The organism is Chromohalobacter canadensis, assembly GCF_029544075.1.
In the GTDB taxonomy this organism is placed as follows: domain Bacteria; phylum Pseudomonadota; class Gammaproteobacteria; order Pseudomonadales; family Halomonadaceae; genus Chromohalobacter; species Chromohalobacter canadensis_A.
In genome coordinates, this window is the sequence record NZ_JAJQJH010000019.1 from 1 (window position 1) to 57037 (window position 57037).

Sequence of the window (57037 nt, forward strand, 5' to 3'; positions counted from 1 at the left end):
ACCGTAGCTCAGTTGGTTAGAGCGCCACGTTGACATCGTGGAGGTCAGCGGTTCAAATCCGCTCGGTCCTACCAGAAGTACTTAATGCCCGCGGTACTTAGCGTTGAAACGCTACCAACAAGCAATTTTGTAGCCCCGATTTGCAGGACCGTAGCTCAGTTGGTTAGAGCGCCACGTTGACATCGTGGAGGTCAGCGGTTCAAATCCGCTCGGTCCTACCAGAATATTGAACGCCCCCGCTGTCTTGCAGCGGGGGCGTTTGCGTTAGGACTTCGTGTCGCTGAGCTTATTCCGTCACTGTGGGGTCGGAGAGGTCGCTGGCGGCAATGAACACGTCGACCAAGCGCTCGATGCCGGCTTGATCCGCGTCGCTGAAACGCGCCGGCTGCGGGCTATCCAGATCCAGCACGCCCCAGAGTTCGGCACCGCGCTCGATGGGAACCACCAGTTCCGAACGCGAAGCGGCATCGCAGGCGATATGGCCCGGAAACGCGTGGACGTCCGCGACTCGCTGCGTTTGCCGGGATGTTGCGGCAGCGCCGCAGACACCTTTGTCGAAAGGGATGGGGTTGCAAGCCGGCAAGCCCTGGAAGGGGCCGAGGATGAGCGTGCCAGGCTGGCGTTGAAGGTAAAAGCCGGCCCAGTTGAGGCCGGGGATTTCATGCATCAAGAAGGCACAGGTCTGCGCCGCATTGGTCAGCCAGTCGCGAGTGTCCAGCAGCGTTTCGAGCTGGCGGGCGAGCAGGGCATAGTCACTCATGATGTCTCCGAGGCGAGGTTGGCGAGGGGTAACGAAACAGGCCGGCCCTTCGAGGCCGGCCTGTGAGTTGCGAGGGCGGGGCAGGGGTTACTTCCAGCCGGGAACCGCGGCGCCTTTGAACAGTTCGTCGGCCTTGTCGATAACTGCTTGCGACTGATAAGCCTTGACCAGGTTCTGGATCGCCTCGTCATCCTGCTTGCCCTCACGCGTCACGATCAGGTTGACGTACGGCGACTCGGGGCCTTCCTTGATCAGTGCGTCATCGAGGCTGAGGCCGGCCGGCTGCGCGAAGGTATTGTTGATGAATGCCAGATCGACATCGGGTAGCACGCGCGGCAATTGCGCGGCTTCGATCTCGCGGAACTCATAGTCATGCGGGTTGTTGCTGATGTCGATCGGCGTGGCTTCGAGGTTCTCGGGGTCGTTGAGTTCGATAAGACCCTCGTTGTGCATCAGGATCAACGAACGCCCCTCGTTGGACGGGTCGTTGGGCAGTGCAATGCTCGCGCCATCCGGAAGGTTAGCGATATCGTCGTAGCGTTCGGAGTAGGCGCCGATCGGATAGACGAAGGTCTTGCCGGCGATGACGAAGTCGTAACCGCGATCCTCAACCATGCTGTTTAGATAGGGCTCATGCTGAAACGCGTTGGCGTCCAGGCTGCCATCGGCCAGCGCGGCATTGGGCGAGACGTAGTCGGTGAACTCGACGATTTCAACATCGAGGCCGTATTCGTCCTTAGCGATTTGCTTGGCGACTTGCATGACGTCCGTTTCCGGGCCGGCCACGGTGCCTACCTTGATCGACTGCGTCTCGGCATCGTCGCTGCCGCAGCCGGCGATCAGGCCTGCGCCCAGCAGTGCTGCGGCGCCGAGCAGACGAGCGGGGCGTAGAGCGTGAGCCAGAGGGGTGTTCATCGTATGTTCTCCTTGAACGAAGTGGTGCCGCCGGCGGGGAGTGCCGGCTCCCGAAAGCATTTATGCTTTTTTGAGTATAAAAGGGGTGTCTATTATAGCTTTACGTTCACCCTCTGGCCACGTGCTCATTTGTGGTCGGCCTTGCGTACGAGACGATCGCCAAGGCTTTGAAAGCCCTGCACCATGACCACCAGTATCGCCACCGTGATGAGCATGATCAGCGGTTCGAAACGGTTGTAGCCGTAACGAATGCCCAGGTCACCCAGACCACCACCGCCAACGGCACCGGCCATGGCCGAGTAGCTGACCAGCGTGACCACAGTGATAGTCAGGCCGTTGATGATACCGCCCTTGGCTTCCGGCAGGAGCACCTTGGTGATGATCTGTAGCGGGGTGGCGCCCATCGCCTGGGCGGCTTCGATGAGTCCCGGGGAGATCTCGTTGAGGGCGCCTTCGACCAGGCGCGCGACGAAGGGAATCGCGGCGATGATGAGCGGCACTATGGCGGCGTTGGTGCCGATGGAGCTGCCAACGATGAAGCGTGTGAAAGGGATGATCGCCACCATGAGAATGATGAAGGGAATCGAGCGGCCGATATTGGTGACGACTCCCAGTACGCGCTGGGCGACTGGCTGCGCGAGGATCTGCCCTGGCCGCGTGACGTAAAGCAGAACGCCGAGAGGAATGCCGATCACGGCCGAGACCGCGCCCGACAGGGCGACCATATAGAGTGTATCGAGCGTGGCCTCGAGAATCAGTTCAAGCATTGCGCTGGACATGGCCGAGTACCTCTACATTGATGTTGTGGGATTCGAGTTGCTTGAGTGCTTGTGACGTCGTCTCGGGCGTGCCGATGAGCTCGGCGATCATCAGGCCCAGCGTGCGGCCCTGAATCGACTCCACCTTGGCTTGCAGGATGCTGACATCGACGCCGCTATCGCGCGCCAGGCGCGAGATGAGCGGTGTGGCGACATTGGCACCAGAAAACGCCAGGCGTACCACGGGGTGTGTATGCTTGCCCGGTGTTTCCTCGAGACGCTCGACCAGCGCCTGAGGTGGCTCGAGCTCGAGAAAGGCGTTGAGAAAATCGCGCCCTAGTCGTGTAGCCGGCGCAGTGAAGAAGTCGCCGACATCGGCTTCTTCCACTAACTCGCCATCCGAGATCAGGCCGACGCGGTGGCAGATGCTCTTGACCACTTCCATCTCATGGGTAATGAGCAAAATGGTCAGACCCAGCTTACGGTTGATGTCCTGCAGCAGTTCGAGGATCGAAGCCGTCGTCTGTGGGTCGAGGGCGGACGTCGCCTCGTCGCAGAGCAGTACCTTGGGGCGGCTGGCGAGTGCTCGCGCGATGGCCACACGTTGCTTCTGCCCTCCCGAGAGTTGCGCCGGGTACTGTGTAGCCTTGTCGGTCAGGCCCGTGAGGTCGAGAAGCGGCGTGACGCGCTCGCGAATCTCGCCTTTCGATACGCCCATCAACTCCAGCGGCAGTGCCACGTTGTCGAAAACCGTGCGCGAGGCGAGCAGGTTGAAATGCTGGAAAATCATGCCGAGCTGGTGGCGCGACTGCCGCAGAGCTTCGCTGTCCTGCTGGGTCAAGTCTTGGCCGTCGACGATGACATGGCCCTCGGTGGGGCGCTCAAGAAGGTTGACGCAGCGAATCAGCGTCGATTTACCCGCGCCGGACAGACCGATCACGCCATGGATGGCGCCCTTGGGGACTTCCAGGTCGATATTTTTGAGGGCATGGACCGCCGTGGGGCCGGCCCCATAGGTTTTGGAGACACCTTCGAGTTTGATCATCGTCTTCGTTTGGGTCGATGCGTTGGGACGTCATGGCAGTGGCACGCTGGCGATCATTGTTGATCGACGCTTGTCATGCCTGGAGTGGCGTCGCATGTGGCAAAATCCAGCATTATAACGGGGCTGGACTGCCTGTGTGGCGGGATTTGTAGGCTGTGGCCATAAAAAAAGGCCACCCAGGCGGGTGGCCATCAACGCTGGACACACCCTTTTAGCGGTATTTCCCCGGGGCTACCCCGGGCGCGCCCGCAATCTGGGTACAAATCGGCGCTCAAGAAGTCGCGGATTTTAGTGAGCGCTTCGATACCTGTCAATGTCACTAGACCAAGTGCGGGCATTCAAGGGATTGATTCAGAAAAATCACCTGTTTTTGAGGCGTTGAAAGGTATAGGCGCCTGACGATGGGCGCCGATGGGGCATGTTAGAATGATGCTTGTCGAGCGTGACAGGATTGGTCAAGGAGTCGAGATGTTTACCGGTATCGTGCAAGGCGTGGGGACGGTGGTGGCCGTGGAAGAGGAAACACAGTTCCGGCGTCATGTCGTGGCGTTTCCCGAGGGCATGGCGGACGGGCTCGAAACCGGTGCCTCGGTGTCGCACAACGGATGCTGTCTGTCGGTGACTCACATCGAAGGCGATCGAGTGTCCTTCGATCTGATGCGTGAAACATTGCGCCTCACCAACCTGGGTGCCCTAGGCGTCGGCGATCACGTCAATCTTGAGCGTGCCGCACGCATCGGTGACGAAATTGGCGGCCATGCGATGTCCGGTCACGTCATCTGTCAAGCGGCCATGGAAGAACTGGAGGAGGCGCCGAACAATCGTCGCCTGTGGTTTGCGTTGCCCGACGAGCATGCGCGGTTCTTGTTCGAAAAAGGCTATATTGGCGTCGATGGCATCAGCTTGACGATCGGCGCGGTCGAAGGTGCCCGTTTCTGTGTCGACCTGATCCCCGAGACCTTGGCGCGGACGACGTTGGGTGAGTGCATGCTAGGTGACCGGGTCAATATCGAGATCGACCCTCAGACCCAGGCCATCGTCGAGACGGTCGAGCGGGTCATGGCGGCGCGTGGAACGATATGAAATTGCACAGGAGTCGAGGTTCTGACGCGCACCCTCGATTCCTGGCGTCGCATTGGGTACCATTTGCGGCTTTGTCCGCTGCCCGTCGCGGCTAAACCGCGTGCCTTGCTGATGGAGCCTCAGATGAGCATTTATGGCGATTATATAAAGTCGGTCATTCGCACCGTCCCCGATTGGCCCCAGCCGGGCGTCAATTTCCGTGATATTACGCCGGTGCTGCAGAACAGTGCCGCATTCCGCAAGCTCATCGATAGCTTCGTGCACCGTTATCAGGAGCTCAATCTGGATGCGATTGCCGCTATTGATGCGCGCGGTTTCATCATTGGGGCGCCGGTCGCTTATGAGCTCGGCTGCAGTTTCGTGCCAGTGCGCAAGAAGGGAAAGTTACCGTTCAAGACCATCAGCGAAACTTATACGCTGGAATACGGTGAATCCACCGTCGAATTGCATTCCGATGCTTTTCGCGAAGGCGATCGTATCCTGGTGATGGATGACTTGATCGCCACCGGCGGCACCATGCTGGCAGCGGCGTCACTGATCCAGCGCAGTGGTGGCCAAGTCGTCGAGACGGCGACCATCATCGATCTTCCCGAATTGGGTGGTGCGCAGAAGATTCGCGATGCCGGCCACGGTGTATTCGCAGTGTGCACCTTTACCGAAAACGAATGACGAGCGTGGGCGCGTGGCTATCGCGCGCTCTATAGCCCCTTATATTCCCCGTGTGGTCTTCCCATGAGTACCGATCGCTATCACCAGCAGTTCACCGTTTCCTGGGACCAGTTGCATCGCGATGTTCGTGTCCTGTGTCACCAACTTGTCGAGCGAGACTTTAAAGGCATCGTCGCAATTACCCGTGGCGGTTTGATTCCCGCCGCTTTGATTGCGCGTGAACTCAACGTGCGTCTGATCGATACCGTGTGCATCAAGAGTTACGAGCACAAGGAGCAGGGTGGCTTGAACGTCATGAAAGGCGTCGATCATGATGGCGATGGCTGGTTGCTGGTCGACGACTTGGTCGATACTGGCAAGACCGCGCTGGCGGTGCGCGAGATGCTGCCCAAGGCGCATTTCGTGACCATCTATGCCAAGCCGGAAGGTCGTCCTCTGGTCGATCAGTGCTTGACCGAGGTCGCGCAGGATTGCTGGATTCAGTTCCCCTGGGACATGGGCATTGCTTATGTCGAGCCGTTGGTCGACCAGGTGCGTTCGCGCGATTCATGAGTCCCGTCGCCAAACGTAAGCGCAAGGAAGGTGCGTGATGTCTCAAGTCTTGCCGGATAGTTGGCAGCGTCATCTGGGCCCGGAATTCGAGGCGCCCTACATGCAAGCGCTGCGTGCGTTTCTAGCGCGCGAAAAAGCCGAGCGCAAAGTGATCTATCCGCATTCTGATCATTGGTTTCGTGCCTTTGAGCTGACGCCGCTGGATCAGGTTCGCGTAGTGGTTCTGGGGCAGGACCCGTATCACGGGCCGCACCAGGCGCATGGTCTGTGCTTCTCGGTGCGCCCTGGCATTCCCGCACCGCCGTCCTTGCAGAATATCTATAAGGAACTGGCGCAGGACGTGGGCATGACGCCGGTCTCGCACGGTTTTCTAGAGTCTTGGGCGTGTCAGGGTGTGTTGCTGCTCAACAGTGTGTTGACCGTCGAGCAAGGTAACGCGGGCGCGCATCGGGGGCAGGGCTGGGAGGCCTTCACCGACCGTGCAATTCAGGTGGTCAACGAGCAATGCGATGGGGTGGTTTTCTTGCTATGGGGGAGTTACGCCCAGAAGAAGGCATCATTCGTCGATCGGCAAAAACACCTGGTGTTGCATGCACCGCACCCTTCACCTTTGTCGGCGCATCGTGGCTTTTTCGGTCAGCGTCACTTCTCTCAAGCCAATGCCTTTCTGGCCGCACGGGGCCGAGAGGGTATCGACTGGCAATTGCCGGCACAGCCCGAGTTCACCTAGTCCTCTTAACCCACGCCCCCTGGCACGCTAGAATACGTGCAAATCCGAACCGCCTTCCGGCCGCATCCGTGAGTACCCGCATGGCCGGAGTGGAGTGCGGTTCGGCTCGTCATCGCCGAAAGGATATCCCCCGACATGAGCGTTCATGCCATCCAACATCCCCTGGTCAAGCATAAGCTGGGCCTGATGCGCGAAGCCGGTATCAGCACCAAGAGCTTCCGTGAGCTGGCCAGCGAAGTCGCCAAGTTATTGACCTATGAAGCGACGCAGGATCTCGAGACTCAGAAGACCGAGATTCCGGGGTGGAGTGGCGGTTTGCTCGAGGTCGAATTGCTCAAGGGCAAAAAAGTCACCGTGGTCCCCATTCTGCGCGCGGGTCTGGGCATGCTCGATGGTGTTACCGATCTCATCCCTAGCGCGCGCGTCAGTGTGGTGGGGCTTTATCGCAACGAAGAAACGCTGGAGCCGGTGCCGTATTTCGAGAAGTTCGTCGGCGATCTCGATGAGCGCTTGGCGATCGTCATCGATCCCATGTTGGCCACGGGGGGCTCCATGGTGGCGACGCTGGATATGCTTAAGGCGCGAGGCTGCCCGCTGGTGAAAGTCATCGTCTTGGTCGCGGCGCCGGAGGGTATCGCCCGGGTGCAGGAAGCTTATCCTGAGGTGGAGATCTATACCGCCTCCGTCGATGAGCGCCTCGACGAGAATGGCTACATCGTCCCAGGCCTTGGCGATGCCGGCGATAAGATATTCGGCACGCGCTGACACTCTTCAGCAAGCCCGCATCGGATTTTTTGATGTGGGCTCAGACTATCCTCACCTTTGAGCTTGATCGCCAAGAACTTGGGTCGCTTTATGCGACCTTTTTTATGTTCGAAATCGAAGAGTCCAACCATCTTCTTTTTGAAAGCGTCGAGTACCGCTTTTTTTGCGCAGAGTAGACAAAAGTTCTATAAGCTGTTTTTTGTTTCTATAAACAATAGTTTATGATTTTGTTCTGACCATATTGAGCGATATGAGCATCGTTTTCGATAAATAACATTTGTGTCTGAATTCGAATCTCGACTAACGTGATTTTACACGCTCACTCAGCGTGATCTCATAACGAATAACAGCCGAGATCCGTATGTCATTGAACCTAGAAAACATCGATCGGGTGGTCGGCGGCGAGACACATATCGCTGATATGAATCTGACTCTCGAACCCGGATCTTTCAATGTCCTGTTAGGCCGGACGCTATCCGGCAAGACCACTCTAATGCGGCTGATGGCGGGGCTCGACACGCCGACCCGTGGGCGAGTCTTAATGGATGGTCAGGATGTGACCGGTCGCTCAGTGAGGCATCGCAATGTCTCGATGGTCTATCAGCAATTCATCAATTACCCCAGCCTTACCGTCTACGATAATATTGCTTCACCGCTGAAGCTGGCGAAGGTAGGGCGTGCCGAGATCGATCGTCGGGTGCGGAGTATCGCCGAGATGCTGCATATCGAGCACCTGCTTGATCGTCAGCCGCTGGAGCTTTCTGGTGGTCAACAGCAGCGTACCGCCATGGGGCGTGCCTTGGTGAAGGATGCCGATGTGGTGCTGCTTGATGAACCACTGGTCAACCTGGACTACAAGCTTCGCGAGGAATTTCGCGAAGAGCTGCGGGCAGTCTTCAGTGAGCGTAACTGCATTGCCGTCTATGCTACCACCGAACCTGCCGAGGCACTGGCGCTGGGCGGCAATACAGCGGTACTGCATCAAGGGCGCTTACTCCAGTATGGCCCCACAGCAGATGTCTACCACCGTCCTGGCGATATTAGGGCGGCTGAGATGTTCTCGGAACCACCCATCAATATCGTCAAGGGAACCCTCTCCGGTTCTGAAATCAGCTTCGATAATACGTTGCACTTCCCTGTTGGCAACGATCTTCGCACTTTAGAACCAGGTGAATATCGGTTCGGCATTCGTGCCTCGCATATCTCACTGACCCCGCGAGCCAAAAGCGATATCGCGATCCATATGACCGTTGACTTGGCCGAGATTAGTGGCTCTGAAACCTTCCTGCATGTGCACAACGAGCATTTTTACATGACGGTACATCTTGAAGGGGTACACGAATTTCGTGTCGACTCGCCGGTCAAGCTCTACTTTTCGGCGCATAAGGTTTATGCCTTCGATCATGAAGGTGCGGTCGTCCATATACCGACTCACCTGAGAGGTATTTGAGATGGCCGAGATCACCCTGAAATCCTTGGCGCATACTTATTTGGCGAATCCTCAGTCACCTCAAGACTATGCCATCCGTGAGATGAATCATGTCTGGCATCAGGGCGGCGCTTATGCTCTTTTGGGACCTTCGGGCTGCGGCAAATCGACGTTGCTCAATATCATTTCCGGTTTGCTAGAGCCATCGAGTGGCGAAGTGCTTTTTGATGGTGAGGTGGTCAATGAGTTGCCACCCGAGGCGCGCAATATAGCCCAAGTTTTCCAGTTTCCTGTTATCTACGACACGATGACGGTTTACGACAACTTGGCCTTTCCGCTGCGCAACGTAAAGACCCCTGAGGAGAGGGTCCATGAGCGTGTCATGGAGGTGGCTGATGTTCTGGAACTGACTTTCCAGCTAAAGCGCAAAGCCAAGAACCTGACGGCGGATGAGAAGCAGAAAGTATCCATGGGTCGCGGTCTGGTGCGTGATGATGTTTCGGCCATTTTGTTTGATGAGCCTTTGACGGTTATTGATCCGCAGCTTAAGTGGAAGTTGCGACGAAAGCTCAAGGAGATTCACCAACGTTTCCAGATCACCATGGTCTACGTGACTCATGATCAGCTCGAAGCCTCTACCTTCGCTGACAAGGTCGCCGTGATGTACGAGGGTCAAGTTGTGCAGTTCGGTACCCCTAGAGAGCTTTTCGAAACACCGAATCATACCTTCGTCGGTTACTTCATCGGCAGCCCGGGCATGAATTTTCTGAACGTCTCAGCTAGCGAGGGCGTGGTCTGGGCAGGCGATACCGCGCTCACGGTGGGGCATGGGGTTTGCGATGCAATCGAGAAGGCGACGTCCTCCAATATCAAGCTGGGAATCCGACCTGAATTCATCGAGGTGCATGCCGCTCCGGTGGAAGGCGGGATGCCGGCTCAAGTGGATCACGCTCAGGATCTAGGGACCTATTCGATTATTTATTTAGTCCTTGGCGGCATCTCGCTCAAGGCACGTATCGAAGAAGACCAAGTGACCCCGGCCGGTAAGGCCTGGCTGCGCTTCCCTGATGAGCGTCTTGGGCTTTATGTCGATGAATACCGTGTGGAGATCGACCATGAATAAAGTCTACAACAACCGCGCATGGTGGCTGATCTTACCCATGCTGCTGTTGGTGGCCTTTTCGGCTGTCATCCCGCTAATGACCGTGGTGAACTACTCGGTCCAGGACGTCTTCGATGCCAATACACGGTTCTTTACGGGTACCGAATGGTTTAAGGAGATGCTCAACGACCCGGCTTTGCAGGCGGCTGTGCTGCGCCAGTTTGCCTTTTCGCTGACTATCCTGGCCATCGAGGTGCCGTTGGGGATTGGCATTGCGCTGATCATGCCCAAAAAAGGCTGGCGGGCATCGGCCGCTCTGATTCTGGTGACCATGCCCTTACTGATTCCCTGGAACGTAGTAGGCAGTATTTGGCAGATATTTACCCGCGGCGACATCGGCCTGATGGGCTGGAGCCTGCGCGAGCTCGGCTATAGCTACAACATCACTTCGAACCCTGTGGATGCCTGGGCGACCATCATTTTGATGGATGTCTGGCACTGGACGTCGCTCATTGCCTTGCTCTGCTACAGCGGCCTGCGTTCAATCCCGGATGCTTATTACCAGGCAGCGCGTATCGACCGCGCCTCGAAGTGGGCTGTGTTCCGTTATATCCAGCTGCCCAAACTCACTAACGTACTGGTGATCGGGGTGCTGCTGCGCTTCATGCACTCGTTCATGATTTATGCCGAGCCTTTCGTGCTGACCGGCGGTGGTCCCGGTAGTTCCACGACCTTTCTCAGTCAGTCGCTGACGACCATGGCCATTGGTCAGCAGGATCTAGGGCCATCGGCGGCGTTTTCGCTTATCTATTTTCTGATTATTCTACTAGTCACCTGGGTGTTCTATACCGCGATCATGAACATGCAGAAAGACAACAATAAGGGGGCATGAGATGAGTACTTCGTCATTGCCGAAAACACCCGAAGAAGTGCGTCAGCGCGCTGCAGTTGCCGATAACCGGCGTCGACAAAAAGCACGCTCAGCTCCCCGTCAATGGCGACGCCGGGGTCTGATGTTCGCCTATATTGTGTTCGTACTGCTACCGGTCTATTGGCTACTCAATATGTCCTTTCAGTCCAACAACGAGATCCTCGGCGGACTGACCCTATGGCCGGAAAACTTTACTGTTGAGCACTACGCTAAGATATTGACCAACTCCAGCTGGTACATGGGCTATATCAATTCGATCACCTATGTGTTGATGAACATGATGATCAGTATCGTGGTTGCTCTGCCGGCGGCCTATGCTTTCAGCCGTTATCAGTTCATCGGTGACAAGCATCTTTTCTTTTGGTTGTTGACCAACTTGATGGCGCCACCAGCAGTTTTTTTGCTGCCGTATTTCCAGCTGTATTACACCGTAGGGCTTTTCGATACCCACGTGGCGGTCGCTCTAGCGCACTGTCTGTTTAATATTCCACTGGCCGTGTGGATTCTGGAAGGCTTTATGAGCGGTGTCCCCAAGGAAATTGATGAGACCGCGTTTATTGATGGCTATAGCTTTCCACGATTCTTCGTGAAGATATTTATTCCCATGATCAGCTCGGGTATTGGCGTGACCCTGTTCTTTCTGTTCATGTTCTCTTGGGTGGAGTTGCTACTGGCCAGCACTCTCACCTCTACGGGGGCCCAGCCCATCGCCTCGGTAATGACGCAGACAAAGGGCGCCTCAGGAATCGATTGGGGGACATTAGCTGCTGCCGGCACCCTAACCATTCTGCCGGGTATCGTAGTGGTCTATTTCGTTCGCAATCACATCGCTAAGGGCTTTGCTCTAGGCCGTACCTGAGGAGGATACGACATGGCATGGATGGTCTGGACGACACCTACGGTGGTCTTCTTCGTGGCCATCGCCGCCATGCTGGCGGCAATGACCACTTGGGAGATCATCTCACCGACGGTCGAGCGCAAGGGCTTCTTGCCGATCTCGACCACCCGCGGCGACCGGTTCTTCATCGGACTGCTCAGCGCGGCCTATATCCATCTGGTGGTAGTGGGCTTCACCCCATTGAGTATCTGGCTGGCCTTGGGGGTATCGGTACTCTGGCTAATGGTGCTGATGCGCTGGGGCTGACAGAAAGGGATGGAGCTAAATGTCCAGGAGCGGATGACAACAACCAAAGAGGTCAATATGAAAACGACAACAATGCGGCTCTCTCTACTCGCGGCCAGTGTCATGCTGGCATGTGGCGCCGCGCACGCCAATGAGAAAGATACCCGAGCTATCGCCGAGCGATTGGTAGATGAACACTTCCAAGAATCGACACTGACCCGTGAGCAACAGATTGAAGAACTGATGTGGTTTGCCAAGGCGGCCAAACCTTTTCAGGGAATGGAAATCAACACCGTCGCTGAAGGTTTGACTACGCATGTCTATGAGCGTGACGTGCTGGCTGAAGCGTTCAGTGAGCTGACCGGCATCGAGCTGACGCATAACATCATCGGTGAGGGCGATGTCGTCAACAATATGCAGACCCAAATGCAATCGGGTCGCAACATTTACGATGGCTACATCAATGACACCGATTCCATAGGGACACATATCCGCTACGGTACTACCGTCAATATTTCCGAGGCCATGGAGAACGAGTGGGCGGACTATACCTTGCCGACACTAGATCTCGACGATTTTATGGGCTTGCAGTATGGCACCGGCCCGGATGGTAGTGTTTATCAGCTGCCTGACCAACAATTCGCCAACCTTTATTGGTTCCGCTATGACTGGTTCCAACGTGAGGATCTTCAGAAACAGTTCCGCGATACCTATGGCTATGACCTGGGCGTGCCCACCAACTGGACCGCCTATGAGGACATCGCCGAGTTCTTCACCGAGCATGTTGGTGAGATCGATGGCACCAAGGTATATGGCCACATGGATTACGGGCGCCGTGACCCCTCGTTGGGGTGGCGTTTCCACGATTCCTGGCTCTCCATGGCGGGCATGGGGAGCCCCGGCGTGCCATTTGGGAATCCGGTGGATGACTGGGGAATTCGCGTCAACGAACAGAGTCAACCTGTCGGAGCGAGCGTATCCCGGGGAGGGGCCACCAACTCGCCGGCTTCGGTCTTTGCTGTGACCAAGATGGTCGATTGGCTTGAAAAGTATGCGCCCCCCGAGGCCAGTGGCATGACCTTTGGCGAGGCCGGGCCGGTGCCGGCTCAAGGCAACGTCGCCCAACAAATATTCTGGTATACCGCTTTCACGGCCGATATGACGGCGCCTGATTTGCCAGTAACCGATGACGAAGGCAACCCGAAGTGGCGTATGGCGCCATCACCGACAGGTCCGTACTGGGAAGAGGGCATGAAGGTCGGTTATCAGGACGTGGGCGCCTGGACTTTCTTCGACTCCACCCCTGAAGATCGACGTACGGCTGCCTGGCTCTTTGCACAGTTCACCGTTTCCAAAACCGTCTCGCTCGAAAAGTTGTTGGCGGGGCTCACACCGATTCGTGAGTCTGATGTCTTCTCCGCTAAAATGACCGAAATGGCGCCTAAGTTGGGGGGCTTGGTGGAATTCTATCGCAGCCCCAACGCTGCCAATTGGACACCATCGAGCACCAACGTACCGGACTATCCTCGAATGGCACCGTTGTGGTGGCAGAACCTGGCACCGGCTGTCAGCGGCGATATTTCGTCCAAAGAGGCGCTCGACAATTTGGCCAGAGATCTCGACAGCATCATGAGTCGCCTGGCTCGGGCGAAGGTCTTCGAGACGTATTCCCCCAACCTCAATGAGGAACGTGACCCCCAGTACTGGCTCGACCAGCCGGGTTCGCCCAAGGCGAAGCTGGATGATGAGATGCCGCAGGGTACCACCGTTCCTTACGATGAGATGATGGAGGCATGGATGGCCGCCGGTTCCCGCGAATGATCGGCGAGCGAGTCATCTGACTCGTCTGCTGTTGCCTCGGGTGCGTCCGTGGCAGTTCAAGACCGGGTATCCAGATGCCTGAATGAACTTGGGTCCCGCTCGATGTATATCGAGCGGGACCCTTTGCTTCGCCAACAAAGGCTAGACTTACAATTCAAAAACGAACTCCGTTGGCTCTCTACCGAGCTTTGATGCTCTGGTGGCTGCGATATAACGCTCGGGATTGCTAGAATACCGCGCGTTTTCTTTCTTCCTTCCGCCAATGCTAGGAGTGGCTTTTCATGACCGACGATACGGTGGCTTCAGCCACGCCGGCCGATACCCCGGTGCGCACCCTGTTGGTGGGCGCACAAATGCTGTTCGTGGCGTTCGGGGCTTTGGTTCTGGTGCCGCTTTTGACGGGGCTGGACCCAAGTGTGGCGTTGTTCACGGCGGGCATCGGCACCTTGATATTCCAGTTCGTGACAAAACGCAGCATCCCGGTGTTCCTGGCATCCTCGTTTGCCTTTATCGCACCCATTCAGGGGTCGGTAGCCAGCTATGGTATTCCCGCCACGTTGGGCGGACTGTTCGTCGCGGGATTGGTTTACGTGGTGATTTCGCAGATTGTGCGTGTGAAAGGCACCGCCTGGTTGCATCGCCTGCTACCGTCAGTGGTGGTGGGGCCAGTGATCATGGTCATCGGTCTGGCATTGGCGCCCGTCGCAGTGGATATGGCCACGGGCGAGAACAGCAACATGGGGTATGCACAGGCAGTCACGCTGTCGATGGTCAGCCTGTTGGTAACGCTAGTACTGGCGGTTTTCGGGCGTGGTTTGATTCGCCTGATTCCGATCATGGGCGGGGTCGTCGTGGGCTATGCGCTGGGGCTGGCCATGGGCGTGATCGATCTAGCGCCGGTACATGCCGCTGCCTGGCTGGCGTGGCCAGATTTCGTGGCGCCAACGTTCAGCATGGCGGCGATCCTGTTCATGATTCCAGTGGCCATTGCGCCGGTGATCGAGCACATCGGCGACATGGTGGCGATCGGCTCGGTGACGGGCCGCAACTATCTGGACAAGCCGGGGTTGAAGCGCACCTTGCTTGGAGACGGCTTGGCAACCTCCGCGGCGGCGCTTTTCGGGGGGCCACCTAATACGACTTATTCGGAGGTCACCGGGGCGGTGACGCTGACCCGCAATTTCAACCCGGCGATCATGATCGTCGCGGCCTGTACCGCCATCATACTGGCGTTCGTCTCCAAGCTCGGGATGTTACTGCAGACCATCCCCACGCCGGTGATGGGCGGTATCATGACGCTGTTGTTCGGTTCTATCGCTGTGGTAGGGATGAACTCTCTGGTGCGTGGGGGGCAGTCCTTGACCGCGCCGCGCAATCTCGTGGTGGTATCGTTGATCTTGGTCTTCGGGATCGGCGGCATGCAGCTGGGTAGTGGCGAATATGCCTTGCAAGGCGTGAGCCTAGCCGCCTTGGTCGGCATTGTCCTCAACTGGATCTTGCCGCCGGCCGCCGAGCATGAATGACGCCTAGCGGCGGTGGTGCGTGCTCGCGCCACCCTCTGAGAAGCCTGGTGGGGTGTTGGCGCTGACGATGACGCAGTCCGTGTCGCCGCTGTTGCGAAAGCGATGCGGTAGGCGTGAATCGAAATAGTAAGCGTCGCCCGCATGAAGGCATTGCGTGTCGCCATTGACGGTGAGCTCGATTATTCCGGTAATGACGACGCCACCTTCCTCTCCCTCGTGTTCGAGCATGTCTTCGCCTGTATCGGCGCCTGGTGGATAGTGCTCGTGGATGATCGACATGCCACGGCTAGGATGCCGCGCAGCGACCAGGCGCCAAGAGAGGTTGCCATCGCCGATTTCGGTGAGTTCCTCGGCACGATAGAAGAACTTCTCTTGAGGACTGGTTTCCTCACCGGCGAAGAATTCGCTGATCGAGACCGGCATGGCATCGAGGATCTTCTTCAGCGAGCTCACCGAAGGGCTCACGCTATTCTGCTCGATGAGCGAAATGGTGCTGTTGGTCACGCCGGCACGTTTCGCCAGCTCGCGTTGCGATAAGTCGCGCAACATGCGCAATTGCTTGAGACGTGCGCCGACGTCGAATCCACTCATGGATGATCCTTGCGTGTAATGAGACGTTATCGAACTATGATAGCGCCTCGGTGAAGCGACCTTAACCGCCGCGTGAGGAAGGTGAGGTCATGTCGCTCAGGGAGGCGATCAGTTTGCGCGTCGTGACTTCCTCGGCGCCGCTGGGAAGCGCCTGGCAGGGGAGCCAGACATGGAATATCGAGCCGCGACCGCGCGCCGAGGCGACCCACATCTCGCCGCCGCTACGGCGTACGATACCCGAACTGATGGCCAGCCCAAGCCCGGAGCCTGCTTCGCGCGTGGTGAAGAACGGATCGAAAATTCGGCCGTGCAGCTCGGGCGGAATGCCTGGCCCTCGGTCGGCGACACGAATCTCTACACCGTCGAGGCATCCGTGCCCAGCGACCTCTCGCACGGTGTCGCGTGTCGCCAGATGAATGCGCATCGGTGATGTGCTGGCCTGAGTAGCATTGAGTAGCAGGTTGATCAGCACCTGTTGCAATTGGCCGCGGTGGCATTCGGCCCGCCTGGTGGCGCGCAGCGAACTGATCAGCCAATGGCCGTGTTTGTCGAGGGCGTGTCGGATCAAAAGCTCGGTACCAGCGGCGATGGTGTTGATGTCTTCAGGGACAAAGGCGGGTTCATGACCGCCGGCACGCGAGTATTGCAGCAGGTTGTCGATCAGTGCACGGATGCGCTCGACCTGGGCGATGATGGTGTCGATCTCGTCGCGTACGGGAGCCGCATCAGGACCGAGCGTATCGTCCAGCAGCTCTACGTGGCCCAGGATGACGGCCGCGGGGTTGTTGATTTCATGGGCGATCCCGGCGGTCATTTCGCCCAGGGCGGCGAGTTTCTCCTGTGTCATCAGGCTGGCTCGCGCCTGCTTGAGCAACGCCACGTGCTCTTCTAGGGCGCGCGTTTTTTCGGTCAGTGACTGGGTGCGTGTCTCGACGCGTCGCTCGAGGGTTTGAGCAGCACGTTGCAAGGCGTCCTGATGGGCATTTAAACGGTCGAGCATGGCATCGAATTCATTCGCCAGTTCAGCCAGTTCGTCCTGACTATCCAGATGGCCGATGCGTAGATGCCGGCCCTCGCGGATGCCGTGTATCACACGATGCATCCGGCGCACCGGGCTGGCGAGTGCGTCGACGCCACGAATCACCATCAGGCCCGAAATCAGAATGATGACGAGTAAAACGGCGCCGATCTGCAGCAGTGCGTCTCGGTAGAGGGCTTCATATGGCGCTAAGGGAAAACCGGCATAGATCATCCCGATACGCTGGCCGGTCAGTGACTCGAGCGGGGCATAGGCGGCGACATACCAGCCACTGACCACGAAGGCGTTATCGATGAAGCGCTCGCCGCGCCCCAGAACCTGGCGACTGACGGGTTCGGAAACGCGCGTGCCAAGGGCGCGCTCGCCGTTGGCCAGGCGCACATTGGTGGCGATGCGCACGTCATCGAGAAACAAGGTGACGCTGCCGGTGCTGCCTTCGGGCAACGTGCCCGGGCCGTAGACCAGATCACGAATCTCGTCCACGGGCTCGGCATCGCCGTTGAGCAAGCGCCCGCCATCGAGGAGAAGCCGCAGGTTTCCTTGTTCATCGTGGAGGGGGTATAGCGTGCGCAAGACCATGCCGCGCGTCTCGCGGTGGCGCTCGCTGGGGGCTGCTTGGGGTGTGTCGCGCAGCGCAAGGCGTGCTCGCCGTGCAAGCCCAGGGGTCAGCGCCTCAAGACGCGGTGCTGCGAGAACATCCAGACCGGACATGCCTTGCGCATTGCCTGGTGTCTGTACTAGGCGTTGTAGTTCGGGGCTATCCTCCAGTGCCGCGGGAGCTACCACGCGCAACCAGTCCAGTTGCATCGCGTTTTGCGTTTCGTCGAGCAGTGCTTCGAGTGACTGAGATCCTTCGCCCTGCAGTGAAGAGGCGAGCGCATGGCTGCGCGCCAATTCTTCGAGACGCGCTTGCTGTTGCTGGCTCAAGCCGTCCAGCACGCGTGAGGCGACGGCCAGGTCGGCGCGCACTTTCATGTATAGCTGGCGGTCGTTGTACGTCGAGGTCCAGTATGCAGTGAGCCCCGCCAAGGCGAGTATCAGCAAGGCCAGCGGGGCGAAGGCGAGCCACAACAGCCGGCGTCGAATCGAGGCGCGCAACCAGCGGCGTAAGCCTTTCATGCGTTCAAGTCTTGCCAGGCATTGAGCTTGCGGTCGAGGGTTTTGCGCGATACGCCCAACGCGCGGGCGGCACTGGATTTATTATGACCGTGGACTTCTAGCACATCCAATATATGCGCACGCTCGACGGCTTCCAGAGACCAGTCGCTGGGATAGCCACTCGTGCCAACGGCGTTGGGCGCGGTAGCCACCTCATCGAGCATGTCACTTGGAAGCTGGCCGAGCAGAATACAACGCTCGATGAAATTCTTGAGCTCGCGGATGTTGCCAGGCCAAGGATAATGCGTCAGACGCTCAAGGTCGGCATGCTGCCATGGCAGGGCGGCAAGCCCCAGGTCGCGAGACAACTGTCGAGAAAAATGATGGGCCAGGGCAGGGATGTCTTCAGGATGTTCACGCAGTGCGGGGAGCGTCAAGGTAAGGACGTTGAGGCGAAAATAGAGATCCTCGCGGAAACGTCCCTCGCTGACTTCGTGCTGCAGGTTGCGGTGGGTGGCAGCGAGTATGCGCACGTCCACTGGCTGCTCTTGCTCGCTGCCCACCGGACGAATGCGCTTGCTTTCAAGCACGCGCAGCAGTTTGGCCTGCATTGCCAAGGGCATTTCGGCGATTTCATCGAGGAACAACGTGCCGCCATCGGCATAGGTGAAGAGCCCCTCACGAGTCTTGACCGCGCCGGTGAAGGCGCCCTTGACGTGACCGAAGAGCTCCGATTCCAGCAGGTCGCCGGCGATGGCGCCGCAGTTGAGGGGCACGAAGGCGCCGAAGCGCCCCGAGAGGCGGTGCAGGTCGCGTGCCACGAGCTCCTTGCCGGTGCCCGATTCACCATGGATCAAGACGGCCGAGGGGGTCGGTGCGACGCGCTCGGTGATCGTTCTGACCTGAACCATGGCGTGGCTATCTCCGATCATGCTCTCTTCGGGGCGGTGCAGGCGCTGGGTCTCGCGCTTGAGTACGAAATTCTCACGCGCTAGGCGACGCTGGGCCAGGCAACGGTCGACGGCGCTTTGCAACTGCTCGAGGCGAAACGGCTTGATGATGAAATCGCTGGCCCCGGCGCGCAGTGCCTGAACCGCCATGTCGAGATCGGCATAGGCGGTCATGAAGATGATATCACTGCGCCGTTCGGGGCCGAGCGCTTCGTGCCATTCAATCCCCGAGCGGTCGGGAAGGCGGATATCGACCAACAGCAGATCGAAGTGCAGCCGTTGACGCAGGGCTTCCGCGGCGCTGAGCGAGTCGGCGACCTCGACCAGTGCGAAGCGCGATGCCAGGGCCTTGGCGAGATAGCTGCGCATACCGGGCTCGTCATCGACGATCAACACGGAGGCGGTTGGCAATTCGGTGGATGCGGTCATGAGTGACGTTCCCTGCGTGGCGGGACATAGTGTCCCGTCATTGGGTCAATTTGTTACATCCGTTGCGCACATGGATTATTTTCATGGTAAAAGGCGCGATGCAATCCGGCAATTGTCACTGTTTTGGGTCGTGTGGTCACGTCAGGCATGCCAATTGCAAGGAGAGTCGGGCACGTTCATGACTCGACAATAATGAGGGGTTCCTATGTTGACACGCCGTCTCTCGCTGTTCGCCACCCTGGCGCTATCGTTGTTGCTGGTATCCGGAGCCCAGGCGGCCGATACCGTCCGTTTGGCGACCACTACCAGCACCTACAATTCTGGGTTGCTCGATTACCTGTTGCCCAAGTTCGAAGAAGATCATCCCTATCAGGTCCAGGTTATCCCCGTAGGTACCGGCAAAGCGCTGCGTCTGGGGCGTGACGGCGATGTCGACCTGGTTTTGACGCATGCGCCCGCTGCGGAGAAGGCCTTCGTCGATGCCGGTTACGGCGTCGAACCGCATGGTGTGATGTACAACGATTTCGTTATCGCAGGGCCATCCGACGATCCTGCCGGGATCGATGGCGGTAATGATGCCACTAGCGCATTTGCCACTCTTGCCAGTCAGGGTGCGACGTTTATTTCGCGTGGCGATGACTCTGGCACTGACAAGAAAGAAAAGCATCTCTGGGACGAGGCGGGCGTAACGCCTGATTTCGAGGGTTTTCGCGCTGCGGGACAAGGCATGGGAGAAGTGCTGAAAATGGCCAGCGAATTGCAAGGCTATACGCTGACGGATCGCGGCACCTGGCTGGCAATGCAAGATAAGCTCGATCTCGAGATCATGGTCGAAGGCGATACTGCGTTGTTCAATCCGTATCAGGTCATTCTGGTCAATCCCGAACGCTATGACGGCCTCAATACCCGGGGCGCACGGGCCTTGGCCGAATGGTTGATTTCCGATGAAGGGCAAGGCCTGATCGACACTTTCCGGCTCAATGACAAGATATTGTTCCATGCCAGCGCTGGCGAGAAGGTCGATCCCACGAGCGCTGTCCATGAAAGTGACTGACGTGCGGAGGCGTCGATGCATGAGCTCATGAATACGGCGAGGGAGGCGTTGTACCTGCTGCTTTCCCTCGATCCAGCCTTGTGGGAAATCATCGGCGTCTCGTTTCGTGTCTCGCTGACGGCGATACTCGTGGCCTTGCCGCCTTCGTTATTGATTGCCTTGCTGCTGGCGCGTGTTGCCTTTCCGGGGCGCTGGTTCGCGATCTCATTGGTCAATACGTTCATGGCTGTGCCGACCGTGGTGGTGGGGCTGGTGCTGTTCATGCTGTTGTCGCGTAGCGGCCCGCTTGGGGAGTTGCGTCTGCTGTTCACCCAGCGTGCCATGATCCTCGGCCAGATACTGCTGGCTATGCCGGTATTGACCGCGATGTTGCACAGCACGCTGCAAAGCATCGATCAGCGTGCCTGGGAAACGGCACGGCAACTAGGCGCCGGATGGTGGCAATCTCTGTGGATGTTGATCCGCGAAGCGCGCTTCGGGGTCATTGCCGCCGTGTTGGCTGCGTTCGGGCGCATCATTGCTGAGGTAGGTAGCGCGGTGATGATTGGGGGCAATATTGAGCATTTCACCCGCACCATCACCACGGCGATTGCCCTGGAGACGCTCAAGGGTGAGTTCGCTCAAGGGCTGGCTCTAGGGCTCGTCCTGTTGCTGCTGGCGCTGGTGCTCAATGTTTTACTGGGCGTTATGCGCGGACGTGGTCACCAAACCGTGAGCGTCTGATCGCGCATCGTTCATCGAGGGGAATGTTCATGCTCGAGGTGAGCCAGCTCGCCCATGGATTTGATCGCCAGCCGGTGCTATGGGACATACCCCACCTGCATTGGCAGGGGCGCTCGTTGGTACACTTGCGTGGCGATAATGGTAGCGGCAAGACGACATTGCTGCGTCTTCTGGCGGGGTTGGAGGCGCCCCGCCAAGGCACCATACATTGGACGTTGGCGGGCGCGATGTCTGCCGTCACGCCACCTTGCCCAGGGCGCGTGCTCTATCTTCACCAACAGCCCTATCTCTTCGATACCAGTGTCGCAGGCAATCTGCGCTATGTTGCCCGATGGCACGGCTGGCGCGGAGAAATGGCCCGTGATCGTGTGGCGGCGATGCTGGAACACTGTGGCCTAGCCGCACATGCAGAGCAACGGGCCCGCTCGCTGTCTGGCGGTGAGCGTATGCGATTGGCGTTGGCGCGGGCCTGGTTATTGTCGCCACGCGTGTTGCTGCTCGACGAGCCCACTGCCAGCCTTGATCGTCAGGCTATTGCTGATGTCAGTGCATTGATCTCGTCGCTGCATGAGGTGGGCTGCGCCATCGTACTCAGTGCACATCAACCCAGTGTATTGACCGAGCGCTGCGACGAGTACTGGAGCCTCGAACAACGATGCCTACAGGTAAGTGCCTTCAAGCAGGGTGTGGCGGTGTGACGTCGTCATTGCCGTACGCACCTGGTAAGTGGCTCGGCGTGTGCACCGAAGCTGCGTATGATGGTGGAATGAGTAGCCAGCGCGGGAGTGGTAGGCATGCACGAGGATGAAGTGACCGCCGTGATATTGGCGGGAGGCGAAGGGCGTCGCATGGGCGGCCGCGATAAAGGCTGGGAGTCGTTTGCGGACGAACCCTTGATCGCGCACGTGGTGAACCGTCTGGCGCCTCAGGTCGGTCGCATCGCGATCAATGCCAATCGTAGCCTCGAGCGTTATCGGGCGCTGGGGTACCCGCTCATCAGCGACCGCGAGACAGGCTATCACGGGCCGCTCATGGGTATGTGGAGTGCGTTATGTGCCATAGACACGCCCTGGGTATTATTCGTGCCTTGCGATTCTCCGGCTCTGCCGACGGATCTAGCGCTGCGCATGCAGCAAGGGCTCGGCGAGCAGCGTATCGCGGTTGCACACGACGGCCAGCGGGCGCATCCCGTGGTGGCCTTGATCGACGCCACGCTGCGCGACGATCTCGGGGCTGCTTTGCGCGATGGCGAGCGCAAGATAGATCGCTGGTATGCGCGCCACCCTTGGTGTCATGTCGATTTTTCCGATCAGCCCGAGGCGTTCGCCAACCTCAACTCTCCCGATGATCGTGACGTTATGGAGCGGAGCTGGCGCTCTGGTGGGTCGTTTTGACCCGGGAGCTGCCTTCCTGTGTGATTATCGGAGAGCCAAGGCAATTCATCATCGCACTAAGGGTGGTTGCTCGGCATGTTTGTTGCCTCCTGTTATCTATGGATGGTTCTCCCTCGACGAATTGGCATGAGGACGACAAAACGCGATGACGTTATCGCTTGATACGCTAGACACGCCGCTGCTGGGTATCGCTGCTTGGAGTGGGACCGGCAAGACGACGCTGCTTGAGGCACTTTTGCCCAGATTAGCCGATGCAGAAATGCAGGTGGCCGTGATCAAGCATGCCCATCACGCCTTCGACATCGACCGCCCTGGCAAGGATAGCTACCGCCTGCGTCACGCTGGCGCGATGCCAATGCTGGTGGCTTCGGGCAAGCGTTTTGCCATGATGATGGAAACGCCCGAACGTGAGGAAGCCGATCTAGCGGCGCTGATCCCCCATGTTCTGCCCTTGGCGCCGGATTTGATCCTGGTCGAAGGCTTCAAAGCCTGGCCTTTACCCAAGCTGGAGCTGCATCGCGAGGCCTTGCAGAAGCCGCTGATGGCGGCCGATGACCCCTGGGTGCGGGCAGTGGCGACGCCCGATAATATTGCGCTGCCGGGAGGTGTCGAGCGCTTGTCGATGGACGATCATGACGCCTTGGTCGACTGGTTGCAGGCCTGGCCGCAACGTTGGCCCGAGATGCGTCGCGGTCCCCGGGAGACGTCATGACCTTATCGTGTTTTGAACTGGGCGAGCGCATGCTCAGCGTCGATGAGACGCTCGAGGCCCTGGCGGCGATGACGCCGCCACCGGTCACCACGCGTCGGGTTAGCTTGGCGTCGGCCTGTGGCGGAGTGTTGGCGGTGGATGTCATGTCGCCAATCGACGTGCCGCAGAATACCAACGCCGCGATGGACGGCATCGCGCTGGCGTGGCCCGATGACGTGCCGGGAGGCGACATGCGCGTGGACGTGGTCGGTGATGTCTTGGCGGGTACGCGGTTGACAACATCGCTGGCGTTAGGCGGGGCGGTGAGGATTACCACCGGAGCGCCGCTGCCGGCCGGCGCAGATACCGTCGTCATGAGCGAGCAGCTCGTCGATAGTGGCATCCCCGATCGCATCCGTGTCGAACACTCCGAGCGGGTACGGCGTGGGCAGAACGTGCGCCAGGCCGGCGAAGATATTGCTCGCGGCGAGCATGCACTGAGTGCAGGGACACGGTTACGGCCGCAGCACTTGGGGTTACTGGCCTCACTGGGATACGCGGAGGTCGAGATATTCCGTTCGCTACGCGTGGCAGTGTTCTCTACCGGCGATGAAGTCACGGCGCCGGGCGAGTCGCTGCCGCCCGCCGGCATTTACGATACCAACCGTTTTTCGTTACAAGGTCTGCTGAGCCGCCTGGGCTGCGAGGTCATCGATCTGGGCATCCTGCAGGATAATCTTGACAGCATGCGTGTCTCCCTCGCGGCGGCGGCCCACGAGGCGGATATGGTGGTAACCAGCGGGGGCGTGTCGGTCGGCCAAGCCGATTGGGTCAAGCCCGCGCTTACGGCTATCGGCGAGCTGGGGTTATGGCGGATCGCCATGCGTCCGGGAAGACCCTTGGCGTTCGGTCGTATCCATCAAACGGGGGGCGTGACGGTGCCTTTCTTCGGGCTGCCCGGCAACCCCGTGGCGGTCATGGTGACGTTCTTGCAGTTCGTTCAACCTATGTTACGGCGCATGCAGGGAGAGCATGACTGGCAACCGTCCCGTCTCACGGCGCTGGCCGGCGAGCCATTGAAAAGCCGTGAGGGACGTGTCGATTACCATCGTGGTATTTATACAAGTGATGACGCCGGTCAACTGTGGGTGCGTACCACAGGCCGCCAGGGATCGGGCATTCTGAGCTCGATGGTGGCGGCCAATTGCCTTATCGAAATCGGTGACGGATGTGCCGCCGTTGAGGCGGGTACGCCGGTGACGATACAACCGTTCGGTGACCTGACATGAGTTTGACCCATCTCAATGCACGTGGCGAAGCCCACATGGTGGATGTTGGCGACAAAGCCGAAACGCAGCGCGAGGCCGTGGCAAGCGGACGCATCGTCATGCGCCCAGAAACGCTGGCATTGCTGGCCGAGGGCGGCTTGCCCAAAGGCGATGTGCTGGCCACGGCGCGTATCGCCGGCATTCAGGCCGCCAAGCGCACGCATGAGCTGATTCCCTTGTGTCATGCGTTGCTGCTGTCCAAGGTGAGCGTCGATTTTCGCCTCGACGATGCGGCTTCTTGTGTGCATGTGGAATCACGCTGCCGTCTGGCGGGCCGCACCGGTGTGGAAATGGAGGCGCTGACCGCGGTCTCGGTTGCGTGTCTGACCCTCTACGATATGTGCAAGGCGGTCGACAGGGACATGATGGTCGAAGGCGTGCGCTTGGAGCACAAGACGGGCGGCAAGTCCGGTGATTGGCACCGCGCTTCCGAGGATGAATCCGCGACGCGCGAAGCGTTCGAAACCCCATCCGTCGAAATCGCCGCAATACGCGTCAAGCTCCTCGCCGAATTGCGCGAGCGACTGGATATTGAAGAGGTGGAAGTGCCGGTTGCATCGCTGAAAAGACCCGATGTCGCCAGTCTCAAGGCCGCTCTTGAGAAACAGGATTCCCGCTTCGCGGCCTTGTCCGCTGCGCGCATTCTGTGTGCCGTTAACCATGCCATGGCACATGATGGAACGTCGCTCGCCGATGGGGATGAAGTGGCGTTTTTTCCACCGGTCACCGGTGGGTGAGGAGGCAGTCATGATCGATGTGCGTGTGCAGTCGCCGGTCTTCGATGTGGGGGAGGAGCAGCGCCAATTGCTGGCGGGGCGTCATGATATCGGTGCCGTGGTGACCTTCACTGGCCTGGTGCGCGATTTCAATGAGCGCCCGGACGTGCAGGCCCTGTCGCTGGAGCATTATCCTGGCATGACCGAGGCGGCGCTGCGTGACATTGCTGAGCAGGCGACGTCGCGCTGGCCGCTCGATGGGATACGCATTGTGCATCGTGTCGGCCGCTTGTTGCCAAGTGACCCCATCGTCATGGTCATGGTTGCGAGTGCCCATCGCCGTGCGGCATTCGATGCGTGCGATTTTCTGATGGACTACCTCAAGACATGTGCGCCATTCTGGAAGAAAGAACACACTGCAAGCGGGACGTATTGGGTCTCGGTGCGTGACAGTGACGCGCGGGACGCGGACCGTTGGGAGGAAGCATGACCGAGCTGATCGACAATTTTCAGCGCCAGATTCGCTATGTGCGTATCTCGGTGACGGATCGCTGTGACTTTCGCTGCGTCTATTGCATGAGCGAGGACATGACGTTTCTGCCGCGTGCACAGATATTGACGCTTGAAGAGATCGAGCAGGTGGCGCGTGCGTTCGTCGAACTGGGCGTGGAAAAGATTCGCTTGACCGGCGGTGAGCCGCTGGTACGACGTGGCATCGACGATCTGGTGTCGCGTGTCGGCGCGCTTCCGGGCCTCAAGGACTTCGCCATGACCACTAACGGCGCGGGGTTGGTCAAGCATGCCAAGGCATTGCGGGAAGGCGGTATGCAGCGCCTCAATATCAGCATTGATTCACTCGACCCCGAGCGTTTCCGCAGCTTGACGCGCACCGGCAATCTCGAACATGTCATTGCCGGTATTCGTGCCGCGCGCGATGCCGGATTCGAGCGTATCAAGCTCAATGCCGTCGTGCTCAAGGGGCGTAACGACGATGAAGTTCTTGATCTGGTCGACTTCGCGCGTCGAGAAGGCGTGGATATCAGCTTTATCGAGGAAATGCCGCTGGGCGACGTCTCCGATCATTCGCGCGAAGAAACCTTTTATTCCAGCGATGATGCGCACGCGGCCATCGCATCGCGTTATCCGCTGTTGCCGACCACCGAGAATACCTTGGGGCCGTCGCGTTATTTCCGTATGCCGGATAGTGATTCGCGTATCGGTTTCATTTCACCGCACAGCCATAATTTCTGCGACACCTGCAACCGGGTAAGGGTCACGGTGGAAGGGCGTTTGTTACTGTGTCTCGGCAACGAGCATTCGGTCGATCTACGCGAGGTTTTGCGGCGTTATCCCGGTGATATGGAGCGCCTCAAGCAGCGCATCGTCGAGGCCATGCCATTGAAACCCGAGCGCCATCATTTCCGCACGGACGGTGATGTCGATATCGTGCGCTTCATGAATATGACGGGCGGATAATTTTTTGTACGTACCCTTTATGCGCGGTAGTGTGATGCGTCTCCTGACCATAAAGCTATAAGGTTCGACTTGTATTGAGAACATTATTTTCTTGCTAAACCAAGTTCGAGTCATATACTTTTCAGAAACGCCAAGGCGTTATGCTGCAGGTTGGTTATTTTAAATGGAGGAGGCAAATGTCCACTGATACTCTGGAGCGCATTGCGCGAAATAAAAACGTGGCTCGCGCTGCCGCGCGACAGCTCAGCATGGAGCAGCTCCACAAGCTGTCGGAAGTCATCGGTGAAGTGATCGAACAGAAGCAGCAGGAAGATCATAAGCGACAAGCCGAAGAAGCCGATAAAGAGCGTAAGTTGGCGGAAATTCGTGAAGCGATGAGCGATGCCGGCCTTTCTATGGACGATTTGATGTCCGAACAGCCGCGCAAGCGTCGGGGGCGTCCGCCGAAGAAAGATAAGGAACGCAAGCAGTAAGTGTTGCGCGTAGAACGATTAAAAACGGACCGTAGGGTCCGTTTTCATATGGGGTCATGAGTCGAGAGGCGAGGTCTCTTCTGCGGCCATGATATGCAGATGGACGTCGGGAAGATGACGCAGGTGTTCGTCGAGCCAATGCATCAAGGGAGCGTGCAATTGCTGACGTAACTTGGCAATGGTGTCTGCCTCATGCATGGCCAACTGGTCATCGAGCCAATCGGCGAGGGCGGTGTCGTCCAGTGACAGGTCGTGGCTCGTGTCCCACAACAAGCGCCCCACGCGTGCCCACCCCGACGCCTGTCGAGCGACCGGAAGCGTCAAACTCAGGATACCGCTGCGGCGATGCATGCTCGACATGGCGGGAGCGCGCAACCCTTCTAAGGGATGAATACGATTCTGGGTGACGATATGCGGCGCCAGCGAGTGGCGCGCAAGACAGCTCAAACCCTCATTATCGAAGCGAAGCATATCGCCGTTTCGCGGGATCCAAGGCACCTCGATGCCCAGCGATTCCGCCAGGGCACGATGCGCTTGTTGGTGTTGGAATTCGCCATGCACGGGTAGCAAACGCTGGGGAGCGAGCCAGCCATAAAGACACTGCAATTCATCCTGTGCGGGATGCCCTGAGGCGTGCAGCTCGGGATGATTGCGTTCATCGTAAAGGGTAACGTGGGCACGCTTGAGCCCTGCCTGTAACCGTTCGATCAGCAATTCGTTACCTGGGATTGCCTTGGCCGAGAAAATCACAGTGTCGCCGGGCTGGAGTTCGAAATCGGCGTGCTGTCCCTGGGCCAGGCGAGACAGTGCGGAACGTGGTTCCCCCTGACTGCCGGTGGCGATGACCAGCACCTCTTCGGGCGGCAAGTAACCAAGGTCGCGAATGGGGACGAGGGAAGGGAAATCATCCAGATAGCCCAGCCCTCGGGCGACATTCACCATGCGCTCCATCGAACGTCCCATGAGGCTGACGCGTCGTCCGCATGCCTTGGCGGCACGGCCCAGTGCCAGGATGCGCGCCAGGTTGCTGGCGAAGCAGCTGACGATCACGCGGCCGGGGCAAGCGCCGATCGCTGTTTCAAGCGCGCGCGCGACGTCGCCTTCGCTGCGTGAATGCCCGGGGACGGGGGCATTGGTGGAATCGCCGACGACGAGGTCGATAGGCGCCAATGCCTGGAAGCGCTGCGGGCAGACGGGATCACCGATCAAGGGCTCGGGATCGAGCTTCCAGTCGCCAGTGTGCAGGACACGATGCTCGGGTGTCGCCAAGAGCAGGGCACAGCTTTCGGGGATCGAGTGTGGCAGCGGCAAAAATCGTACATCGAAAGGGCCGCTTTGCATGGCCTCGTCGGGCGTGATGACGTGAATCGCATCAGTAGGCAGTTGCTGTTCGGCGAAGCGCAGGCGTAGCAGGCCGGCGGCTAGTGGCGTCGCATGGATGGGGCATTGCCAACGGGGCCACAGCCAGGCAATCGCGCCGATGTGATCTTCATGTCCGTGCGTGACGAGAATTGCCTGAGGGACGATACCCTGAGAAGGCAAGAGGTCGACATTGGGTACTTGCAAGGGCGCCTGCGGGAGGTCCTGGCGAATCATCATGCCGCAGTCGACCACGATCCAGTGGTCAAGATGCCCGTAAAGGGTGAAATTCATGCCGATTTCACCACAGCCGCCGAGGGGCAGTATCTGAAGGGGAGGCTTGCGGCGGGCGCGTATCTGGATGCGTGGTTGGGACATCGTTATCCCTTAACGTGAAGATGTCCATCACTATACGGGATGCCCCGGCGCGGCCACAATCGAGGCTTCTTGTCGTGATCGAATTCGCTACAATAGGCGCCCTTTGGTGAGACGCGTCTCCCTCAAGAGAACGTTGAACACTGCTAATTTCAGGATTGATGGTAGCGCGCATGTCCCATTCGTATCGTCTTATCGTCTCGTGCCCCGACCGCGTGGGTATCGTTTCTCGCGTATCCAGTTATATCGCCGGTCATGGCGGCTGGATCACCGAGGCCAATCAGCATTCGGATTTGGCCACCGGGCGTTTTTTCATGCGCTACGAAATCAAGGCTGAGTCTTTGCCGCTGAGTCTCGATGCGATGCGCGACGACTTTACCGCCATTGCCGGTGAGTTCTCGATGGATTGGAAACTGAGCGATACCTCAAAGCCCAAGCGCGTCGTTCTGATGGCCTCGCGTGCTTCGCATTGCTTGGTCGATCTGTTATACCGCTGGACTGCGGGTGAGCTCGATTGCGAGATCCCTTGCGTGATCTCTAATCATGAAGCGTTGCGCGCGCTGGTCGAATGGCATGGTATTCCGTTTCACCATGTGCCGGTCGATGCGGACGATAAGGCGGCAGCATTTTCGCAGGTCGAGGCACTGGTCGAAGAGGCCCGGGCGGATACAGTAGTGCTGGCGCGCTACATGCAGATTCTGCCGCCCAACCTGTGCCAGCGGTACGCCGGGCGGATCATCAATATCCACCACAGTTTCTTGCCCTCCTTCGCTGGCGCCAAACCTTATCATCAGGCCTACGCGCGGGGCGTCAAGCTGATTGGTGCTACGTGCCACTATGTCACCGAAGAGCTTGATGCGGGACCCATCATCGAGCAAGACATCCAGCGCGTGACACACTGCCATACTGCCGAGGACTTGGTGCGTCTGGGGCGTGACGTAGAAAAAGCCGTGCTGGCGCGGGGACTACGTTGGCATTTGCAGGACCGGGTTCTGATCCACGGCAATAAGACAGTCGTCTTTGCTTGAGCGTCAGTCGAAGAGTGTCATCTGGCGTCGCTGTGCCTCGGGCGTCAGGCGTACGCCGACTCCGAGCAGGCGCACGGGGCGCTCGCCGCGTGCCCAGGCACCGTCCAGCAAGGCTTGAAAGCGTGCCGCCAGTGCTTCACGACCCGCCGCTTCCAGGGTCGTGCTACTGAAATCGTTGAAGCGAACCTTGACGTAAAGCTTTTGAATGGCCGGCGTACCGTGTCGTGCCAGACGTGCCATCAAACGTTCAACGAGCGGCGTGAGTGCGTCATGGCAGCTGGCCAGGTCGGGCAGATCGCGGTGATAAGTCGTCTCCACGCTGACGGATTTGCGTTCACGCTCGATCTGTACCGGGCGTTCATCGATGCCACGCGCCAGCTCGAATAGCCGGCGCCCGAACTTGCCGAAGCGCTCGATTAAAGATTCGAGCGGCCATTCGCGTAGGTCGCGGCAGGTGACAATCTCCAGTGCCTCGAGCTTGGCCGCCGTCGCTGGGCCCACGCCGTGTAGCTGCTTGACGGGCAAGGCGAGGAGAAAAGGCTCGACTTCGTCCGGAGCTATCACACATAGTCCATCGGGTTTGTCCCAGTCACTGGCCAGTTTGGCGAGAAATTTGCTGGGTGCCGCCCCCACCGAGATGACGATACCCGTCCGCGCTAGCGCCTCCTGCTTGAGCCATCTGGCCATCCAGGTCGCGCTCCCCTGGAAGCGTGTGACCTCGCTGACATCCAAATACGCTTCGTCGAGGGACAAAGGCTCCACCAGTGATGTCAGCTCATGGAACAGTGCTTGGATGCGTGCCGAGACAGCACGGTATTTTTCGAAGTCCGGGGAGAGTCGCGTTAAATGCGGACACAGGCGCATGGCACGTGCCATGGGCATCGCCGAATGGATGCCGAAGGCGCGTGCGGGGTAATTGCAGGTGGCGACAACGCCGCGTGTCTCAGGGCTGCCGCCGATCGCTATGGGGATGTCGCGTAACGCTGGGTCGTCGCGCATTTCCACGGCGGCATAAAAACAGTCGCAATCGGCGTGAAGGATCTTGCGCATGATGAACGGCGTATCGGCTTAATGCAGGCCGTTACCGCCACCGCCACGAATCACGCCAACGCCGAGGCCTTCTATCTCGAGTTCCTGATGGCGTAGATCGACCTCGATGGGCGAAAAATCCTCGTTTTCGGCAAGCAGCCAGACATGATGGCCTTGACGCTTGAAGCGCTTGACGGTGACGTCGTCTTCTAGGCGGGCGACGACGATTTGGCCGTCGCGGATCTGCTGGGTGCGATGCACGGCGAGCAGGTCGCCATCGAGAATGCCGGCATTTTTCATCGAGAGCCCGCGGACACGTAGCAGGTAATCGGCGCGGGGGGTGAAATAGTCCGGCGCGAGAGGGCAGTGCCGGTCGATATGCGCTGCGGCGAGTATTGGGCTACCGGCGGCAACCTCACCGATAACCGGCAGGCCGTCGCTGTTGGTCAAGGCGGTGTCGTCTTCTGCGGTGAGGCGGATGCCGCGCGACGTGCCGGGGATCATGCGAATGACCCCCTTACGGTCGAGCGCGCGGAGATGCTCCTCGGCGGCGTTCGGCGAGCGAAAGCCTAGGGCCCGGGCGATTTCGGCGCGCGTTGGCGGGTAGCCAAGCTCATTCATGGTCTTGACGATAAAATCAAAGACGTGTTGCTGGCGCGAAGTTAGCGAGCGAGACATGGGGCCTCCGGCGGGCACTGACGTGTTCAAGTATACAGTATGTGATTGTATCCAGTCTTTGGCGCGGTGCAACCATTCGCGCCATCATTTGCTCAGGGACCTGGTGTTTCAAACGTGGAGATTTGTCGTTCTCGATATCAAGGCTTAGAATCGAAATGTTTTAAACATTCGTTTATTCCACGCGGGGCGCCCCATGGCTCAGACAGATACAGTGACGCGCATTCTCGATACCGCCGAAGTCCTGTTCGCCGAGCGGGGGTTCGCCGAGACCTCGCTACGTACCATCACCAGCAAAGCCAAGGTCAATCTGGCGGCGGTCAATTACCATTTCGGGTCCAAGAAGGCGCTCATCCAGGCGGTCTTCGCGCGCTATCTCGACCCCTTTTCCGAGCGCTTTCACCAGGCCCTGGATGAGCTCGAGGTGCAATATCGGGGTGAGGCCATTCCCCTCGAGGTGTTGTTGGAGACATTGGCACGCACCGTGTTGGAAGTTCCTGCCGAGCGCAATAGCCTCAAGGTGTTCATGCGCTTACTGGGGCTGGCCTATACTCAGGCTCAGGGCCACTTGCGCCGTTACATTCAGGAGCACTATGGCAATGTGTTCTCACGCTTCAGCGACTTGGTACGCCGCGCGACGCCGGAACTACCCGAGGCGGAACGCTTTTGGCGATTACACTTCATGCTGGGCACGGTGATCTTCACGTTGTCGGGCCTTGATGCGTTGCGCGATATCGCCGACAAGGATTATCACGAGCATGTCAGCGTGCGCGATCTGATTCGTCGGCTGCGTCCGGTGGTCGTGGCCGGCATGCAGGCGCCATTGCCTGATGACGCTCTCAAGGTGGCGGGATGATGCGAACGCCGCAACTCTCCCATCTACCCCCCGAACAGGGCGTCTGGCTGGAAATCGATCTCGGTACGCAGTCGCTGACGATCCGTGAGGGCGACGCGTGTCGCGAGACGTTCCCGATTTCCTCGGGCGCTCACGGTATCGGGCAACACGAAGGCAGCGGGCAGACGCCTGTGGGGTGGCATTACGTGCGCGCAGTTATCGGTGATGGACTGCCACCCGGCAGTGTCTTTCGCGGGCGGCGCCCCACCGGCGAGGTGTTTTCGCCCGAGCTGGCCCGTGCTCATCCCGAGCGGGATTGGATATTGACGCGTATCCTGTGGTTGTGTGGCCTGGAACGGGGTGTCAATCGCGGTGGCGATGTGGATAGTCAGCGCCGCTATATATACCTGCATGGCACGCCCCCCGAACAACCGATGGGAACGCCAGCCTCGCATGGTTGTATTCGGCTGCGCGATGAGGCGTTGCTGACCGTGTTCGAGGTCGCGACGGCCGGAACGCCGATTTGGCTGCATGACTGAGAGGGTGTTTACAAAAGGGCTGCGCTCGACGTAATGCTGCTCACCACCTAGAATCCTTCCTCCATTTGCCAGGAGCGCGATGATGACCCAACCTCTCGGCCCGGTCATGCTGGACATCGAAGGTACCCAACTCAGCGACGACGAACGTCAGCTTCTGGCTCGCCCCGAGATCGGTGGGGTGATTCTCTTCCAGCGCAATACGCATGATGCCGAGCAAGTGCGAGCCTTGACCCGCGCGATTCGCGACGTGCGCCCTGATGTGCTGCTGGCGATCGACCAGGAGGGTGGGCGTGTCCAGCGCCTGCAGGACGGCGTGACGCGGCTGCCATCCATGGCGATGCTGGCAGCCGGTTATGCCGAGGCCCCTGAAGCAGCTCGTACCCTGGTCCATGAAGCCGGCTGGTTGTTGGGTATGGAGATGGCGGCCTGCGGTTTCGACATTACCTTTGCTCCGGTGCTCGACGTCGACGACCAGCGCTCGCCGGCCATAGGTGATCGTAGTTTTTCCGCCGACCCCGAAGTCGTCACGGTGCTTGGTGAGGCCTTCATAGATGGGTTGCACGAGGCCGGCATGATCGCCGTGGGTAAGCACTTCCCTGGGCATGGCGGCGTCAGCCTCGATTCGCATCATGCCTTGCCCGAGGACACGCGCTCACTCTCGGCGTTGCGCGAGCATGATCTGGTGCCCTTCAAGATGCTCTCTGGAAAGCTGGATGCCGTGATGCCGGCGCACGTAGTGTATACAGCGTTCGATTCGCGCCCGGCGGGTTTTTCCCCTTCCTGGCTTGGCATGTTGCGCGAGGAACTGGCGTTCAAGGGCGTGGTGTTTTCCGATGATCTGAGCATGGCCGGTGCGCACGTGGCTGGGTCGCCCTCGGCGCGTGCCGACGCCGCCTGGGCGGCAGGATGTGACATGGTACTAGTATGTAATGATCGCCCGGCGGCGCTCGAGATTCTCGACGCGGCGGCGGGGCATTCTTCCAAGCGTCTGGGCAAGTTGCGTTACGGTCGGGCCCGTCCCGAGCTTGAAACGCTGCCGGCGCTGGCGCGTTGGCGTCGTGCCCATGCGCGACTTGAGGCGCTCTCGGAAACGCCCACACACTGACCTTGCCACTGGCTATCGACGTCGCTACCTGTACTAGCTAGAAGGAAGGATCCTCGTGTTTGATTTTTTCTCTCCCGTGATGGATTGGGTTCAAACCACCTTGGGCATGCCGCTGTGGGTGGCGGCGATTGGCTTAGTCATTGCCCTGACGCTGATCGTCGATCTGGTGAGCTGGGTTGTCATCTGGCGTGTGGGGCCGTTGCTGGAGAAAACCAGCAACCGCTGGGCGGACATCCTGATCAAGGCATTGCGGCGACCGCTGCGTCTCTGGATCTGGCTGATGGGGGTCACTCTCTGCCTAACCGTCGTTCGTTATCATTGGGATATCGAGTGGGCGGAAGGGCATCTGGCTCAGGCACGCGCCGTCATTACATTGCTCTTGCTGGCCTGGGCCGGGCTCAGGGCCGTGAAGCTTCTTGAAAAACGCTTGGTGTTTCCGCCGGGCGGGCATCGTGCCAAGTCCATGGATGCCGATACGGCATCGGCCGTCTCCAAGATACTGGGGGCGGTGGTCGTCGTTATCATCGGGTTGTTGATTCTTTCGAGCTTGGGTGTCTCGCCCTCGGGAGTGGCCGCCTTCGGTGGGGCCGGCGGGCTGATAATCGGCTTCGCTGCCAAAGATATGCTGGCCAATTTCTTGGGTGGATTAATGATTCACCTGGACAAGCCATTTCGCGTCGGCGACTGGATCAAATCTCCAGATCGTGATATCGAAGGGGTCGTGGAAGATATCGGCTGGCGCTTGACGCGCATTCGCACCTTCGCGTCGCGCCCGATTTATATCCCCAACTCCGCCTTCAGTAGCCTGGTGCTCGAGAACCCCTCGAGGATGTGGAACCGACGCCTTTTCGAAACCATTCGGTTACGTTATACCGATATCGAGCGTGTGTCGGACATCGTCAAGGCGACCCGCTCGATGCTCGATGCGCATGATGACGTGGATACCGATGAGCAAATTCTGGTGTACTTTCAGAGCTATGGCGAACATGCGCTGGAGCTGATCGTGTATGCGTTTGCCAAGACTACTGACTGGGCTGAATTCCAATCGATGAAGCAGGACATCCTGCTGCGTGTCTACGATATCGTGCGCGAGCATGATGCGCGCCTGGCGTTGCCGGCCTCCGAGTTGCATATTGCCGGTCCGGTGGAGATCACCGGCGAGAACGCTCAGGGCGATGCCGACAATGACAGTGATGCAGGCAGCGACAACACCGGTAACGATGCCCGGAATGAGGCATCCGACGATACACACTCGCGGGCGGCGTCCGACCGCGAGGCTCCCTATACGTCGTCTCGCCAGCGTTCGCGCAATGCCGGAAGAGGCGAAGTGAATGATGCTTCCCACGATCAGGAATCCGATGCCTAACCAATCTACCCCCGTGTGCCAGGAGTCACTGGCGACCATGCGCGATGTCATGGCGCATGCCGATTGCCTCATTTCGCAGCAGGAAGTCGAGCGCGCGCTCGACCGAATGGCCGACGAGATCACTCAAGATCTGGGCGACACACTGCCGGTTTTCTACTGCGTGATGAACGGCGGACTGATCACCACAGGACATCTGCTGACACGTCTCGGTTTCCCGCTGGAAGTGGATTATCTACATGCGACACGCTACCGCGGCGGCGTGCGCGGGGGCGAGCTATTCTGGCGAGTCTCTCCCGAGATTCCCATGGCCGGTCGCCATGTGGTGATCGTCGACGACATTCTCGATGAAGGTACGACGCTGGCGGCGATTCTGGACTATTGTCGTCAGGCGGGCGCGGCGAGTATTTCGACAGCGGTATTGGTCGACAAGCGTCACGACCGCAAAGCTGTGCCGGGGTTACAGGCGGATTATTGCAGTCTTGAGGTCGTCGACCGCTATGTATTCGGCTTTGGTATGGATTACAAGGGCTACTGGCGCAATGCGCCGGGGATCTTTGCGCCGCGCGGTATGTGATCGTGCACTCTGCCACAATGAAGCCGCACGCATGACAGCTAGCTTGCATCGTCTTTTCGCAGTAGAAGGTGAGGGGTGGTGATGACGGAATCCGAGGTGATCTTCGAGGAGCGGCCCACACGTGACGGCGGGTGCCTCGGCATCGCCACGCTGAATGCGCCCGGCAGTCTCAATGCCTTGTCACTGGCGATGATTACCTCGCTGCATGCCAAGCTCGACGCCTGGGCAGATGATATGTCGGTGCATGCGGTGTGGCTGCAAGGCGCGGGCGACAAGGCATTTTGTGCGGGCGGCGATGTGGTCGCCTTGTATCGGGCCATGACGACGTCTCCCGGGGACGAGGGAGAGGCCGCTCAGGCTTACTTCGGGGCTGAGTATCGTCTCGATCATTTCCTGCATCATTACCCCAAGCCCCTTGTCGTCTGGGGCGATGGCGTTGCTATGGGGGGTGGCCTGGGGCTATTGGTTGCCGCCGATCACCGTATCGTGACCGATACCAGCCGCCTGGCCATGCCGGAAATCAGTATCGGCCTGTACCCCGATGTTGGTGCCAGCTGGTTTTTCCAGCGCATGCCTCGTGGCGTGGGGCTTTATTTAGGTGTAACCGGCGCCCAGCTTAATGCGCGCGATGCCCTTGAACTAGGGCTGGCGGATCGTGTCATCGCCAGGGAGGCGCGACAAGATGTGCTAAAGGCCCTGGAGAGTGCCGATTATCGCCATCCACAGCAGGCGGTCAGGGAAGTCTTGCGAGGTTTCGAGAACCGCGCGTTGGCACCGGAGGCCGAGGTCATGCCGCGTCTGGATCATCTTCAGGTCTTGAGCGATGAGGCGGATATCACAAAGGTAGTACGCCGCATCCTCGATGATCCCCGTGAGGACGCCTGGCTGGCCGCCAATCGCGCGCGTTTGGCGGCAGGTTGTCCGGCTACGGCACACTTGGTGTGGCGCATGCTGTGTCGGCACCGGGATGGCAGCTTGGCGGAGACGTTTCGCGATGAGTTGATGCTCTCGGTGCAATGTTGTCGGCATACGGAATTGGCTGAGGGCATTCGCGCGTTGCTGATCGACAAGGACCGAGCGCCGCAATGGGCGTATACGGATGTCGCCAACGTACCAGCGAACTACATCGATGGCTTTTTCATGCCGCTTTGGGATGCTGAGACGCATCCGCTGGCCGATCTTTGAGCTGTTCGAGCTGGTGAGTCGAGCATCAACGCGGGCTGAAGCGCCGCGTCAGGTTGGTCTCGGCGATCATGCGCGTGGAGATCTCCTCGATGGAGAAGCGTGTGGTGTCGATATAGGGGATATGGTAGCGGCGAAACAGTGCCTCGGCCTGCTGCAATTCCTGCATGCATTGATCCATTGAACAGTACCGACTATTGGGGCGACGCTCGCTGCGAATTGCCGCGAGCCGGCGTGGGTCGATGGTCAAGGCGAATAGCTTGTGGCGATAAGGCGCCAACGCCTTAGGCATGCTCAATGTGCCGTCTTCATCCAAATCATCCTCGGTCAGGGGGTAGTTGGCGGCTTGAATGCCGAATTGCAGGGCCAGATAAAGCGAGGTGGGTGTCTTGCCGCAACGTGAGACGCCGACCAGGATGACATCGGCCTGATCATATTGGTGCGTGCGTGCGCCATCGTCATTGTCGAGCGCGAAGTGCACGGCATCGATGCGATGCATATAAATGTCGTCGCGGCCAATGGCATGGGTGCGTCCCACCGTATACGTGGAATGAGTCGCAAGCTCTTCCTCGAGCGGGGCCAGGAACGTCGAAAAGATGTCTATCTTGAAGCCCGGCGCATCGGCAATGATGGTGCGAATCGCTTGATCGACGATGGTGTCGATCACGATGGGGCGGGCGCCGTCACGCTCGGCGGTCTGGGCGATGATGGCCGCCAGGGTGTGGGCCTTTTCCAGCGTATCGATATAAGGTTTGACTACTAGGTTGAGCTCGACGTCCTCGAATTGGGCGAGCAGGCTGCGGCCCAGTGTTTCTGCGGTGATGCCGGTTCCATCGGAGATGAAGTAAGCGGTGCGGGGCATGGCAAATGTCCGAACGTGGTGAAAATAGATATGTCTATTCTCTGGCTCCTTTCTGACAAGCGCAAATAGGCGTTCGTCGCGCTCGGCACGGCGACTACAAGAATTTTCGAAAATGCCGCGTTGTTGTAAAAATACTCCAACCCCTTCGCTATTAGACCAATGGTGAATAGCCGGCCCCCTTGGTAGGGTACGAGCATCCGCCGCGCCCCGCGCGGCACTGGCTGTGACGACGTCGTCATCGCTACCGTCCTGACTCGAGGGGGTTCTCTTGGAAGAGTATATCGTTTGGTTCGATCAGCTTGGCATGGATGATGTTGAGCGGGTGGGCGGCAAGAACGCGTCACTCGGGGAAATGATCTCCAACCTGGCGGATGCCGGTGTCACTGTGCCCGGCGGCTTTGCCACTACCGCCTTGGCGTATCGCGAATTCCTCGCGCACGAGGGACTCAACGAGCGCATCAATGACGCGTTGGTGCGTCTGGATGTCGACGATGTCACGGCCCTGGCCGAGACGGGGGCGCAGATTCGGCAGTGGGTCATCGATACGCCACTGCCACCGGCCTTCGAGAAGGTCTTGGCCGAGGCGTATGGCCAACTGCAGGATAAGCATCCACATCTCAAGGCGGCGGTACGCTCCTCCGCGACGGCTGAGGATCTACCCGACGCGTCGTTTGCGGGGCAGCAGGAAACCTTCCTCAATATCGAGGGCTTCGACAACGTCAAGCGTGCCGTTCACGAGGTCTTCGCGTCACTATTCAATGACCGTGCCATTGCCTACCGTGTGCATCGAGGTTATCCGCACGAGAACGTGGCGCTTTCCGCTGGTGTGCAGAAAATGGTGCGCTCCGAAACGGCGGCCAGCGGCGTGATGTTCACGCTCGACACCGAATCCGGATATCGCGACGCGGTGTTCGTGACGGGGTCCTGGGGGCTGGGCGAGACGGTCGTTCAGGGGGCGGTCAATCCCGATGAGTTCTACGTCCACAAGCCGACTCTGGCGGCAGGGCGTCCGGCCGTGCTACGTCGGACACTGGGCTCCAAGCTGATCAAGATGGTCTACGGCGAAGAAAGCGCCGCTGGTCGTTCGGTGCAGACCGTGGATGTGCCGCACGCTGACCGTCAACGTTTTTGTCTAGGCGATGACGAGGTCATGGCGTTGGCCCGGCAAGCGGTGACCATTGAGGCGCACTATGGACGCCCGATGGACATCGAATGGGCGCGCGATGGCGACGATGGCAAGCTGTATATCGTTCAGGCACGTCCCGAAACCGTGGTTTCCAATGTGGAAGGTGGCAAGCTCGAGCGTTTTCAGCTCAAGGAAAAAAGCCGTGTACTGGTGGACGGCCGCGCCATCGGCCAGCGTATCGGCCAAGGCGCGGTCAAGATCGTGGCCAGTCCCGAGCAGATGGATAAGGTGCACGACGGCGATGTATTAGTAACCGACATGACCGATCCCGACTGGGAGCCGATCATGAAGCGCGCCTCCGCGATCGTCACCAATCGTGGCGGACGTACGTGCCATGCGGCCATTATTGCGCGCGAGCTGGGCATTCCCGCCGTGGTGGGTTGTGGCGACGCAACCCAGGCGCTTGCCGATGGCCGCGAGGTGACCGTCTCTTGCGCCGAGGGTGACACCGGTCATGTCTACGACGGGTTGCTCGATTACGATTGTAAGACGACGACGGTCGACAACATGCCGGCGCTGCCTTTCCATATTATGATGAACGTTGGCAATCCTGACCGTGCCTTTGGCTTTTCAAGCTTGCCCAATGCGGGGGTTGGATTGGCGCGTCTGGAATTCATCATCAACCGCATGATCGGCGTGCATCCCAAGGCATTGATCGATTACGCGACGCTGCCCGCCGACCTGCAGCAGACCATCGACCTGCGTACCGCTGGGTATGACGATCCGGTGAGCTTCTATGTCGATCGGTTAGTGGAGGGCATTTCCACGCTGGCGGCGGCGTTCTATCCCAAGCGCGTCATCGTGCGGCTGTCCGATTTCAAATCCAACGAATACGAGAACCTCATCGGCGGCAAGCTTTACGAGCCTGGCGAAGAGAATCCGATGCTCGGGTTCCGTGGCGCTTCGCGTTATATCTCGGAGACGTTCCGCCCATGCTTCGAGCTGGAGTGCCGCGCTCTGAAACGCGTCCGGGACGCCATGGGATTCGATAACGTCGAGATCATGGTGCCTTTCGTGAGAACGCCCGACGAAGGACGTGAGGTCGTGTCGCTGATGGCAGCCAATGGGCTCAAGCGCGGCGAGGCGGCGTCTCCCGAGGGCAAGGGCCTGAAGGTCATCATGATGTGCGAATTGCCGGCCAATGCGCTCTTGGCTGATGAGTTCTTGGAGCATTTCGATGGCTTCTCCATCGGCTCCAATGATCTGACTCAGTTGACGCTAGGGCTGGATCGCGACTCGGGCATCGTGGCGCATCTCTTCGATGAGCGTAACCCGGCGGTCAAGAAGTTGTTGGCCATGGCCATCCAGGCGTGCCGGGCACAGGGCAAGTATGTCGGCATCTGTGGTCAGGGGCCGTCGGATCACCCCGAGCTTGCTAAATGGTTGATGGAGCAGGGCATCGACTCGGTGTCATTGAACCCCGATGCGGTGCTCGAAACCTGGTTCATGCTGGCCGGGGAAAAGGTCGGCTGACGCGTTCCTTCATCGGCGCGATACATCTCCATGTGGTATCAGGCGTGCCCAATGTTGGGCACGCCTTTTTCGTTTCCGGACGGTGCGTTACTGATGCAGCCAGTTGCGCAGTTTGAGTAGTAGCAATTCGCCATCGCTGAGGCTGGCGCGTTCGGTAAGCAAATCGATCAGCGTCGCGGGGCGGTCGGTGATGATGTTGTCGACGCCCATATCGATGTAGCGTGACATGTCACGGGCACTGTTGACGGTCCAGACGTGCAATTCGCGGCTGCTGTCATGCACCATGCTGACGGTACCGGCATCGGCACGGGTATGACGCAGGCCGATGATATCGGCCGGGGTCGAGGTCAGAGCGCCGGGCAGCAGGAATTGAACGAACAACGTGGTATCGATATCGGGGGCGTATTCTTCGACGTCGCGAATCACCGTCGGCGATAACGACGCGATGACTGCGCTGTCGGCGATGCCGTAACGCCGTAAACGTTCGACGACTGCTTCGATGAGCGCCTGCTCGTTGCCTGGGGTGGGCTTGAGCTCGACGTATAGGCGCGACTTGCCATGTGCCAGGCCAATCACCTGATCGAGCGTTGCCAAGCGTTCATCGGAAAAGTCATCACCGAACCAGCTGCCGATATCGATATCGCGCGTTTCTTCTAGCGTCAGGTCGTTGATATTCAGTGCCTGACCGGTGAGACGTTCCAGCGTGCGGTCGTGAGAGAGGACGACATTGCCGTCGCGCAACAGCCTGACGTCCAGCTCAAGATAGTCGGCGCCTTCCTGAATGGCCTGGCGCATCGCCGCTAGAGTGTTTTCCGGTGCCGCCATCGAACTGCCGCGATGGGCGGTGACGGTGACATCGTCGCGCAGTTGGAAGTCTCCCAGCACCCATCCCGCTTGGAGCAGCGCAAAGACCAGCAAGACGGCCTCGGCGGTCCAAGCCCACCAGCCCGACTGCGTAGGTGCCGGCGAGTCCGCGACACCGAGCATGCCACCCCCCAAACGTCGGTAGAGATTGGCCACCAGCAGACTATTGGCCGCGACCCCCAGAAACGTCACGGCGATGATCGAAAGCGTATAGGCCGCCACGTAGACCAGCATGACTGGAATCAGCAGCGAGATACGATCCGGAAGGTGGCTGATCAGCGGCGATGCCAGACTATTGAATAGGATGCTGAACAGGACCGGCAGCGTGGCGACACTCAGAGCGAATGTTAGTGCCAGAGCCGTGATGCGCGCGTGCCGCCCCCGTGTGAGCGTACGACTGCGTGCTAGCGCCTGGAGAGGGGACAGTCGGTCCAACACCAGGGCGGGTAGCGCCAAGAACCAGCGCGCATAGAGCCATGCCTGACACCACAGTGCGATGAGCGCGAGGCCGCCGCTGAGTGTGGCGAAATACCATAAGGCGGGGGGCTTCATGCGCATCACGACGTAGAGCTCGGCATCGCCGAGCAAGGCGTCGTAGCAATAGGCGATCAGCAGCACGAACGGGGCGACGAGCAGCAAGTGGGCGCCGACCTGAAGGAATGTGAGCCCGGCGATACTCGGAAAGCGGCGACCGATTTGCCACAGTGTGTTCATCGTCGCCCGGTAGCGCCCCGGCCCGGGCGCGGCGACCAACCGCATCATGCCGCTTTGCTGCAGGAAGATCAGCAGAAAACTCAGGCCCAGTGCCACGAGACCCCAGGCAAGGCCCAAAGGGGAAAGCGCCATGTCGGCGATCTGGGCATTGCTGAGCGCCTGCTGATGAAAGGCATGCAGCAGACTGGTCAGGGTCCAAGTCGTCAACGGCACCAATACGGCCGTGGCGAGGACGGTGAAGAATAGGTGAAAAACCAGTAGCGCTCGTCCCTGAGCGCGCAATTGGGTCGCAATGTCACCCAGCAACGTGCGGGTGGCGAGCATGACAACTCCTTCGTTTCCTATCAGGACATTGCAAGCCTCGCATCGCCGCTCGCTACTGGCAAATAGCAGCGCTATCAGTCATCTAGCGTTAACGGCTCATGGGCAATCACGATTCCGTTGTTGTCCGCGTAAAGCCACTGCCCCGGTGCGATCGTCACGCCGCCGAAAGTGATGGGAATATCGCGCTGGCCTTCGCCGCGTTTCTCGCTCTTGCGGGGATGCGTGCCAAGCGCCTGGATGCCGATTGGAGTCTCGTTGAGGATGTCGATATCGCGCACGCAGCCATTAACGATGATACCGGCCCAGCCGTTGTCGACGGCTTTGGCCGCCAACATGTCGCCTAGCAGTGCGCAACGCCAAGAGCCGCCGCCGTCGACGACCAGAACGGCGCCATCGCCGGGGTCGTTGACTGCTTCCTTGACACGCGAATTGTCCTCGAAGCACTTGACCGTGCGTACCGGCCCATGGAAGGCGTCGTGTCCGCCGACATTGACCAACGATGGCTCGATCACCTTGACGTCGGGATAGGCGTCACAGAGATCGGGGGTGATGATAGTGGGCATGCTGTCTCCTCGCCTGTGCGGCGTTCGCTGGAACAGATGTCATCATGCCATGCCTTATACGTTGCGCCATTGCGGCCTTGGGGGAAGAAGAACTAGCAAAATGACAGGAAGACGCCGAGCGGGGCCCGGCGTCTTGTACAGCGGTGCACGACGAGGCGTTGTTTAGAACTGCCAGCCCACGGATGCGGTGAAGGAATCCACCTGGTAGTCGCTGTCGAAGTCGTAGCGCTCGTATTCAGCGCGGACTAGGAAAGGGGTGAAGTTGAATTGCGCGCCGGCGCCGTAGACCGGGTCCACGCCATCGTTGTCCTTCAGGTCGGTGCTGGCGCCACCGAGATTACCGTCAACGTCGGTTTCCCACTTCGCCATGCCTGCCTTGGCGAAAAGCTCGAACCAATTCGTGATGGGCAGCTTGCCGACGAGACTGACGCCGTAGGCTTCTGACTCGAGGTCGGTATTGGCCGTGTCGTTGCCCTTGAGCTCGACACGTCCGAGGTCCGCATAGAACGCCTCAGTGGCGAAGTAGCGGTTGAAGTTGTAGCCGACGAAGCCCTTGAAGCTGTTGTCGTCATCGTCGACATCGAAGTCCTCGCTACCCGACTCGATGAAATCGTCAACATCATCGTCATCGTTTTCCAGCGAGCTGAAGCCGGTCCCGACGCCGAAGTACAAGCCTTCGGGGCTGGGAGCGGCCATGGCGTTGGGAGCGAGGACGAGAAGACTCGACGTGGCCACGGAAGCGGTGATCAAAGCCTTGAGTTGCATGGTGTTCTCCTTGATTTTCTCATCACGACGTATCCTGGTGTGCCGGCCTCGAGGCGCGACACTGGGCGGTCGGAATGTCATGGCATCCTGCCGTCTCGTCCCATACCCGTATGGAATGGGGCGCGAACGAGCGTTTCATATCTAAGCGTTTGTCCGGCTCACTGACAAGGCGAACAGTGTTAAAAAACGTACATGAACGTTGGTACATGGCGACACCATAAAAAACGCCCCGCAGTGGCGGGGCGTTTCGGTGACCTGCACTCTTCCTCAATAGGCGAGCATTGGAGACGAGTGGTCAGGCTTCCTCGGCGACCGGAATCACGTTCGCGGCCGCGTTCTGGAACTCTTCGATTTCATGGAAGTTCATGTAGCGGTAGATTTCACCCGCCATGGCGTTGAACTCACTCATGTAACCTTTGTACTCTTCGACGGTCGGCAAACGTCCCTCGACGGCCGCGATGGCGGCCAGCTCGGCGGAGGCCAGATAGACATTCGCGCCATCGCCCAGACGGTTAGGGAAGTTGCGCGTGGAGGTCGAAACCACGGTGGACTTGGGCGCCACGCGTGCCTGGTTGCCCATGCACAGCGAGCAGCCCGGCATTTCCATGCGTGCGCCGGCGCGCCCGTAAATGCCGTAGTAGCCCTCTTCCGTCAATTGATGTTGGTCCATCTTGGTGGGCGGTGCAAGCCACAGGCGGGTTTTCAGGCTGCCGGGGGGCTGTTTTTCGAGCAGTTTGCCGGCGGCGCGGAAGTGGCCGATGTTGGTCATGCACGAGCCGATGAAGACTTCGTCGATCTGCTCGCCGGCGACATCGGAGAGCAGGCGCGCGTCGTCAGGGTCGTTGGGCGCGCACAGCACGGGCTGGTCGAGTTCGCTCATGTCGATCTCGATCACGGCGGCATACTCGGCGTCGGCATCGGCGCGCATCAGGCTGGGGTCGGCCAGCCATTCTTCCATGGCCTGTATGCGGCGCTCCAGCGTGCGGGCGTCGCCGTAGCCATTGCTGATCATCCACTTGAGCAGAGTGACGTTGGAGTTCAGATACTCGGCGACCCGCTCCTCGCCCAGAGTGATCGTGCAGCCAGCGGCGCTGCGTTCGGCGGAAGCGTCGGAGAGCTCGAACGCCTGCTCGGCGGTGAGATCCTCGAGGCCTTCGATTTCCAGAATGCGGCCCGAGAAGAAGTTCTGCTTGTTCGACTTCTCGACGGTCAACAATCCGTCCTGAATGGCGTAATAGGGAATCGCATGCACCAGGTCGCGCAGCGTGATGCCGGGCTGGCGTTTGCCCTTGAAGCGCACCAGTACAGACTCCGGCATATCCAGCGGCATGACGCCGGTGGCCGCCGCGAAGGCCACCAGGCCCGAGCCTGCCGGGAAGGAGATTCCCATCGGGAAGCGGGTATGGGAGTCGCCGCCGGTACCGACGGTGTCTGGCAACAGCATGCGGTTGAGCCACGAGTGGATGATGCCGTCACCCGGGCGCAGCGAAACGCCGCCACGGTTCATGATGAAGTCAGGCAGGGTGTGATGGGTCTCGACATCGACCGGCTTCGGGTAAGCCGCCGTGTGACAGAAGGACTGCATTACCAGGTCGGCTTGGAAGCCGAGGCAGGCCAGGTCCTTGAGCTCGTCGCGGGTCATCGGGCCGGTGGTGTCCTGCGAACCGACGGTCGTCATCTTGGGCTCGCAGTACATGCCCGGGCGTACGCCGCCCATGCCGCAGGCCTTGCCGACCATCTTCTGCGCCAAGGTGAAGCCCTTGCCGGTATCGACCGGTTGTTCCGGCTTACGGAAGATGTCGGAGGTGCCGAGGCCAAGTTCGTTACGCGCCTTTTCGGTCAGGCCACGGCCCACGATCAACGGAATGCGGCCCCCGGCGCGGACTTCGTCGAGGATCACCTGCGTCTTGAGCTCGAAAGTAGAGACGATCTCGTCGCTGTCGTGCCGTGTCACCTTGCCTTCATAGGGGTAGACATCGATGACATCGCCCATTTCGAGCTGGGAAACGTCCATTTCGATGGGCAGGGCGCCGGCATCTTCCATGGTGTTGAAGAAAATCGGGGCGATCTTGCTGCCGAACACGAACCCGCCGGCACGCTTGTTAGGTACGTTGGGAATGTCGTCGCCGAAGAACCAAAGCACGGAGTTGGTAGCCGACTTGCGCGATGATCCGGTACCCACGACATCGCCGACATAGGCGACCGGGAAGCCTTTCGCTTTGACCTCGTCGATCTGCGCGATAGGACCCTTGCTGCCCGGCGCTTCCGGTGTGATGCCCTCGCGCGGGTTCTTGAGCATGGCGTTGGCATGTAGCGGGATATCGGGGCGCGACCAGGCATCCGGGGCGGGGGAAAGATCATCGGTGTTGGTTTCGCCCGGCACCTTGAACACGCTCAGCGTGACTTTCTCCGCGGGGGCCGGCTTGGCCAGGAACCACTCGGCCTCGGCCCATGATTCGAGCACGGCTTGCGCGATAGCGTTGCCGTTCTTGGCCCGTTCAGCGACATCGTGGAAGGCATCGAACATCAGAAGGGTGTGCTTGAGCTGTTCACCGGCTTCCTGGGCGAGCGTCTCGTCATCGAGCAGTTCGACCAGGGTGGCGATATTGTAGCCGCCTTGCATGGTGCCCAACAGCTTGACCGCATGTGTCTTGTCGATCAGCGTCGACGTGGCTTCGCCCTTGGCGATGGCAGTCAGAAAGGCGGCCTTGACGTAAGCGGCTTCGTCTACGCCGGGCGGGACGCGGTTGGTGAGCAGCTCGAGAAGCGTTTCTTCCTCGCCGGCGGGCGGCGCCTTGAGCAACTCGACCAGTTCGGCGGTCTGCTCGGCGTTGAGCGGCTGGGACGGCACGCCTTCGCGCGCGCGTTGCTCGGCATGTTGGCGGTAGGCTTCAAGCACGTTGGGACCCTCGTCAGTCATCGAAACCAGGGCGGGGCGATGCGCGTGGCGATAAACACTTCTATGCACGCGCACGGCGGACACGGCCTGGGGCAGGTTGTCACCGGTCTAAATAGGCAGCGAGATTCTACTCGAAACTGTCGACAATGTTAAGAAGGCCTTCTGTGCCGGGCGCTGAGAGGATAATCAAAGACATGCCCATGCATGATGGTCGCTGTAGTGACGCTTGCGATACCATGGGAGCTCGGGTGTAAAGGGGAGGTGAGATGGTCGCCAATGAGAGCAAGGCAAAGCGTATCCAGTCGCCATGCGTGGGATTGTGCTCGACCACCGTCGGTGATCGCGTATGCCGTGGTTGCCAACGCACGGAGGACGAAATTCGCGACTGGTTCGCGCTCGATGCCGAGGCCCGGGCAGCGCGCATGCAGGCATTGGATGCGTTGCGTGTGCGGGTTGCCTCGCGCTTCCTGTGTGTCGACGATCCGGCATGCCTGGAGGCGCAATTGATACGTCACCGAATTCGCTTTCGCCGCGAGCAGCCTGCGTTGTCACGCGCCATAGAACTGTTGCGCGTGGGACGTACGCGTATGCAGGATTTGAGTCGCTATGGACTACGACGCCACGCAAGCGTCGCTTGCCTTGCGCCCGATGCCTTGTACGCGGCGCTTCAGGCAGCGTTGATGCAAGAGGCACCTCGACGCCTGACGACAGCGCCTATCGAGCCTTCCGTTTAACTTCCATGACCGCTCACCTGATAGAAGAAAGCCATGTCCACTGACGCAAACGCCTTGCTACCCCAGGAACTTTTGAATTTCTTGCCGTGCGCGACCCCGGATGCCTGGGTCCAAGCAGCGCTGGCGCATCCGTCGCTATTGCTCATAGATCACGCTCAATGCGAGAAAAAAGCGGCATCCACGGCGATGAATTTGATGTATCGCTATGTCGAGCATACTGAGTTGCTGACCAAGATGTCGCAGCTGGCCCGCGAGGAACTCTTGCATTTCGAGCAGGTAGTGACCTTGATGCGTGAGCGTGGCGTGCGCTATCGCCAACTCAGCGCCTCGCGTTATGCAGCCGGGCTGCGGCAGCATGTCGGTAAGGACGATCCGCAACGGTTGGTCGATACCCTTATCGTCGGCGCTTTCATTGAGGCGCGCTCCTGTGAACGTTTCGCGTCTCTGATCCCTTTTCTGGATGATGAGCTTGCCAAGTTCTATCGCGCTCTGGTTAAGTCGGAAGGACGCCATTACGAAGATTACCTGGCGCTGGCGCGGCAGTACGCCACGCAGGATATCGCGCCGCGTATCGCGTTCTTCGCCGAGCGTGAGCGTGAACTGATCGAAGCACCAGATACCTGCTTTCGTTTCCACAGCGGTGTGCCGTCGGCAGCGTGATCGCGCTCGCCGGTGGTACCGACCCAATCAGGGTATGACGACGATGACTCAGGACACCCTGGTACCGCCTCGACTGACGCTTTTCGGGCATTTTTCGATGACGGTGGGGGGCTCCACGCTCACCCAGTTCAGCTATGACAAGGTCAAGGCGTTGTTGGTCTACATGTTGCTCAACGAGCAAGCGGCCAATCGTGCTGGACTGGCGGAAATGCTGTGGCCCGATCAAGGCCTATCGTCGGGGCGCACCAATTTGCGCCATGCTTTGCATTGCCTGCGACAACGTCTCGGTGATGAGGCCGAGTCGGCCTTGACGGTTTCGCGCCAAAGCATCGAGTTGCGACTGGAATCGCACTGGGTGGTGGATGTGCGTCGCCTTGAGACGCTGCTGCAGGCGCCGCCCGAACTTGGGGCCATTGGCGAATTGCTTACGTTGTATCGCGGTGACTTGGTCGAAGAGCTGCATCTGCCGCAGTGCAGTGACTTTCAGCGCTGGCTGGTCAAGGTGCGCGGCGAATGGCGCCAACGCATGATCGCCTATATCGAGCATGCATTGGACGGTGTCGATGACGTCTCTGAAGACGTATTGCGTCAGTTGGTGAGCCGTTTCTCGGGGTATGGGCCCTTTCATGAGCGCTTGGTTCGCCAGCTAGCCGAAAAGGGACAAATTGCCGCTGCACATGAGCAGTTCAATGCCTATCTGGAAATGCTGGCACTGTCCGGCCAGCAGCCCGATGCCGAGTTTTTACAGCTGGCGCGCTACTGGTCGGGTGGCGCGCAGCCGACGGCGCCTATATCACCCCAGGGCGCTTTTTCTCGGGCCGTGGCGCTTGATAGTGCCCCCGTGCGAGAAGGCGAGATTGACTATCGCCAGCTTTCGGTGATGGCGATTCGTTTGCACTTGAAGGGCGACTGGCAGGAGCGTGCTCAAGGACATGCCTGTCTGCTCCTGCAAGTAGAGCTGATGCGTTGGTTGGAGCGACAGTGTCATCTGCTGGGCGGCTTCTGGCTGCCTGGCGCTACCGGTGGGCTAGGGCTAGCCTGTTTCGGCACCCATGGACCGGCGCACCAATTGGCCGAGCTGGTGGCTTTGTACGAGCATTGCCGTCGTCAGCTACCCGAAGAGGTTCAGCGTCACTGGTCGGGGGGCGATCCGGCGCCACGTTTCGAACTAGCCGCGGGTCTCAACAGTGGACGTGGGTTGTATCTGCCCGAACGCCGCTTGGCCGACCCGCTGGGGCAGGTGACGCAACCAGCGCTCGAGCTCATGAGCGCCGCTCAGGGCAGTGAGCTGGTGATTTCGCAAGAGGCGAGCCAGCACATGCCCCCTGCGCTGGACTTGCAGCCGCGCCTGACGACACGCTTGTTAGCCGCCGATGGACGGGTGCGCCTGCGTGCGTTGGTACTAGGGGTCGACGAAGGCGGGCGCGATGCCACGCCACCGAGCCTGATCGGACGCGAAGCGGCACTACGCCAGTTGCGTGATGCGCTGGCCCGGGTGGTCATCGGGTTGCGCCAGAGCGTGCTGGTGCAGGGTGCGCTGGGAATGGGCAAGTCGGCGTTGCTGGTAAGCTTCCGGCAACTGGAGCAAAGCCAGGAGATCGCCTTGTGTTGGCAGCCGACGACCCGGTTGTCGGCCCAGACGCCTTACGGGGTGGTGCGCTCGCTGTTGCGTTGGCATCTTGACCGCGATGTCGATGGCACAACGTTGGCCACTTGGTTGGCCAGTGAACCGGCGTTGGATGACTCGCAGCGTGAGGTGCTTTACCACGCACTGAGTGATGGCGATGGCGGTGACCTCGGCGAGAGTCTCGAGCCGGTCACGCAACTCTTCCATTCATTGATAGAGCGCATCACCACGAGCCGTCCACTGGCCTTGGTCATCGATGACCTGCAATGGCTGGATGAGCTCTCACTCAAGGTGTTGCTGGCATTACAGGCACGCCTGCCGATCAATGTTCCCTTCATGCTGATTGCGAGCCACCATGGGCGTGAGGCGTTGTCGGTGCGGCTCAATTGGGACCAGCACATCGTGCTGGGGCGTCTGGATAGCATGCAGTCGTCGCGCTTGCTGGTGCAATTGGCCAAGCATTATCGACTGCACATCAGCCCGCGTTTGCGCGAGCAGCTCATCGAGCGTTGCGACGGAGTGCCGCTTTACTTGCAGGAAATTTGCCGGCGGCTCGACATGGATCGGCGCGAGGGGCGTCGCGTCCAGGTGGATGAGTTGCCACGCGGGTTACTGGGACTTCTTTCCAGTCGCATCGAGCAGCTCGATGCCGACCGCGATGTGGCACATGTCGCGGCGGTGCTCGGGCGTCAATTCCGGGTCGTCTTCCTGCGCGAATGCACCGGGCTCGGCGAGACACGTCTCAAGCAGGTGCTCGATCATATGCAGCGCCTGGAGATCATCGAGCCCTGCCATGGCGATAGCCCGTTCGACTACCAGTTCGTTCATCAGCTGTTGCAGGAAGCCGCGTACCTTTCCTGTCCTCGCGATATTAGGGAGCGGCTACATCACCAGGTCGTCACGCTCATTGAGGAACGTTTCCCGGCCTTGATCGGACAGCATCCGGGATACTTCGCGTCTCACTTGCGTCGCAGTGGCGACCACGCGCGGGCGGCGCGCTACTTCGAGCTTGCCGCGCGGGCCGCCCTCAAACTGAGTGCCAACCGCACGGCGCTACAGATGGCCGATTCGGGGCTGGATTGCCTGCAAGATCTCGCCTCGCAGGAAGAGCGTCACATCAGCCTCTTGACCGTGCGTGGCCAGGCTGCCTTTGCGCTCGAAGGGCATGGCTCGCCCACGGCGCATGAGAGCTTCGTGCGCGCCAAGGATATGTTGGGGGCGCTGGAGGCGCGGTGCGTCGAAGACGACGAACCGGATGACGAACAACCGTTCTTGGTGACTTGGGGGCTATGGGTCGGCTGCAGCCAGCGCCATGCACATGCCGATGCGTTTGCCCTGGCGGCGCGCTTGTCGGCATTCGCCGAGCGCCTCGTCGATCCGCGTTATCAGCGCCTGGCGGATTATGCGCGAGCGCATTGCGAATATTGGGCGGGACGCGTGCGCCATGCTTTCGAGCATCTCGAGGAAATCGATCCGCTGCATCAGCCAATGGTGCTCGATTGGTTGCCGTTTTCCGATCATCCGCAGGTTGCTGCGGCTTGTTACCATGCTTGGGCCTTGTGCCTGCGCGGCGACTATCTGCGTGCCGAACAACAGATCGAGGCGGCGATACGCCTGGCCGAGTCGATCAAGCATCCTGGATCGTTGGCGCTGTCGCTGATTTTCGCCGCGGCGTTGTATCGCCAGTTGGGGCATGTGCACATGGCGGCGACACGCGCCCAACGCGCGCACGAGGTGACGTCGACGCCGGATCTGCACCTCTGGCATTACTCGGCGCAAGGCATTCTCGGCTGGTACAAGGCGATGAGCGGCGACCCGCAGGGCCTGGAGCTGCTCGAAGAGAGCATGGAGCGGGTGACCGAGGCCACGGGACAAGATCGTTATCAGCGTCCTTTGCTGTGGTACGGCGATGCTTGCGTGGCGTTGGGAGAATATGCTCGGGCCGAGGACTATCTGGACCAATGCTTGATGGTCGCGCGTGAACGCGATTCGTTGTATCTGCCGGAGCTGACCCTACAAATGGTGCGCGTTCGCCACGCCCTTGGGCATGCGCCTCAGGACGTGCGTCGCTTGGCCGAACAAGCCTATCGCGTGGCGAGCGAGCAGGAGAATCGGCATCATCAGATCAACGCCTGCGAAGTCTGGCTAACGCTTGTCGACCCCGATGATGACGATATGCGGCAACGCTTCCGCCAATTGCTGGGCCAGGTCTCGTTGACCGACGCCCCAATGCTCGTGCGCTGGCGCTTGCAACTGGATCGTGCCTTCGAGCCGCAGCACGAGCGGTCATGATCGCAAGCCCAGTGTCATCAGATCGTGAATTCGCGTAGCCGCGGCGCGGCGTCGTCCTCGACACGTATTTCCCAGCCGCTGCCAGGCTGCCAGTCGCCGAGTACGATGCGTCGAGCACTCTGACCGTCGAGGTCGAAGTCATGTACCGCCGGGCGGTGCGTATGACCGTGGATGAGTGTGGTGACGCCGTGCGCGCGCATGACCTCTTCGACCTCCGCCGGCGTCACGTCCATGATTGCATCGGCTTTTTGCGTGTTGGCGTCCGAGGATTGCAGACGCAGGCTCTTGGCGAGTTCCAGGCGTTGCTCGACGGGCAAGGCGAGAATCTGAGCTTGCCATTCGGGGTCTCGCGACATGGCACGAAACTTCATGTACTCCTCATCGCCGGTGCACAGGCTATCGCCGTGCATCAGCAGTACACGCTGGTTGCCCAAGGTCACAAGGCTCGGGTCATCGAGCAAGGTGGCGCCGGTGGCATCGGCAAAGGCGTTACCAACCAGGAAGTCGCGATTGCCATGCATGAAATAAATCTGGGTGCCGGCGTCGCTGAGGCGTTTCAGCGCATCGATGACTTGACGCTCCAAGTCACCAAGATAGTCGTCGCCGATCCAGGCTTCGAAGATATCGCCGAGCAGATAGAGCGTGTCGGCGTGGCGCGCCTCGGTCTCCAGATAATTCAGAAATCCGTGGGCGATGTCTGGCTGGCCCGCGTGGAGGTGCAAGTCGGAGATCAGCAAGGTGGTCATCGTGCTGGCGTCCTCGTGAGCATGGCGAGAAGGGAAGCGCAAGAGAGATGCCGTGCCGATGGGCACGGCGATGGCGACGATTAGTCTTCGAAGTAGGCACGCTCGAGGATGACGTCTTCGGCGGGCACATCGGCGTGCATGCCGCGGCGCGTGGTGGGGACATTCTTGATTTTCTCGACCACGTCCATGCCCTCGGCGACCTCGGCGAAGACGCAATAGCCCCAGCCTTGCATGGACTTGTCGCGATGGTTGAGGAAGTCGTTGTCGGCGACGTTGATGAAAAATTGCGCGCTGGCGGAATGCGGATCCTGCGTACGTGCCATGGACACGCTGCCCTTGACGTTTTTCAGGCCGTTGTCCGCTTCGTTGTCGATCGGCGCGCGGGTGGGCTTTTGCTCGAACTGGGTGTCGAAGCCGCCGCCCTGGACCATGAAGCCGGCAATGACGCGATGGAACAGGGTGTCGTCGTAATGGCCGTCGCGCACGTATTGCTCGAAATTGGCCGCGGTCTTGGGCGCGTTTTCATGGTCGAGGCGCAGACGAATGCTGCCGTAATTGGTTTGCAGAACGATCATGGGCGTATCCTGGCATAGAGAACTGAGCGCGACTTGGCGTCGCGCGCTGGCGTCGCGCTATAATAGCGGCTTTGCACCCGCGGGCGAAACCGTGTCGAGGCGCCAGCCAGTGCTTTGACGTGCCCTTCGGTCACTTCGCGAACGAACAGAGGTTCTTTAGACAGCCCATGAGCGTAGATAGCCACTCCGCCCCGAATTTCATCCGCAATCAGGTTCGCGAGGAAATCGAGGCCGGTCGCCAGGATACCATCGTCACTCGGTTCCCGCCGGAACCCAACGGTTTCCTGCACATCGGCCACGCCAAGTCGATCTGTCTGAATTTCGGGCTTGCCGAGCAGTTTGGTGGTCAATGCCATCTGCGTTTCGACGACACCAACCCCGCCAAGGAAGAGCAAGCCTATATCGACGCCATCAAGGCCGATATCACTTGGTTAGGGTTCGAGTGGGATGGGGCAGTACGCTATGCCTCGGATTACTTCGATCAGTTGTATGCTTGGGCACAGTATTTGGTGCGCGAGGGCAAGGCGTACGTCGATGATTTGTCACCAGACGAGATTCGCGAGTATCGCGGCACCTTGACCGAGTCCGGCACGCCGAGTCCGTATCGTGATCGCACGCCAGATGAAAACCTCGATCTGCTTGAGCGCATGCGCACGGGCGAGTTTGTCGAGGGCGAAAAGGTGTTGCGCGCCAAGATCGATATGGCGGCGTCCAACATCAACCTGCGTGACCCGATCCTTTATCGTGTTCGACATGCCCACCACCATCAGACGGGCGACAAGTGGAAGATTTACCCGTCCTACGATTTCACGCATGGTCAGTCGGATGCGATCGAGGGCGTAACGCACTCCATCTGCACACTGGAATTCGAGGATCACCGTCCGCTTTACGATTGGTTTCTCGAGAACCTCCCGGTGCCAGCCAAGCCGCGTCAGATCGAATTCGCACGTCTCAATCTCGCGCACACGGTGACCTCCAAGCGTAAGCTCAAGCTGTTGGTCGATCAGGGCATCGTGGATGGCTGGGACGACCCGCGCATGCCGACGATTTCGGGCATGCGCCGGCGTGGCTATACGCCGGGCTCGGTGCGCAAGTTCTGCGAGATGATCGGCGTGACGCGCGCCGATGGCGGCATGGTAGACATCGCCATGCTGTACCATGCGATTCGCTCCGACCTGGAAGACAACGCGCCGCGCGCGATGTGTGTGCTCAAGCCGCTCAAGGTGGTGTTGACCAACCTCCCCGAGGATCATCAGGAAACCTTCGAGGTGGCCGGCCATCCTGCGCGTGATGATATGGGCGTGCGCCACTTGCCGCTGACGCGTGAAGTGTGGATCGACCATGACGACTTCATGGAGGAGCCGCCCAAGAAGTTCTTCCGCTTGGCGCCGGGAAAGGAAGTGCGTCTGCGCAATGCCTACGTGATTCGTTGCGACGAGGTCATTAAAGACACCGACGGCGAGATCCAGGAGCTACGCTGCAGTGTCGATCTCGACACACTTGGCAAGAACCCCGAAGGGCGCAAGGTGAAAGGCGTCATCCACTGGGTGAGCACTGCACACGCCGTGCCCGTCGAAGTGCGTCTCTACGATAACCTGTTCCAGGTCGAGGCGCCGGATCGAGACCGCGACGGCGATTTTCTCGAGCATTTGAACCCTGAGTCGCTGCGTATCGTCGAAGGCTACGCCGAGCCGAGTCTGGCCGATGCCGAACCTGAAAGCCGCTACCAGTTCGAGCGCGTAGGCTATTTCTGCGCCGATCGACATGAATGTCGTGATGGCAAACGCGTTTTCAATCGTACGGTGGGGCTCAAGGATGGTTGGGCCAAGGCGCAGAAGAAAGGCTGAGAGGGGATTACCGTGCAGATCTACAACACGCTGACGCGACGCAAGGAAACGTTCACGCCGCTCGACGCGGGACGGGTGCGCATGTATGTCTGCGGGATTACCGTCTACGACTACTGCCATATCGGCCATGCTCGCGTCATGGTGGCGTTCGATATGATCACGCGCTATCTACGCTGGCGCGGCTTTGAGGTCGATTACGTACGCAATATCACCGACATCGACGACAAGATCCTCAAGCGGGCCGAGGAGAACGGCGAGCCGATTGCGGCGCTGACCGAACGAATGATCGACGCGATGCATGCAGACGAAGGACGCCTTGGCGTATTGCGTCCGGATCGCGAGCCGCGTGCCACGGCGCATGTCGATGACATCGTCGCCATGGTTCAGCGTCTGATCGACAAGGGGTACGCGTATCCGGCCGCCAACGGCGACGTGTACTACCGGGTGCGCCGCTTCGAGGGCTACGGTAAGCTCAGCAATCGCGATCTCGATGACATGCGTGCCGGGGCGCGTGTCGAGGTCGAGACCGCGAAGGAAGATCCGCTGGATTTCGTGCTGTGGAAGGCCGCCAAACCGGGTGAGGAGAGTTGGTCGTCGCCATGGGGCGCGGGGCGACCGGGTTGGCATATCGAATGCTCGGCGATGTCGACGTGCTGCTTGGGCGATACCTTCGATATTCATGGCGGTGGTCCGGACCTTGTCTTTCCTCACCATGAAAACGAGATCGCGCAAAGCGAGGCTGCGACCGGACAGGCCTACGTCAACACCTGGATGCATGCCGGCGCCGTGCGTGTCGATCACGAGAAGATGTCCAAGTCTCTGGGCAACTTCTTCACGATTCGCGAGGTGCTGGAGGTGCATGCTCCTGAAGTGGTGCGCTATCTGCTTCTGGCCAGCCACTACCGCAGTCCCATCAATTATGCCCCCGACGCGCTGGGCGAGGCGCGTCGTTCTCTGGAGCGATTTTACAACGCGTTGCAGAGCGTCACGCCGGTCGAGGGAGATGTGGACGCGCGTCATCGCGAGCGTTTCGTGGCCGCGATGGATGACGATTTCAATACCGCTGAAGCCTTGGCGGTGTTGTTCGACCTTGCGCGCGAGTTGAACCGCGCCAAGCAGGAGGCCCCGGAACGTGCGCCAGCGTTGGCTTACGAGCTCATCTCCCTGGGCGGTGTGCTGGGCCTCTTCGAGCAAGCGCCCGCTGATTTCCTGCAGGCGAGGGCGGGACAACTGCCGATGACAGAGGAAGAGATCGAGGCGCGCATCGAGGCGAGAGCGCAGGCCAAGAAGACCAAGGATTTCGCCACTGCCGATGGCATACGCGATGAATTGGCAGCGCTGGGGATTGTGTTGAAGGATAGCCGCGAAGGCACGACCTGGGTGATAGAAGGCGGCTGATTTCCGTCAATCGGAAGCCCAATACACAAAGCCCGCGACTATAACGTCGCGGGCTTTGTTGTTTCTTGCCGACAGGTGTCGTTATTGGCTCAAGATGTCGTGCCCAGGCGCTTGACCATGGCTTCGACCATTAGCGCCGAATGCGTGGCGGCTTTATCGATAAAGGCCTTGAAGGAAAGGTCGGACTCCTTGCCGGCAATATCGGAAAGCGCACGAATGACGACGAACGGACAGTCGTAAAGGTGGCACGTCTGGGCGATGGCCGCCGCTTCC

53 protein-coding genes and 1 tRNA gene (1 of these 54 cut by a window edge) are annotated in these 57037 nt (G+C 59.5%); 36 read left to right on the plus strand and 18 right to left on the minus strand.

What is annotated here, in order from left to right; genetic code table 11:
- The first annotated feature begins 144 nt into the window (after positions 1 to 144).
- Positions 145 to 221: transfer RNA gene (locus LUN51_RS16175), tRNA-Val, on the plus strand.
- 65 nt (positions 222 to 286) lie between these two features.
- Here the strand turns inward: LUN51_RS16175 and LUN51_RS16180 are convergent.
- The 4 genes from LUN51_RS16180 to LUN51_RS16195 all read right to left on the minus strand — a co-directional run bounded on the left by LUN51_RS16180 (position 287) and on the right by LUN51_RS16195 (position 3478).
- Complete coding sequence (locus LUN51_RS16180; protein ID WP_277812063.1) at positions 287 to 760, minus strand: GAF domain-containing protein; 474 nt, start codon at positions 758 to 760, stop codon at positions 287 to 289.
- 87 nt (positions 761 to 847) lie between these two features.
- Complete coding sequence (locus LUN51_RS16185) at positions 848 to 1675, minus strand: MetQ/NlpA family ABC transporter substrate-binding protein (RefSeq protein WP_277812064.1); 828 nt, start codon at positions 1673 to 1675, stop codon at positions 848 to 850.
- Positions 1676 to 1800: 125 nt separating this feature from the next.
- On the minus strand, positions 1801 to 2454 hold the full coding sequence (locus tag LUN51_RS16190) for a methionine ABC transporter permease (RefSeq protein WP_277812065.1): 654 nt from the start codon (positions 2452 to 2454) through the stop codon (positions 1801 to 1803).
- Positions 2435 to 3478 (minus strand): methionine ABC transporter ATP-binding protein, encoded by a 1044-nt coding sequence (locus LUN51_RS16195; protein ID WP_277812066.1) that lies wholly within the window; start codon positions 3476 to 3478, stop codon positions 2435 to 2437. Before LUN51_RS16195 ends, LUN51_RS16190 begins: the two co-directional genes overlap by 20 nt.
- Positions 3479 to 3946: 468 nt before the next feature.
- Between LUN51_RS16195 and LUN51_RS16200 the strand changes: the two genes are divergently transcribed.
- From LUN51_RS16200 to LUN51_RS16255, 12 genes are all read left to right on the plus strand, one after another.
- Positions 3947 to 4561, plus strand: coding sequence for a riboflavin synthase subunit alpha (locus LUN51_RS16200; RefSeq protein WP_277812067.1), 615 nt, complete (start codon positions 3947 to 3949; stop codon positions 4559 to 4561).
- Positions 4562 to 4684: 123 nt separating this feature from the next.
- Complete coding sequence (locus LUN51_RS16205; RefSeq protein WP_246894168.1) at positions 4685 to 5230, plus strand: adenine phosphoribosyltransferase; 546 nt, start codon at positions 4685 to 4687, stop codon at positions 5228 to 5230.
- Positions 5231 to 5293: 63 nt separating this feature from the next.
- A complete protein-coding gene (gene gpt, locus LUN51_RS16210) occupies positions 5294 to 5782 on the plus strand; it encodes a xanthine phosphoribosyltransferase (RefSeq protein WP_277812068.1) in 489 nt (162 codons plus the stop codon).
- 37 nt (positions 5783 to 5819) lie between these two features.
- A complete protein-coding gene (gene ung, locus LUN51_RS16215; RefSeq protein WP_277812069.1) occupies positions 5820 to 6512 on the plus strand; it encodes a uracil-DNA glycosylase in 693 nt (230 codons plus the stop codon).
- 135 nt (positions 6513 to 6647) lie between these two features.
- Positions 6648 to 7277: a uracil phosphoribosyltransferase gene (upp, locus tag LUN51_RS16220; RefSeq protein WP_040241590.1), complete on the plus strand. Its 630-nt coding sequence runs from the start codon at positions 6648 to 6650 to the stop codon at positions 7275 to 7277.
- Between the two features lie 361 nt (positions 7278 to 7638).
- Positions 7639 to 8727, plus strand: coding sequence for an ABC transporter ATP-binding protein (locus LUN51_RS16225; protein WP_277812070.1), 1089 nt, complete (start codon positions 7639 to 7641; stop codon positions 8725 to 8727).
- Position 8728: 1 nt separating this feature from the next.
- Positions 8729 to 9829, plus strand: coding sequence for an ABC transporter ATP-binding protein (locus LUN51_RS16230; RefSeq protein WP_277812071.1), 1101 nt, complete (start codon positions 8729 to 8731; stop codon positions 9827 to 9829).
- The gene (locus LUN51_RS16235) at positions 9822 to 10700 is read left to right on the plus strand and encodes a carbohydrate ABC transporter permease (protein WP_277812072.1); all 879 of its coding nucleotides are present in this window, start codon (positions 9822 to 9824) and stop codon (positions 10698 to 10700) included. The genes LUN51_RS16230 and LUN51_RS16235 overlap by 8 nt, the downstream gene beginning before the upstream one ends.
- 121 nt (positions 10701 to 10821) lie before the next feature.
- Complete coding sequence (locus tag LUN51_RS16240; protein WP_431355586.1) at positions 10822 to 11598, plus strand: carbohydrate ABC transporter permease; 777 nt, start codon at positions 10822 to 10824, stop codon at positions 11596 to 11598.
- Between the two features lie 12 nt (positions 11599 to 11610).
- Positions 11611 to 11883 (plus strand): DUF2160 domain-containing protein, encoded by a 273-nt coding sequence (locus tag LUN51_RS16245; protein ID WP_277812074.1) that lies wholly within the window; start codon positions 11611 to 11613, stop codon positions 11881 to 11883.
- A 57-nt stretch (positions 11884 to 11940) separates the two neighbouring features.
- Positions 11941 to 13683: an extracellular solute-binding protein gene (locus LUN51_RS16250; protein ID WP_431355587.1), complete on the plus strand. Its 1743-nt coding sequence runs from the start codon at positions 11941 to 11943 to the stop codon at positions 13681 to 13683.
- 281 nt (positions 13684 to 13964) lie between these two features.
- Positions 13965 to 15206 (plus strand): uracil-xanthine permease family protein, encoded by a 1242-nt coding sequence (locus LUN51_RS16255; RefSeq protein ID WP_277812076.1) that lies wholly within the window; start codon positions 13965 to 13967, stop codon positions 15204 to 15206.
- Positions 15207 to 15209: 3 nt separating this feature from the next.
- Here LUN51_RS16255 and LUN51_RS16260 read toward each other — a convergent pair whose 3' ends face one another.
- From LUN51_RS16260 to LUN51_RS16270, 3 genes are all read right to left on the minus strand, one after another.
- Positions 15210 to 15797: a cupin domain-containing protein gene (locus LUN51_RS16260; RefSeq protein ID WP_277812077.1), complete on the minus strand. Its 588-nt coding sequence runs from the start codon at positions 15795 to 15797 to the stop codon at positions 15210 to 15212.
- 61 nt (positions 15798 to 15858) lie between these two features.
- Positions 15859 to 17955, minus strand: coding sequence for a sensor histidine kinase (locus tag LUN51_RS16265; RefSeq protein WP_277812078.1), 2097 nt, complete (start codon positions 17953 to 17955; stop codon positions 15859 to 15861).
- Positions 17952 to 19313 (minus strand): sigma-54-dependent transcriptional regulator, encoded by a 1362-nt coding sequence (locus LUN51_RS16270; RefSeq protein WP_277812079.1) that lies wholly within the window; start codon positions 19311 to 19313, stop codon positions 17952 to 17954. Before LUN51_RS16270 ends, LUN51_RS16265 begins: the two co-directional genes overlap by 4 nt.
- A gap of 205 nt (positions 19314 to 19518) precedes the next feature.
- Between LUN51_RS16270 and LUN51_RS16275 the strand changes: the two genes are divergently transcribed.
- The 10 genes from LUN51_RS16275 to LUN51_RS16320 all read left to right on the plus strand — a co-directional run bounded on the left by LUN51_RS16275 (position 19519) and on the right by LUN51_RS16320 (position 27168).
- The gene (locus tag LUN51_RS16275) at positions 19519 to 20367 is read left to right on the plus strand and encodes a substrate-binding domain-containing protein (RefSeq protein WP_277812080.1); all 849 of its coding nucleotides are present in this window, start codon (positions 19519 to 19521) and stop codon (positions 20365 to 20367) included.
- Positions 20368 to 20382: 15 nt separating this feature from the next.
- Positions 20383 to 21090: an ABC transporter permease gene (locus LUN51_RS16280; RefSeq protein WP_277812081.1), complete on the plus strand. Its 708-nt coding sequence runs from the start codon at positions 20383 to 20385 to the stop codon at positions 21088 to 21090.
- Between the two features lie 29 nt (positions 21091 to 21119).
- Entirely contained in the window at positions 21120 to 21788 is a 669-nt protein-coding gene (locus LUN51_RS16285) for an ABC transporter ATP-binding protein (RefSeq protein ID WP_277812082.1), read from the plus strand.
- 96 nt (positions 21789 to 21884) lie between these two features.
- The gene (gene mobA, locus LUN51_RS16290) at positions 21885 to 22484 is read left to right on the plus strand and encodes a molybdenum cofactor guanylyltransferase MobA (RefSeq protein WP_277812083.1); all 600 of its coding nucleotides are present in this window, start codon (positions 21885 to 21887) and stop codon (positions 22482 to 22484) included.
- A gap of 145 nt (positions 22485 to 22629) precedes the next feature.
- Positions 22630 to 23196: a molybdopterin-guanine dinucleotide biosynthesis protein B gene (gene mobB / locus LUN51_RS16295; protein WP_246894475.1), complete on the plus strand. Its 567-nt coding sequence runs from the start codon at positions 22630 to 22632 to the stop codon at positions 23194 to 23196.
- A complete protein-coding gene (gene moeA / locus LUN51_RS16300; RefSeq protein WP_246894476.1) occupies positions 23193 to 24464 on the plus strand; it encodes a molybdopterin molybdotransferase MoeA in 1272 nt (423 codons plus the stop codon). Before mobB ends, moeA begins: the two co-directional genes overlap by 4 nt.
- Complete coding sequence (moaC, locus tag LUN51_RS16305) at positions 24461 to 25240, plus strand: cyclic pyranopterin monophosphate synthase MoaC (protein WP_246894477.1); 780 nt, start codon at positions 24461 to 24463, stop codon at positions 25238 to 25240. Before moeA ends, moaC begins: the two co-directional genes overlap by 4 nt.
- Positions 25241 to 25250: 10 nt before the next feature.
- Positions 25251 to 25709, plus strand: coding sequence for a molybdopterin synthase catalytic subunit MoaE (moaE, locus tag LUN51_RS16310; RefSeq protein WP_277812084.1), 459 nt, complete (start codon positions 25251 to 25253; stop codon positions 25707 to 25709).
- The gene (gene moaA / locus LUN51_RS16315; protein WP_277812085.1) at positions 25706 to 26695 is read left to right on the plus strand and encodes a GTP 3',8-cyclase MoaA; all 990 of its coding nucleotides are present in this window, start codon (positions 25706 to 25708) and stop codon (positions 26693 to 26695) included. The genes moaE and moaA overlap by 4 nt, the downstream gene beginning before the upstream one ends.
- Positions 26696 to 26871: 176 nt before the next feature.
- Positions 26872 to 27168 (plus strand): hypothetical protein, encoded by a 297-nt coding sequence (locus tag LUN51_RS16320; protein ID WP_040241550.1) that lies wholly within the window; start codon positions 26872 to 26874, stop codon positions 27166 to 27168.
- A 54-nt stretch (positions 27169 to 27222) separates the two neighbouring features.
- Here LUN51_RS16320 and LUN51_RS16325 read toward each other — a convergent pair whose 3' ends face one another.
- Positions 27223 to 28905: a ribonuclease J gene (locus LUN51_RS16325; RefSeq protein WP_277812086.1), complete on the minus strand. Its 1683-nt coding sequence runs from the start codon at positions 28903 to 28905 to the stop codon at positions 27223 to 27225.
- A gap of 170 nt (positions 28906 to 29075) precedes the next feature.
- Here LUN51_RS16325 and purU point away from each other — a divergent pair, with 170 nt between their 5' ends.
- Positions 29076 to 29930 carry a formyltetrahydrofolate deformylase gene (gene purU / locus LUN51_RS16330; protein ID WP_277812087.1) on the plus strand — a complete coding sequence of 285 codons (855 nt, stop codon included), beginning with the start codon at positions 29076 to 29078 and terminating at the stop codon, positions 29928 to 29930.
- Positions 29931 to 29933: 3 nt separating this feature from the next.
- On the opposite strand, the gene dinB is transcribed toward purU, so the two are convergent.
- Positions 29934 to 30980 (minus strand): DNA polymerase IV, encoded by a 1047-nt coding sequence (gene dinB, locus LUN51_RS16335; RefSeq protein WP_277812088.1) that lies wholly within the window; start codon positions 30978 to 30980, stop codon positions 29934 to 29936.
- Between the two features lie 18 nt (positions 30981 to 30998).
- A complete protein-coding gene (gene lexA, locus LUN51_RS16340; protein ID WP_277812089.1) occupies positions 30999 to 31637 on the minus strand; it encodes a transcriptional repressor LexA in 639 nt (212 codons plus the stop codon).
- Between the two features lie 193 nt (positions 31638 to 31830).
- On the opposite strand from lexA, the gene LUN51_RS16345 reads away from it, so the two are divergent.
- The 6 genes from LUN51_RS16345 (at position 31831) to LUN51_RS16370 (ending at position 37238) form a co-directional block, all read left to right on the plus strand.
- Positions 31831 to 32490 (plus strand): TetR/AcrR family transcriptional regulator, encoded by a 660-nt coding sequence (locus LUN51_RS16345; RefSeq protein WP_178997371.1) that lies wholly within the window; start codon positions 31831 to 31833, stop codon positions 32488 to 32490.
- Positions 32490 to 33008, plus strand: a complete 519-nt coding sequence (locus LUN51_RS16350; protein WP_246894479.1) for a L,D-transpeptidase — start codon at positions 32490 to 32492, stop codon at positions 33006 to 33008. Before LUN51_RS16345 ends, LUN51_RS16350 begins: the two co-directional genes overlap by 1 nt.
- 82 nt (positions 33009 to 33090) lie before the next feature.
- Positions 33091 to 34113: a beta-N-acetylhexosaminidase gene (gene nagZ / locus LUN51_RS16355; RefSeq protein ID WP_040241545.1), complete on the plus strand. Its 1023-nt coding sequence runs from the start codon at positions 33091 to 33093 to the stop codon at positions 34111 to 34113.
- A gap of 55 nt (positions 34114 to 34168) precedes the next feature.
- The gene (locus tag LUN51_RS16360; protein ID WP_143333939.1) at positions 34169 to 35479 is read left to right on the plus strand and encodes a mechanosensitive ion channel family protein; all 1311 of its coding nucleotides are present in this window, start codon (positions 34169 to 34171) and stop codon (positions 35477 to 35479) included.
- Positions 35472 to 36053 (plus strand): hypoxanthine-guanine phosphoribosyltransferase, encoded by a 582-nt coding sequence (locus LUN51_RS16365; RefSeq protein WP_040241544.1) that lies wholly within the window; start codon positions 35472 to 35474, stop codon positions 36051 to 36053. The genes LUN51_RS16360 and LUN51_RS16365 overlap by 8 nt, the downstream gene beginning before the upstream one ends.
- Before the next feature lie 81 nt (positions 36054 to 36134).
- Positions 36135 to 37238, plus strand: coding sequence for an enoyl-CoA hydratase/isomerase family protein (locus LUN51_RS16370; RefSeq protein WP_277812090.1), 1104 nt, complete (start codon positions 36135 to 36137; stop codon positions 37236 to 37238).
- Positions 37239 to 37263: 25 nt separating this feature from the next.
- On the opposite strand, the gene ppsR is transcribed toward LUN51_RS16370, so the two are convergent.
- Positions 37264 to 38097 carry a posphoenolpyruvate synthetase regulatory kinase/phosphorylase PpsR gene (gene ppsR, locus LUN51_RS16375; protein ID WP_040241540.1) on the minus strand — a complete coding sequence of 278 codons (834 nt, stop codon included), beginning with the start codon at positions 38095 to 38097 and terminating at the stop codon, positions 37264 to 37266.
- A 268-nt stretch (positions 38098 to 38365) separates the two neighbouring features.
- Between ppsR and ppsA the strand changes: the two genes are divergently transcribed.
- Positions 38366 to 40756 carry a phosphoenolpyruvate synthase gene (gene ppsA, locus LUN51_RS16380; RefSeq protein ID WP_246894481.1) on the plus strand — a complete coding sequence of 797 codons (2391 nt, stop codon included), beginning with the start codon at positions 38366 to 38368 and terminating at the stop codon, positions 40754 to 40756.
- Between the two features lie 87 nt (positions 40757 to 40843).
- Here ppsA and LUN51_RS16385 read toward each other — a convergent pair whose 3' ends face one another.
- The 4 genes from LUN51_RS16385 to acnB all read right to left on the minus strand — a co-directional run bounded on the left by LUN51_RS16385 (position 40844) and on the right by acnB (position 46885).
- On the minus strand, positions 40844 to 42658 hold the full coding sequence (locus LUN51_RS16385) for a glycerophosphodiester phosphodiesterase (RefSeq protein WP_277812091.1): 1815 nt from the start codon (positions 42656 to 42658) through the stop codon (positions 40844 to 40846).
- 74 nt (positions 42659 to 42732) lie between these two features.
- Entirely contained in the window at positions 42733 to 43221 is a 489-nt protein-coding gene (gene rraA / locus LUN51_RS16390) for a ribonuclease E activity regulator RraA (RefSeq protein WP_040241532.1), read from the minus strand.
- Between the two features lie 162 nt (positions 43222 to 43383).
- Positions 43384 to 43986, minus strand: coding sequence for a porin family protein (locus LUN51_RS16395; protein WP_040241531.1), 603 nt, complete (start codon positions 43984 to 43986; stop codon positions 43384 to 43386).
- Between the two features lie 295 nt (positions 43987 to 44281).
- On the minus strand, positions 44282 to 46885 hold the full coding sequence (gene acnB, locus LUN51_RS16400; protein ID WP_277812092.1) for a bifunctional aconitate hydratase 2/2-methylisocitrate dehydratase: 2604 nt from the start codon (positions 46883 to 46885) through the stop codon (positions 44282 to 44284).
- A 266-nt stretch (positions 46886 to 47151) separates the two neighbouring features.
- On the opposite strand from acnB, the gene LUN51_RS16405 reads away from it, so the two are divergent.
- From LUN51_RS16405 to LUN51_RS16415, 3 genes are read left to right on the plus strand one after another with little or no spacing between them, the layout of a single operon-like run.
- Positions 47152 to 47619, plus strand: coding sequence for a DUF1289 domain-containing protein (locus LUN51_RS16405; protein ID WP_277812093.1), 468 nt, complete (start codon positions 47152 to 47154; stop codon positions 47617 to 47619).
- A gap of 33 nt (positions 47620 to 47652) precedes the next feature.
- Complete coding sequence (locus tag LUN51_RS16410; RefSeq protein ID WP_277812094.1) at positions 47653 to 48279, plus strand: tRNA-(ms[2]io[6]A)-hydroxylase; 627 nt, start codon at positions 47653 to 47655, stop codon at positions 48277 to 48279.
- Between the two features lie 43 nt (positions 48280 to 48322).
- The gene (locus tag LUN51_RS16415; RefSeq protein ID WP_277812095.1) at positions 48323 to 52198 is read left to right on the plus strand and encodes an AAA family ATPase; all 3876 of its coding nucleotides are present in this window, start codon (positions 48323 to 48325) and stop codon (positions 52196 to 52198) included.
- Positions 52199 to 52215: 17 nt separating this feature from the next.
- Here the strand turns inward: LUN51_RS16415 and LUN51_RS16420 are convergent, their stop codons facing one another.
- Positions 52216 to 52944 carry a UDP-2,3-diacylglucosamine diphosphatase gene (locus LUN51_RS16420; RefSeq protein ID WP_277812096.1) on the minus strand — a complete coding sequence of 243 codons (729 nt, stop codon included), beginning with the start codon at positions 52942 to 52944 and terminating at the stop codon, positions 52216 to 52218.
- 80 nt (positions 52945 to 53024) lie between these two features.
- Positions 53025 to 53519 carry a peptidylprolyl isomerase gene (locus LUN51_RS16425; protein ID WP_277812097.1) on the minus strand — a complete coding sequence of 165 codons (495 nt, stop codon included), beginning with the start codon at positions 53517 to 53519 and terminating at the stop codon, positions 53025 to 53027.
- Between the two features lie 167 nt (positions 53520 to 53686).
- Here LUN51_RS16425 and LUN51_RS16430 point away from each other — a divergent pair, with 167 nt between their 5' ends.
- Positions 53687 to 55366: a glutamine--tRNA ligase/YqeY domain fusion protein gene (locus LUN51_RS16430; RefSeq protein WP_277812098.1), complete on the plus strand. Its 1680-nt coding sequence runs from the start codon at positions 53687 to 53689 to the stop codon at positions 55364 to 55366.
- A gap of 12 nt (positions 55367 to 55378) precedes the next feature.
- A complete protein-coding gene (cysS, locus tag LUN51_RS16435; protein ID WP_277812099.1) occupies positions 55379 to 56764 on the plus strand; it encodes a cysteine--tRNA ligase in 1386 nt (461 codons plus the stop codon).
- 89 nt (positions 56765 to 56853) lie between these two features.
- On the opposite strand, the gene mtnN is transcribed toward cysS, so the two are convergent.
- Positions 56854 to 57037, minus strand: partial view of a 5'-methylthioadenosine/S-adenosylhomocysteine nucleosidase gene (mtnN, locus tag LUN51_RS16440; protein ID WP_277812102.1) — the 3' portion only. 524 nt of this gene lie beyond the right edge of the window; only the last 184 of its 708 coding nucleotides appear in the window; the start codon falls outside the window, past its right edge — the gene reads right to left on this strand; the stop codon is at positions 56854 to 56856.

Coding starts and splice junctions, on each gene's coding strand:
- LUN51_RS16180 (WP_277812063.1), bottom strand. CDS start 760: ATGAGTGACTATGCCCTGCTCGCCCGCCAGCTCGAAACGCTGCTGGAC.
- LUN51_RS16185 (WP_277812064.1), bottom strand. CDS start 1,675: ATGAACACCCCTCTGGCTCACGCTCTACGCCCCGCTCGTCTGCTCGGC.
- LUN51_RS16190 (WP_277812065.1), bottom strand. CDS start 2,454: ATGTCCAGCGCAATGCTTGAACTGATTCTCGAGGCCACGCTCGATACA.
- LUN51_RS16195 (WP_277812066.1), bottom strand. CDS start 3,478: ATGATCAAACTCGAAGGTGTCTCCAAAACCTATGGGGCCGGCCCCACG.
- LUN51_RS16200 (WP_277812067.1), top strand. CDS start 3,947: ATGTTTACCGGTATCGTGCAAGGCGTGGGGACGGTGGTGGCCGTGGAA.
- LUN51_RS16205 (WP_246894168.1), top strand. CDS start 4,685: ATGAGCATTTATGGCGATTATATAAAGTCGGTCATTCGCACCGTCCCC.
- gpt (WP_277812068.1), top strand. CDS start 5,294: ATGAGTACCGATCGCTATCACCAGCAGTTCACCGTTTCCTGGGACCAG.
- ung (WP_277812069.1), top strand. CDS start 5,820: ATGTCTCAAGTCTTGCCGGATAGTTGGCAGCGTCATCTGGGCCCGGAA.
- upp (WP_040241590.1), top strand. CDS start 6,648: ATGAGCGTTCATGCCATCCAACATCCCCTGGTCAAGCATAAGCTGGGC.
- LUN51_RS16225 (WP_277812070.1), top strand. CDS start 7,639: ATGTCATTGAACCTAGAAAACATCGATCGGGTGGTCGGCGGCGAGACA.
- LUN51_RS16230 (WP_277812071.1), top strand. CDS start 8,729: ATGGCCGAGATCACCCTGAAATCCTTGGCGCATACTTATTTGGCGAAT.
- LUN51_RS16235 (WP_277812072.1), top strand. CDS start 9,822: ATGAATAAAGTCTACAACAACCGCGCATGGTGGCTGATCTTACCCATG.
- LUN51_RS16240 (WP_431355586.1), top strand. CDS start 10,822: ATGTTCGCCTATATTGTGTTCGTACTGCTACCGGTCTATTGGCTACTC.
- LUN51_RS16245 (WP_277812074.1), top strand. CDS start 11,611: ATGGCATGGATGGTCTGGACGACACCTACGGTGGTCTTCTTCGTGGCC.
- LUN51_RS16250 (WP_431355587.1), top strand. CDS start 11,941: ATGAAAACGACAACAATGCGGCTCTCTCTACTCGCGGCCAGTGTCATG.
- LUN51_RS16255 (WP_277812076.1), top strand. CDS start 13,965: ATGACCGACGATACGGTGGCTTCAGCCACGCCGGCCGATACCCCGGTG.
- LUN51_RS16260 (WP_277812077.1), bottom strand. CDS start 15,797: ATGAGTGGATTCGACGTCGGCGCACGTCTCAAGCAATTGCGCATGTTG.
- LUN51_RS16265 (WP_277812078.1), bottom strand. CDS start 17,955: ATGAAAGGCTTACGCCGCTGGTTGCGCGCCTCGATTCGACGCCGGCTG.
- LUN51_RS16270 (WP_277812079.1), bottom strand. CDS start 19,313: ATGACCGCATCCACCGAATTGCCAACCGCCTCCGTGTTGATCGTCGAT.
- LUN51_RS16275 (WP_277812080.1), top strand. CDS start 19,519: ATGTTGACACGCCGTCTCTCGCTGTTCGCCACCCTGGCGCTATCGTTG.
- LUN51_RS16280 (WP_277812081.1), top strand. CDS start 20,383: ATGCATGAGCTCATGAATACGGCGAGGGAGGCGTTGTACCTGCTGCTT.
- LUN51_RS16285 (WP_277812082.1), top strand. CDS start 21,120: ATGCTCGAGGTGAGCCAGCTCGCCCATGGATTTGATCGCCAGCCGGTG.
- mobA (WP_277812083.1), top strand. CDS start 21,885: ATGCACGAGGATGAAGTGACCGCCGTGATATTGGCGGGAGGCGAAGGG.
- mobB (WP_246894475.1), top strand. CDS start 22,630: ATGACGTTATCGCTTGATACGCTAGACACGCCGCTGCTGGGTATCGCT.
- moeA (WP_246894476.1), top strand. CDS start 23,193: ATGACCTTATCGTGTTTTGAACTGGGCGAGCGCATGCTCAGCGTCGAT.
- moaC (WP_246894477.1), top strand. CDS start 24,461: ATGAGTTTGACCCATCTCAATGCACGTGGCGAAGCCCACATGGTGGAT.
- moaE (WP_277812084.1), top strand. CDS start 25,251: ATGATCGATGTGCGTGTGCAGTCGCCGGTCTTCGATGTGGGGGAGGAG.
- moaA (WP_277812085.1), top strand. CDS start 25,706: ATGACCGAGCTGATCGACAATTTTCAGCGCCAGATTCGCTATGTGCGT.
- LUN51_RS16320 (WP_040241550.1), top strand. CDS start 26,872: ATGTCCACTGATACTCTGGAGCGCATTGCGCGAAATAAAAACGTGGCT.
- LUN51_RS16325 (WP_277812086.1), bottom strand. CDS start 28,905: ATGTCCCAACCACGCATCCAGATACGCGCCCGCCGCAAGCCTCCCCTT.
- purU (WP_277812087.1), top strand. CDS start 29,076: ATGTCCCATTCGTATCGTCTTATCGTCTCGTGCCCCGACCGCGTGGGT.
- dinB (WP_277812088.1), bottom strand. CDS start 30,980: ATGCGCAAGATCCTTCACGCCGATTGCGACTGTTTTTATGCCGCCGTG.
- lexA (WP_277812089.1), bottom strand. CDS start 31,637: ATGTCTCGCTCGCTAACTTCGCGCCAGCAACACGTCTTTGATTTTATC.
- LUN51_RS16345 (WP_178997371.1), top strand. CDS start 31,831: ATGGCTCAGACAGATACAGTGACGCGCATTCTCGATACCGCCGAAGTC.
- LUN51_RS16350 (WP_246894479.1), top strand. CDS start 32,490: ATGCGAACGCCGCAACTCTCCCATCTACCCCCCGAACAGGGCGTCTGG.
- nagZ (WP_040241545.1), top strand. CDS start 33,091: ATGACCCAACCTCTCGGCCCGGTCATGCTGGACATCGAAGGTACCCAA.
- LUN51_RS16365 (WP_040241544.1), top strand. CDS start 35,472: ATGCCTAACCAATCTACCCCCGTGTGCCAGGAGTCACTGGCGACCATG.
- LUN51_RS16370 (WP_277812090.1), top strand. CDS start 36,135: ATGACGGAATCCGAGGTGATCTTCGAGGAGCGGCCCACACGTGACGGC.
- ppsR (WP_040241540.1), bottom strand. CDS start 38,097: ATGCCCCGCACCGCTTACTTCATCTCCGATGGAACCGGCATCACCGCA.
- LUN51_RS16385 (WP_277812091.1), bottom strand. CDS start 42,658: ATGCTCGCCACCCGCACGTTGCTGGGTGACATTGCGACCCAATTGCGC.
- rraA (WP_040241532.1), bottom strand. CDS start 43,221: ATGCCCACTATCATCACCCCCGATCTCTGTGACGCCTATCCCGACGTC.
- LUN51_RS16395 (WP_040241531.1), bottom strand. CDS start 43,986: ATGCAACTCAAGGCTTTGATCACCGCTTCCGTGGCCACGTCGAGTCTT.
- LUN51_RS16405 (WP_277812093.1), top strand. CDS start 47,152: ATGGTCGCCAATGAGAGCAAGGCAAAGCGTATCCAGTCGCCATGCGTG.
- LUN51_RS16410 (WP_277812094.1), top strand. CDS start 47,653: ATGTCCACTGACGCAAACGCCTTGCTACCCCAGGAACTTTTGAATTTC.
- LUN51_RS16415 (WP_277812095.1), top strand. CDS start 48,323: ATGACTCAGGACACCCTGGTACCGCCTCGACTGACGCTTTTCGGGCAT.
- LUN51_RS16420 (WP_277812096.1), bottom strand. CDS start 52,944: ATGACCACCTTGCTGATCTCCGACTTGCACCTCCACGCGGGCCAGCCA.
- LUN51_RS16425 (WP_277812097.1), bottom strand. CDS start 53,519: ATGATCGTTCTGCAAACCAATTACGGCAGCATTCGTCTGCGCCTCGAC.
- LUN51_RS16430 (WP_277812098.1), top strand. CDS start 53,687: ATGAGCGTAGATAGCCACTCCGCCCCGAATTTCATCCGCAATCAGGTT.